Annotated in this window: 55 protein-coding genes and 7 tRNA genes (2 of these 62 running past the window's edge); 39 read left to right on the top strand and 23 right to left on the bottom strand. The window is 57.7% G+C overall.

The window, feature by feature from the left end:
• Both F4V54_RS01375 and F4V54_RS01370 read right to left on the bottom strand, forming a co-directional pair.
• Positions 1 to 418, bottom strand: the start of a protein-coding gene (locus F4V54_RS01375; RefSeq protein WP_150385978.1) for an LLM class flavin-dependent oxidoreductase. It extends 632 nt beyond the left edge of the window; only the first 418 of its 1050 coding nucleotides appear in the window; its start codon is at positions 416 to 418; its stop codon lies beyond the left edge, outside the window.
• Positions 415 to 1029: an NADPH-dependent F420 reductase gene (locus F4V54_RS01370; protein ID WP_102724121.1), complete on the bottom strand. Its 615-nt coding sequence runs from the start codon at positions 1027 to 1029 to the stop codon at positions 415 to 417. Before F4V54_RS01370 ends, F4V54_RS01375 begins: the two co-directional genes overlap by 4 nt.
• 298 nt (positions 1030 to 1327) lie before the next feature.
• Between F4V54_RS01370 and F4V54_RS01365 the strand changes: the two genes are divergently transcribed.
• On the top strand, positions 1328 to 1621 hold the full coding sequence (locus F4V54_RS01365; RefSeq protein ID WP_034661410.1) for a DUF4193 domain-containing protein: 294 nt from the start codon (positions 1328 to 1330) through the stop codon (positions 1619 to 1621).
• 23 nt (positions 1622 to 1644) lie between these two features.
• On the opposite strand, the gene F4V54_RS01360 is transcribed toward F4V54_RS01365, so the two are convergent.
• Positions 1645 to 2196: a DUF3093 domain-containing protein gene (locus tag F4V54_RS01360; protein ID WP_232218051.1), complete on the bottom strand. Its 552-nt coding sequence runs from the start codon at positions 2194 to 2196 to the stop codon at positions 1645 to 1647.
• A gap of 169 nt (positions 2197 to 2365) precedes the next feature.
• Between F4V54_RS01360 and dut the strand changes: the two genes are divergently transcribed.
• From dut to dxs, 4 genes are all read left to right on the top strand, one after another.
• Positions 2366 to 2848, top strand: coding sequence for a dUTP diphosphatase (gene dut / locus F4V54_RS01355; RefSeq protein WP_150385977.1), 483 nt, complete (start codon positions 2366 to 2368; stop codon positions 2846 to 2848).
• A 56-nt stretch (positions 2849 to 2904) separates the two neighbouring features.
• Positions 2905 to 3684, top strand: coding sequence for a DUF3710 domain-containing protein (locus tag F4V54_RS01350; RefSeq protein WP_150385976.1), 780 nt, complete (start codon positions 2905 to 2907; stop codon positions 3682 to 3684).
• Positions 3684 to 4958, top strand: coding sequence for a class I SAM-dependent RNA methyltransferase (locus tag F4V54_RS01345; protein WP_150385975.1), 1275 nt, complete (start codon positions 3684 to 3686; stop codon positions 4956 to 4958). Before F4V54_RS01350 ends, F4V54_RS01345 begins: the two co-directional genes overlap by 1 nt.
• A 135-nt stretch (positions 4959 to 5093) precedes the next feature.
• The gene (gene dxs, locus F4V54_RS01340; protein WP_150385974.1) at positions 5094 to 7034 is read left to right on the top strand and encodes a 1-deoxy-D-xylulose-5-phosphate synthase; all 1941 of its coding nucleotides are present in this window, start codon (positions 5094 to 5096) and stop codon (positions 7032 to 7034) included.
• Here the strand turns inward: dxs and F4V54_RS01335 are convergent.
• Both F4V54_RS01335 and F4V54_RS01330 read right to left on the bottom strand, forming a co-directional pair.
• Positions 7031 to 8239: an HRDC domain-containing protein gene (locus F4V54_RS01335; protein WP_150385973.1), complete on the bottom strand. Its 1209-nt coding sequence runs from the start codon at positions 8237 to 8239 to the stop codon at positions 7031 to 7033. The two genes, dxs and F4V54_RS01335, sit on opposite strands and share 4 nt — an antisense overlap.
• Positions 8240 to 8281: 42 nt before the next feature.
• Entirely contained in the window at positions 8282 to 8845 is a 564-nt protein-coding gene (locus F4V54_RS01330) for a DUF3000 domain-containing protein (protein WP_376998134.1), read from the bottom strand.
• A 198-nt stretch (positions 8846 to 9043) separates the two neighbouring features.
• On the opposite strand from F4V54_RS01330, the gene hemQ reads away from it, so the two are divergent.
• Positions 9044 to 9745, top strand: coding sequence for a hydrogen peroxide-dependent heme synthase (gene hemQ / locus F4V54_RS01325; protein WP_150385971.1), 702 nt, complete (start codon positions 9044 to 9046; stop codon positions 9743 to 9745).
• Positions 9746 to 9768: 23 nt separating this feature from the next.
• On the opposite strand, the gene msrB is transcribed toward hemQ, so the two are convergent.
• The 9 genes from msrB to F4V54_RS01280 form a co-directional block, all read right to left on the bottom strand.
• A complete protein-coding gene (msrB, locus tag F4V54_RS01320) occupies positions 9769 to 10185 on the bottom strand; it encodes a peptide-methionine (R)-S-oxide reductase MsrB (protein WP_150385970.1) in 417 nt (138 codons plus the stop codon).
• Entirely contained in the window at positions 10154 to 11356 is a 1203-nt protein-coding gene (locus F4V54_RS01315; RefSeq protein ID WP_249041188.1) for a glycosyltransferase family 87 protein, read from the bottom strand. Before F4V54_RS01315 ends, msrB begins: the two co-directional genes overlap by 32 nt.
• Before the next feature lie 98 nt (positions 11357 to 11454).
• Entirely contained in the window at positions 11455 to 12105 is a 651-nt protein-coding gene (locus F4V54_RS01310; RefSeq protein ID WP_102724128.1) for a dihydrofolate reductase family protein, read from the bottom strand.
• Positions 12106 to 12264: 159 nt separating this feature from the next.
• A tRNA-Gly gene (locus F4V54_RS01305) sits at positions 12265 to 12340 on the bottom strand.
• Positions 12341 to 12411: 71 nt separating this feature from the next.
• Positions 12412 to 12483 (bottom strand) — tRNA-Val (locus tag F4V54_RS01300).
• A gap of 20 nt (positions 12484 to 12503) precedes the next feature.
• Positions 12504 to 12577, bottom strand: a tRNA-Cys gene (locus F4V54_RS01295).
• A 41-nt stretch (positions 12578 to 12618) separates the two neighbouring features.
• Positions 12619 to 12694, bottom strand: a tRNA-Gly gene (locus F4V54_RS01290).
• Between the two features lie 71 nt (positions 12695 to 12765).
• A tRNA-Val gene (locus F4V54_RS01285) sits at positions 12766 to 12837 on the bottom strand.
• 22 nt (positions 12838 to 12859) lie between these two features.
• A tRNA-Gly gene (locus tag F4V54_RS01280) sits at positions 12860 to 12935 on the bottom strand.
• 232 nt (positions 12936 to 13167) lie between these two features.
• Here F4V54_RS01280 and F4V54_RS01275 point away from each other — a divergent pair.
• Positions 13168 to 13239, top strand: a tRNA-Val gene (locus F4V54_RS01275).
• A gap of 120 nt (positions 13240 to 13359) precedes the next feature.
• Here the strand turns inward: F4V54_RS01275 and F4V54_RS01270 are convergent.
• Genes F4V54_RS01270 through F4V54_RS01260 form a run of 3 tightly spaced genes read right to left on the bottom strand, consistent with a single transcriptional unit; the run spans position 13360 to position 18092 of the window.
• On the bottom strand, positions 13360 to 14409 hold the full coding sequence (locus F4V54_RS01270) for a 5-methylcytosine restriction system specificity protein McrC (protein ID WP_170253080.1): 1050 nt from the start codon (positions 14407 to 14409) through the stop codon (positions 13360 to 13362).
• The gene (locus tag F4V54_RS01265) at positions 14402 to 16591 is read right to left on the bottom strand and encodes an AAA family ATPase (RefSeq protein ID WP_150385967.1); all 2190 of its coding nucleotides are present in this window, start codon (positions 16589 to 16591) and stop codon (positions 14402 to 14404) included. Before F4V54_RS01265 ends, F4V54_RS01270 begins: the two co-directional genes overlap by 8 nt.
• A 16-nt stretch (positions 16592 to 16607) precedes the next feature.
• Positions 16608 to 18092: an MFS transporter gene (locus F4V54_RS01260; protein ID WP_376998136.1), complete on the bottom strand. Its 1485-nt coding sequence runs from the start codon at positions 18090 to 18092 to the stop codon at positions 16608 to 16610.
• 92 nt (positions 18093 to 18184) lie between these two features.
• Between F4V54_RS01260 and F4V54_RS01255 the strand changes: the two genes are divergently transcribed.
• From F4V54_RS01255 to F4V54_RS11610, 19 genes are all read left to right on the top strand, one after another.
• Positions 18185 to 18760, top strand: coding sequence for a copper resistance CopC family protein (locus F4V54_RS01255; RefSeq protein ID WP_034665833.1), 576 nt, complete (start codon positions 18185 to 18187; stop codon positions 18758 to 18760).
• 144 nt (positions 18761 to 18904) lie between these two features.
• Positions 18905 to 20971, top strand: a complete 2067-nt coding sequence (gene thrS, locus F4V54_RS01250; protein WP_150385966.1) for a threonine--tRNA ligase — start codon at positions 18905 to 18907, stop codon at positions 20969 to 20971.
• On the top strand, positions 20928 to 21542 hold the full coding sequence (locus F4V54_RS01245; RefSeq protein ID WP_150385965.1) for an ATP adenylyltransferase: 615 nt from the start codon (positions 20928 to 20930) through the stop codon (positions 21540 to 21542). The genes thrS and F4V54_RS01245 overlap by 44 nt, the downstream gene beginning before the upstream one ends.
• Entirely contained in the window at positions 21535 to 22203 is a 669-nt protein-coding gene (gene pgsA, locus F4V54_RS01240) for a phosphatidylinositol phosphate synthase (protein WP_376998087.1), read from the top strand. The genes F4V54_RS01245 and pgsA overlap by 8 nt, the downstream gene beginning before the upstream one ends.
• 26 nt (positions 22204 to 22229) lie before the next feature.
• The gene (locus tag F4V54_RS01235) at positions 22230 to 23081 is read left to right on the top strand and encodes a phosphatidylinositol mannoside acyltransferase (protein ID WP_150386004.1); all 852 of its coding nucleotides are present in this window, start codon (positions 22230 to 22232) and stop codon (positions 23079 to 23081) included.
• Positions 23082 to 23088: 7 nt separating this feature from the next.
• Entirely contained in the window at positions 23089 to 24180 is a 1092-nt protein-coding gene (locus tag F4V54_RS01230) for a glycosyltransferase family 4 protein (protein WP_150386003.1), read from the top strand.
• On the top strand, positions 24177 to 24482 hold the full coding sequence (locus F4V54_RS01225; protein WP_084576775.1) for a LemA family protein: 306 nt from the start codon (positions 24177 to 24179) through the stop codon (positions 24480 to 24482). The genes F4V54_RS01230 and F4V54_RS01225 overlap by 4 nt, the downstream gene beginning before the upstream one ends.
• A gap of 41 nt (positions 24483 to 24523) precedes the next feature.
• Positions 24524 to 25372 carry an acyl-CoA thioesterase gene (locus F4V54_RS01220; RefSeq protein WP_150385963.1) on the top strand — a complete coding sequence of 283 codons (849 nt, stop codon included), beginning with the start codon at positions 24524 to 24526 and terminating at the stop codon, positions 25370 to 25372.
• A 77-nt stretch (positions 25373 to 25449) separates the two neighbouring features.
• The gene (locus F4V54_RS01215; RefSeq protein ID WP_150385962.1) at positions 25450 to 26205 is read left to right on the top strand and encodes a YebC/PmpR family DNA-binding transcriptional regulator; all 756 of its coding nucleotides are present in this window, start codon (positions 25450 to 25452) and stop codon (positions 26203 to 26205) included.
• Between the two features lie 107 nt (positions 26206 to 26312).
• Entirely contained in the window at positions 26313 to 26885 is a 573-nt protein-coding gene (gene ruvC, locus F4V54_RS01210; protein ID WP_052093097.1) for a crossover junction endodeoxyribonuclease RuvC, read from the top strand.
• An 8-nt stretch (positions 26886 to 26893) separates the two neighbouring features.
• Entirely contained in the window at positions 26894 to 27514 is a 621-nt protein-coding gene (ruvA, locus tag F4V54_RS01205; RefSeq protein WP_150385961.1) for a Holliday junction branch migration protein RuvA, read from the top strand.
• Between the two features lie 51 nt (positions 27515 to 27565).
• The gene (gene ruvB, locus F4V54_RS01200) at positions 27566 to 28642 is read left to right on the top strand and encodes a Holliday junction branch migration DNA helicase RuvB (protein ID WP_102724131.1); all 1077 of its coding nucleotides are present in this window, start codon (positions 27566 to 27568) and stop codon (positions 28640 to 28642) included.
• A gap of 27 nt (positions 28643 to 28669) precedes the next feature.
• Positions 28670 to 28963, top strand: a complete 294-nt coding sequence (gene yajC, locus F4V54_RS01195; protein WP_034665802.1) for a preprotein translocase subunit YajC — start codon at positions 28670 to 28672, stop codon at positions 28961 to 28963.
• 204 nt (positions 28964 to 29167) lie between these two features.
• Positions 29168 to 31126 carry a protein translocase subunit SecD gene (gene secD / locus F4V54_RS01190; RefSeq protein WP_150385960.1) on the top strand — a complete coding sequence of 653 codons (1959 nt, stop codon included), beginning with the start codon at positions 29168 to 29170 and terminating at the stop codon, positions 31124 to 31126.
• Positions 31127 to 31191: 65 nt separating this feature from the next.
• Positions 31192 to 32343 carry a protein translocase subunit SecF gene (gene secF / locus F4V54_RS01185; protein ID WP_034665804.1) on the top strand — a complete coding sequence of 384 codons (1152 nt, stop codon included), beginning with the start codon at positions 31192 to 31194 and terminating at the stop codon, positions 32341 to 32343.
• A 76-nt stretch (positions 32344 to 32419) separates the two neighbouring features.
• On the top strand, positions 32420 to 34159 hold the full coding sequence (locus F4V54_RS01180) for an ABC transporter substrate-binding protein (RefSeq protein WP_249041187.1): 1740 nt from the start codon (positions 32420 to 32422) through the stop codon (positions 34157 to 34159).
• 4 nt (positions 34160 to 34163) lie between these two features.
• A complete protein-coding gene (locus tag F4V54_RS01175) occupies positions 34164 to 34736 on the top strand; it encodes an adenine phosphoribosyltransferase (RefSeq protein WP_257997296.1) in 573 nt (190 codons plus the stop codon).
• Between the two features lie 76 nt (positions 34737 to 34812).
• Positions 34813 to 37089: a RelA/SpoT family protein gene (locus F4V54_RS01170; protein ID WP_150385959.1), complete on the top strand. Its 2277-nt coding sequence runs from the start codon at positions 34813 to 34815 to the stop codon at positions 37087 to 37089.
• 54 nt (positions 37090 to 37143) lie between these two features.
• Entirely contained in the window at positions 37144 to 37353 is a 210-nt protein-coding gene (locus F4V54_RS11610; protein WP_034665792.1) for a hypothetical protein, read from the top strand.
• Here the strand turns inward: F4V54_RS11610 and F4V54_RS01165 are convergent.
• From F4V54_RS01165 to F4V54_RS01155, 3 genes are all read right to left on the bottom strand, one after another.
• A complete protein-coding gene (locus tag F4V54_RS01165; RefSeq protein WP_150385958.1) occupies positions 37341 to 38441 on the bottom strand; it encodes an HNH endonuclease signature motif containing protein in 1101 nt (366 codons plus the stop codon). The two genes, F4V54_RS11610 and F4V54_RS01165, sit on opposite strands and share 13 nt — an antisense overlap.
• A gap of 322 nt (positions 38442 to 38763) precedes the next feature.
• Positions 38764 to 39159 carry a hypothetical protein gene (locus F4V54_RS01160; RefSeq protein WP_150385957.1) on the bottom strand — a complete coding sequence of 132 codons (396 nt, stop codon included), beginning with the start codon at positions 39157 to 39159 and terminating at the stop codon, positions 38764 to 38766.
• A 195-nt stretch (positions 39160 to 39354) separates the two neighbouring features.
• A complete protein-coding gene (locus tag F4V54_RS01155) occupies positions 39355 to 40263 on the bottom strand; it encodes a peptidylprolyl isomerase (protein ID WP_249041186.1) in 909 nt (302 codons plus the stop codon).
• Positions 40264 to 40378: 115 nt separating this feature from the next.
• Between F4V54_RS01155 and tpx the strand changes: the two genes are divergently transcribed.
• Genes tpx through hisS form a run of 3 tightly spaced genes read left to right on the top strand, consistent with a single transcriptional unit; the run spans position 40379 to position 42830 of the window.
• Positions 40379 to 40879, top strand: coding sequence for a thiol peroxidase (tpx, locus tag F4V54_RS01150; protein ID WP_150385956.1), 501 nt, complete (start codon positions 40379 to 40381; stop codon positions 40877 to 40879).
• A complete protein-coding gene (locus F4V54_RS01145; RefSeq protein ID WP_150385955.1) occupies positions 40880 to 41536 on the top strand; it encodes an MBL fold metallo-hydrolase in 657 nt (218 codons plus the stop codon).
• A gap of 10 nt (positions 41537 to 41546) precedes the next feature.
• Positions 41547 to 42830 carry a histidine--tRNA ligase gene (gene hisS / locus F4V54_RS01140; protein WP_150385954.1) on the top strand — a complete coding sequence of 428 codons (1284 nt, stop codon included), beginning with the start codon at positions 41547 to 41549 and terminating at the stop codon, positions 42828 to 42830.
• 164 nt (positions 42831 to 42994) lie between these two features.
• Here the strand turns inward: hisS and F4V54_RS01135 are convergent, their stop codons facing one another.
• Positions 42995 to 44431, bottom strand: coding sequence for an L-serine ammonia-lyase (locus tag F4V54_RS01135; protein ID WP_150385953.1), 1437 nt, complete (start codon positions 44429 to 44431; stop codon positions 42995 to 42997).
• Between the two features lie 143 nt (positions 44432 to 44574).
• Here F4V54_RS01135 and F4V54_RS01130 point away from each other — a divergent pair, with 143 nt between their 5' ends.
• From F4V54_RS01130 to F4V54_RS01105, 6 genes are read left to right on the top strand one after another with little or no spacing between them, the layout of a single operon-like run.
• Entirely contained in the window at positions 44575 to 45693 is a 1119-nt protein-coding gene (locus F4V54_RS01130; protein ID WP_150385952.1) for an ABC transporter ATP-binding protein, read from the top strand.
• Positions 45694 to 45725: 32 nt separating this feature from the next.
• Positions 45726 to 47042: a DUF4032 domain-containing protein gene (locus tag F4V54_RS01125; protein ID WP_052092708.1), complete on the top strand. Its 1317-nt coding sequence runs from the start codon at positions 45726 to 45728 to the stop codon at positions 47040 to 47042.
• Between the two features lie 52 nt (positions 47043 to 47094).
• A complete protein-coding gene (locus F4V54_RS01120) occupies positions 47095 to 48438 on the top strand; it encodes an ABC transporter substrate-binding protein (protein WP_034663486.1) in 1344 nt (447 codons plus the stop codon).
• A 30-nt stretch (positions 48439 to 48468) separates the two neighbouring features.
• Entirely contained in the window at positions 48469 to 49314 is an 846-nt protein-coding gene (locus F4V54_RS01115; protein ID WP_034663487.1) for a carbohydrate ABC transporter permease, read from the top strand.
• Between the two features lie 3 nt (positions 49315 to 49317).
• Positions 49318 to 50229, top strand: a complete 912-nt coding sequence (locus F4V54_RS01110; RefSeq protein ID WP_034663489.1) for a carbohydrate ABC transporter permease — start codon at positions 49318 to 49320, stop codon at positions 50227 to 50229.
• Positions 50230 to 50244: 15 nt separating this feature from the next.
• Positions 50245 to 50880 carry a MusI family membrane protein gene (locus F4V54_RS01105; protein ID WP_150385951.1) on the top strand — a complete coding sequence of 212 codons (636 nt, stop codon included), beginning with the start codon at positions 50245 to 50247 and terminating at the stop codon, positions 50878 to 50880.
• A gap of 16 nt (positions 50881 to 50896) precedes the next feature.
• Here the strand turns inward: F4V54_RS01105 and F4V54_RS01100 are convergent, their stop codons facing one another.
• Both F4V54_RS01100 and ypfJ read right to left on the bottom strand, forming a co-directional pair.
• Positions 50897 to 51619 carry a CBS domain-containing protein gene (locus F4V54_RS01100; protein WP_102723800.1) on the bottom strand — a complete coding sequence of 241 codons (723 nt, stop codon included), beginning with the start codon at positions 51617 to 51619 and terminating at the stop codon, positions 50897 to 50899.
• 18 nt (positions 51620 to 51637) lie between these two features.
• On the bottom strand, positions 51638 to 52537 hold the full coding sequence (gene ypfJ / locus F4V54_RS01095; protein ID WP_084576525.1) for a KPN_02809 family neutral zinc metallopeptidase: 900 nt from the start codon (positions 52535 to 52537) through the stop codon (positions 51638 to 51640).
• A 141-nt stretch (positions 52538 to 52678) separates the two neighbouring features.
• Here ypfJ and aspS point away from each other — a divergent pair, with 141 nt between their 5' ends.
• From aspS to alaS, 4 genes are all read left to right on the top strand, one after another.
• Complete coding sequence (gene aspS / locus F4V54_RS01085; RefSeq protein ID WP_034663605.1) at positions 52679 to 54484, top strand: aspartate--tRNA ligase; 1806 nt, start codon at positions 52679 to 52681, stop codon at positions 54482 to 54484.
• A 45-nt stretch (positions 54485 to 54529) separates the two neighbouring features.
• Positions 54530 to 55786 carry a phosphotransferase family protein gene (locus tag F4V54_RS01080; protein WP_150385950.1) on the top strand — a complete coding sequence of 419 codons (1257 nt, stop codon included), beginning with the start codon at positions 54530 to 54532 and terminating at the stop codon, positions 55784 to 55786.
• Complete coding sequence (locus F4V54_RS01075; RefSeq protein WP_034663499.1) at positions 55783 to 57153, top strand: replication-associated recombination protein A; 1371 nt, start codon at positions 55783 to 55785, stop codon at positions 57151 to 57153. The genes F4V54_RS01080 and F4V54_RS01075 overlap by 4 nt, the downstream gene beginning before the upstream one ends.
• A gap of 95 nt (positions 57154 to 57248) precedes the next feature.
• Positions 57249 to 57339: the 5' end (the start) of an alanine--tRNA ligase gene (gene alaS / locus F4V54_RS01070; RefSeq protein WP_150385949.1), read on the top strand. 2579 nt of this gene lie beyond the right edge of the window; only the first 91 of its 2670 coding nucleotides appear in the window; its start codon is at positions 57249 to 57251; its stop codon lies off the right edge, out of view.

Raw genomic sequence — 57339 nt, 5'->3', positions numbered from 1 at the left:
ACAGGCGGTTGTAATCCTCCAGCTTGTAGCCGAACAGGGGGAAAGACTCTGTGAAAGAGCCACGTCCAAGAATGACCTCTGCACGGCCATTGGACAATGCGTCCAAGGTGGCAAACTGCTCAAAAACGCGGACCGGATCGTCGGAGGACAGCACTGTCACGCCCGAGGCCAGCTTCATGTGGTTCGTAGCGGTGGCAATACCGGCCAACATTGTGGGTGGGGAAGAGATGGCGTAATCCGGCCGGTGGTGCTCGCCAACGGTGAATGCATCTACACCGATGGAGTCCGCGAGCACAGCCTCCTCCAGCGTCGCGCGGATTGCTTTGGAGTAAGTGAACAGGGAGCCGTCTGCCTCTCGTGGTAGGTCCCCAAATGTGTCCAGACCGAACTCAATCGCTGCGGGATCTAGCGTGGTCATGCCAACTCCTTCTTGTCTACAAGTGAGTGTAGTGTTTGCACGTCTACATTCGCGCCGAAGGCCGGATAGCCGGGCTGTAAAGCGATACCGGCTTTGAGGGAATCCAATAGCAGTGGCTCAAAGCCGAAGTCTCGGACGAGCGTGCCCACGAGCGTGACGTCTTCCGCATTGTCACCAGCGACAGCGATGGCTTTGCCTGTGCCAGGACCTTCTTCGAGGTCGTGGTAGCCCATGTGATTGAAGGCCTTTACCACACGCGAATTGTTCAGATGGTCTTGCACGAGCTGTGAAGAATGGGCCTCCGCGAGATCGGGTTCATGGCCATCCGTTTCCCACCAGTAGTTCATCGCATCAATTACAAGTTTTCCGGCTAACGCATCTGTGGGGAGCTGGCGGAAATTGCGCAGGGGAAGCGCAAGGATGACCACGTCGGCGATCGCAGCGACCTCTTGTACAGTACCGGTACGTGCGCCGGGAACGAGGGTGCCAACGATAAGATCGATTGTCTCCGGATTTCCTGAGCTAGCTAGCGTTGTATCATGCCCCGCCGCGACGGCAAGTCTGCCCAGAACGGTACCAAGTTTGCCCGCGCCGAGGATTCCGATGTGCATGCTTAACACCCTCTCTTTATATGACGTGTCATCGACGTTAGTATCTTAGAGTGTGATATCTCCAGCAACTCGTGCGGATTCACCAGCGAAGGAGCGCTTAGAAGCGTATCCACAATGTTGCTGATACCCCCGTGTTGCGACACGCCGGAATCACACTCCGGCAGGGGAACATGACATCTGGGCGAACGTGATTTACTATCGCGTCGAAAGTACGCAATGAAGGCCATCGCATCGACCGATTACGTGCACTAGCACGCGGTCATGTAGGGCACAGAAAGTATCAGAAGGAGACCCTTTCGTGGCCACTGATTATGATGCTCCCCGCCGGCGCCTCGATGACGAGATTGAGACGGACTCGCTCGAGGGGCTGAAGGCGGCTGAAGTCGCGGGCAGCAGCATGGATGATGACGGGGAAGTCGTGGACGCATTCGATCCACCAACGGTGGATCTCACCGGCGAGGAGCTGAATGTTTCCGTTGTACCCAAGCAGGACAACGAATTTACCTGTGCTTCGTGCTTCCTTGTGCAGAAGAACAACCGTCTTGGGTATATCGACGACAATGGGGCAAAGATCTGCCTCGACTGCGAGTAGAACCCCGTAAGGGGGTGTTGGGATTACCTGCCTAGTGGCTCTACTGCCGCATCAGCCTGATCAGGCACGAAGGCGCGCAGGAGAGCTTCTGGGTTCTTGGTGGAGATGAGCCAATATGGGGTGGGGTCCTCCGGATCATTGAGGACGAACAAAGCTAGTTCTTTCACCCACGCATGGTGGATCAAGTAAGCGGCGGGATCGAGTTGTCGGCCAAGCGCATTTTGCTTTGCTGTCTTAGGTACGGCGAGGGAGCGGGGGACAACCGTATGAGGCAGGTTCGCATCGCCGACTACGAGCCACCGTGTTCCATCGGGGTCTTGTTCCACTTTCACCACCGTTGAGGACAAGTAGGTGAGGTACCACGCGAGCAACGCGCCCACGATGAGAAATGTGGCGATGAAGTACACCATGGAGCGGTTGTGTCCTACCTGTGCTCCTATGAGCCCCGCAAAAGCAACGGCCAATACCCACCACCACACCGGCACCCATTGCCGTTCGGAATAAAGCACCGTGCTCGCGCCGGAGTTGGGCGTTTGGGCAGTGGTTGCGTTGGATGTCTCATTGTTCTCGCTCACGGCTCCTATGTTAGGCATCGCAGTGATGATGAGGTGTATGTGGCCAGAACCGAGATTCACGGTCTCAGATCTAAAGGGCTCGAACTTTGAACCGTGTGCGCATGGATTGATCGTGGAAACCCCAGTGCACTCGCGCAGAAGTCGCGGTGGGTGACGTAGTGTGGGGCGCGTGACAGATACGACGAATAATTTCGGACTTAGTAGTATCGGCCCGATTCCTTTGAAGCGGCTTGACCCTGGTTTGCCGTTGCCGCAGCGTGCGCATCGTGGTGATGCCGGGGTTGATCTTCATGCAACGGAGGATCTGACCATTGCCCCGGGTGAGCGCAAGCTCGTGGGTACGGGCATTGCGCTGGCGTTGCCGCTGGGCACGGTCGGTTTGGTGCATCCGCGTTCAGGTTTGGCTGCAAAGCATGGCGTGACCATTGTGAACACCCCTGGCACGATTGATGCTGATTACCGTGGAGAGGTCAAGGTCTGTTTGTTGAATACGGACCGGGAAACTCCTTTTGAGGTGACGCGTGGCATGCGTATTGCCCAGCTGGTTGTGCAGCGCGTTGAATTACCGGACTTCGTCGAGGTGGATGATTTAGATGAGACGGAGCGCGGTGCTGGCGGGTACGGCTCCACCGGAGTTAACTCTTTTTCCTAAGCCATCCCATAACTCATTTCTCAATCCAGTTAATAACGATCAAAGCGAGGTTCATCATGGCACTGTGGCCATTTGGCAAGAAGAAGCAAGCCGAAGAATCCGGCGAGGATCAGGCACAAGTCAGGGAGCTTATCGACGTCGCCGAGGACCCCACTGACAGCGCTGAGAGCACGGAGGCTGAAGCTTTCGTCGATGATGCTGATTCGGATTCAGATCCGGTGTCTATCCCACATGACGTGGTCAATGGGGAGTCGGGCCCCTTTGATGGGGATAGCGTGGACATCAATGATTTTGATTTCAGCGATGTCTCCGATGGCGTGCTGAACTTGGGGTCCATTGCGTTGCCACTGCCGAAGAACTCACAGGTGCAGGTGGAGATGGGTGAGAACGGTCCGCGAATGCTGCATGTGGTGACGGAATTTGGCCGGATGACCCCGGTTGCGTTTGCCGCACCGAACTCTGGCGGCATGTGGGAGGAATCCTCCAATGAGATTGCCGAGGGGATGCGCAGCGAGGGCATGCCCACTGAATTTGAAACCGGTCCGTGGGGCCGTGAGGTCGTTGGTCGTGGGGAGAACGGCATTATCCGCATCATTGCCGTGGAAGGGCCGCGTTGGCTTTACCGTATGACGGCGGCCGCGCCGCATGGCAAGGAAGACTACTTGGCCGACTTGGCACGCAGTGTTATTGCCCGCTCTTTCATCTACCGTGGCACCACGCCGGTCCTGGCGGGTAATTCTTTGCCAGTGGAAATCCCAGCCCCGCTGGCAGCGCAGCTGCAGCAAGCAATGGCTCAACAAGCTCAGCGGGCTCAGCACCTGGAGAATGAGAACTGATGTCTGACCCGTCAGGGGACCTCACGAGTGGTGTCACACTGACATTGCAACCTCATGGGATGGCGCATGGTGGGGAGGCGATTGCGCATGCACCCGACGGTCGTGTCGTGTTTATTGGTGGTGCTGTTCCGGGTGACACCGTGAGTGTGACATTGAATCGGGTGAAAAAGCGCTGGGCGCGGGGCAACGTGGTGGAGGTCATTGAGCCTTCCGCGGACCGCGTGGATCATGCGTGCCCAGCGGCTGCTGTGGGAGCGGGGTGCTGCGATTACTCGCATATCGCACTAGCAGCACAACAACGCTTCAAGCGTGAGGTTCTCATCGGACAGTTGACCCACCACGCCCAAACCAGCGGTGTGCTTGATGGTTTTGATTTAGCCATTGACCTTGAGGAAGAAACACTTAAGCCCACTCTTGGGTGGCGCACGCGGACCCGCTTGGGTGTAGGGCCGGATGGCTGTGCCGGGGTGCGTAAAGCTCGTAGCAATGACATCGTTGCGGATGTCGCCTGCACGCAGGTTCTTCCCGGCGCTCTGGATGGGGTTGTTGGGCCAGGTGCGCGCACGTTCACACCAGGGGTGGAACTCGTTGTGGTGATGGATTCTCATGGCCAGCGCCATGTCGTTGAAACAGCCAAGGCTCAACGCGGGCGACGCGTTGAGTGGGTAGAAACCGTTATTGAAGGTGATCTAGCTGTTGCAGAAGTAGTGCCCGTGGAATCTGGAGGACACGTAGAAGACTTTGAATTTGTCTTCCCGCCTACCGCGTTTTGGCAGGCACACTGTGCGGCACCAGCGGCGTACTCGCGCTATATCACTGACTGGGCAGCCGACGATTATGAGCGGCCAATCGGATGGGATCTGTATGGGGGAGTGGGACTCTTTGTGCCGTCGATAAGCAAAGCAATGGGCGGGCGAGCCAGCATCCACAGTGTTGATTACTCGGATGCGGCCAACCGTGAGGCACAAACCTGTCTGGCGGACCTTGATGTTGACATGCGTAATCAAAAAGTTGAAGCGGGTCTAGGCCACCTGGCAGATCCTGGTCTTGTCGTTTTGGATCCTCCCCGTACAGGCGCAGGGTCAGAGGTTGTCCACGATATTGCGCAGCGTGATCCACAGCGTGTCATTCATGTTGGGTGCGATCCGGCAACCTTCGCGCGTGATCTCGCTGCCTGGGGAAACTCTGGGTATGTGGTGGAGCGCATGGCGCTCGTGGATGCATTCCCGATGACCCATCATTTTGAAGTTTTGTGCAGCCTGGTACGTGCATAGATGTGCGTTCCGAATCTTCTGAGGGTACCGCCGAAGCCGACTCGGCGACGTGTAAAGTTGTGCAGAACGAGCGGTGGCTATTACGGCCTACTGCTGAAGCAGTAACCAAGCGATGTGAAGGAGCAGCGAGGATACGTGAAAAGGCTTGAAGATCTATCGCTTCCCTCTGATGTGAAAGACATGTCAGTGGAGGAGCTCGAGCTTCTGGCTGATGACATCCGCGAGTTCCTCATCCAGAAAGTCTCAGCCACCGGTGGCCACCTTGGGCCGAACCTTGGAGTGGTTGAGTTAACGCTTGCCCTGCACGCCGTGTTTGACTCGCCGAAAGATCCCATCATCTTCGACACATCGCACCAGTCTTACGTGCACAAAATCCTCACCGGGCGTGCAGACCAGTTTGACACTCTGCGTAAGAAGGACGGTCTCTCGGGCTACACCAGCCGGGCGGAATCAGAGCATGATTGGACGGAATCCTCCCACGCGTCTGCAGCACTGTCCTATGCGGATGGTTTGTCTAAGGCGAAGGTGCTGCACGGTGAGGCTGATAGCCGTGTGGTGGCCGTAGTCGGCGACGGAGCTTTGACTGGTGGCATGTGCTGGGAAGCGCTCAACAATATTGCGGAAAGTGAACGCAATGTTGTCATCGTGGTCAATGACAATGGCCGCTCCTATTCCAAAACCATTGGCGGTTTTGCCCGCAACTTGGACAATATTCGATCCCAGATTGCTTCCATCCGCATCCAGCCTGGATATGACGAAGTGATGGAACAAGGCAAGCGCACCTTGAAATCCATGGGCTGGGTTGGGGAGCGCGCGTTTGGTGCCTTCAAAGCGGTCAAAGACGGCATCAAACATCAAGTTATGCCTACCCAGATGTTCCAGGACTTGGGCCTGAAATACGTGGGCCCCATTGACGGACACGATGTTGGTGCGCTGCTCGGCGCGTTCCGTTACGCCCAACAGCATGACGGGCCGTTACTGCTCCACGTCGCAACAGAGAAGGGCCATGGTTTTGCCCCGGCTGTCAATGACATGGCGGATCAAATGCATTCGACCGGTGTGATTGACCCGGTGACAGGCGAAGCACTTGGGAAAGTCCGCCCTGGCTGGACCGGCGTGTTCTCGGAAGAACTTCTTCGTGCCGCTCAAAAACGTGAGGATATTGTCGCCCTGACCGCGGCAATGGCCGGCCCGACGGGGCTCACCCCGTTTGCGGAGAAGTTCCCTTCCCGTTTCTTCGATGTAGGAATCGCGGAGCAGCATGCGGTGACCTCTGCTGCCGGTATGGCTCTGGGTGGCTTGCACCCGGTGGTTGCGGTGTACTCCACGTTCTTGAATCGCGCCTTTGATCAACTGCTCATGGATGTTGCACTGATCAACCAGCCCGTGACCCTCGTGCTGGACCGCGCCGGTGTCACCGGTAGTGATGGCGCGAGCCACAACGGTGTGTGGGACATGGCGTTGACCTCGATTGTCCCCGGCATTCAGGTTGCTGCACCACGCGATGCGGATCGGCTGCGTGAGGAATTCCGCGAAGCTATCGCGGTGGACACCGGCCCTACGGTTGTGCGTTTCCCGAAAGGCGATGTCAGTTCGGGCATTGAAGCTGTCCGCCGAACACCAGGGGGAATGGACATCCTTGTTGATCCAGCGGACGGTTCACGTGCTGGTGCTGCGGGAGGAGACGCGTCTGTGGACGTGCTGCTCGTGGCCATCGGTGAATTCGCCGGTCGTGCTGTGGAAGTAGCAGAATCACTCAATGCGGACGGAGACAAGATCACCGTCGTGGACCCACGGTGGATTATCCCGGTGAACCCGGAGTTAGTCGGTATGGCCACGGAAGCAGACCTCGTGGTGGTGTACGAAGATGGCGTCATCCGTGGTGGCGTGGGATCAGCTCTGAATGAGGTGTTGTCTACCGCTGAGGTGGATACCCCGCTGCGTCACCTGGCGTTCCCGGATGTATTCCCGGGGCATGCGACCCGTGATGAATTGCTGGAGGATGTCGGGCTAGATGCTGCTTCCGCGCGGGAATCCATCCGTGGCTGGATTGAAGGCTTAGCCGACCGGGATTAACCCTCAGCTTCGTCTATTCTGGCGCTGATTCCTAGGTTCATGGTGAATAGCGCGGCGGTGTACTCAATCTGCCACGGTCGTGCACCCAGGTCTGCCAGGAGTGAGGCCACCGAGTGAGTCTGGCTTACCGCGTCACCTTCGGTGAAGGCCCACACTGCTTCCCGCAGAATGGCGGGGGTGAGCAGGATCTCCGGACTGATGTTCAGATCAGTTGCTGTTTCCGCTACAGCTGCGCGCATGGTTTGGAGCGCCTCCCACGACTCGGAGTGGTGGCGCTGCCACGCTGATTTACCGGGGGCGCCACCAGTGGAGCGTTGCTTCTGTGGCCAGGTGGCTGGATCGGATGCGTAGGCTTTTTCCACCACGGTGAACCATTTGCGGGTAGCGCCACGGCGGCGGCGCGGAAAGCCGTCGATACGCGCCAACTCACATGCGCGTGATGGTTGCTTCTTCGCAATGGCAATGATGACCTTGTTGGGCAGGATTGTCGTGGGGGAGACATCGCGGCGTGAGGCTTCTTCATCGCGTGCAGTCCACACTGCCCGTGCCACCGCGCGTGAACGTGCGGTATGGAGGGATGATGTCCCTTTGAGCATGGTCCACGTAGGCATCTGCGGTGACCAGTGGGCAAATTCATCAACAATGTGGGAAAACTCTTGCTCAGCAGCGTCTGTCTTGCCTTGAAGTTCCAAAAGCTCCGCCTGTGCATCCGCGAGATCCCCAAGATAGATCACGTCATCGGCGGCGTAATCAAGCCAATCTTCAGGCAGCGGAACTGCGGACCAATTTTCACGGCCATGGCTTTTCTCGAGCTCAACACCACAAAATTCCTTTACCATAGCGCCGAGGTTCGGCTTGTTGTACCCAGCGATGCGACCAGCGAGCGCGGTATCAAAAAGCCGCCCAGGGTGAAGGCCCAAATCTGCCAGGCTGGGAAGATCTTCTGGTGCGGCGTGCACGATCCACTCGGCTCCATTGAGCACGGGAGCGAGCGCCCGCGTGAGTTCCGCACGGTATCCCTCCGGCGCGAATAAGTAGGTGCCGGCACCACGACGATGGATCTGAACCAGAAACGCACGGTTGTCGTAGCGGTACGCAGACGCGCGCTCAGTATCAATAGCAAAAGGGCCGCGCCCTGCCGAGAGGGAACTCGCTGCGCGTTCAAAGGCTTCTGGCGTATCGACGAGTTGGTAGCGAGCGCACATGCCCATCAGGATAGTTGCCCACTACTTTGAGACGCTTTTTGCCTAGCGACGGTCGAGGCCAGCTACACCTTCCGGTGGCAGGCCAGCAACGTGAGCCAGAACCTTTGAAAAAGCCTCAACGTGGTGAGATAAATCTGTGGTCGCAGCCGTCCAGGAGGCGCGCATTTCAATCTGGTATGCGCGTGGTGGACCACCGATATCCCCGAAACGGACGGATGCCGTGGACGTTACCGTGCCGCCAAGATCGGTGTATTCCGCATGGGTTTCCTCCAAGGATTCACCTAGCCACTGCCACGCAACGTCGGGCAAAAGCGGGTCGGAGGCAACGTCGTCGTCCATGTCAGCCTGGATGTAGGCGACCAAACGCATCGAGTTTTCCCAGGTTTCTTCGCTGGAGGGGGAGTACAGCAGGATCAGACGGCCGAAGGCGTCACCCTGAGAATCGGTGGGTATCGGGCCGCTCTCATCCAGACCGGCAACCTCAAGACCGATGGCATGGCTGTACGGGGCTGGGCGCTGAGGTGGGCGGATTGTTCCCAGGCTGATTTCCGGCCGCAGTTGGGCGCGGTGCATGGATTCGACTGCCTCGGTGAAATCCTCAGGAATTGTTGCGGATTCTTGGGAGGCATGGGGCTCAGAGGCCGTGGCGAGCGTGGGTTGGTCCGAATGTGTCACGGGTTCCAAGCTATCCAGTGACTGCCATCATTCTGTGGAGGCGCGCCGTTACTCTCGCCAACGTGCTACAAAGGACATTGATAAAACTTTCGGTTGATAATCCCGTGTGGGGAGAAAGGGCACAACAACATGGCACAGCCAGACATTGAAAAACTCAACAACACACAGCGCTACGCGCAGTGGGCGACATTCCGCGTGATTCCGGGGGCGCTTGGTGCGGATCGGGGGGACATCATTGCGGAGGCGAAGGAATTCTTTGACAACCTTGAGGCTCAAGGCAAGGTTGTCGTTCGCGGTGTGTATGACATCTCCGGGATGCGCTCTGAAGCAGATGTGATGATCTGGTGGCACGCTGAAGAATTCACCGACTTGCAGAAGGCCTACAACGATTTCCGTCGGACAACAGTGTTTGGTCGGTGCCTTGAGGTGTTCTGGGTCGGCGTTGGCTTGCACCGCCCGGCGGAGTTCAACCGCGGTCACTTGCCAGCCTTCATCATGGGTGAAGAGCCACAGGATTGGATCACCGTCTATCCGTTCACGCGTTCTTATGACTGGTACATCATGGATCCGGATAAGCGGCGCCAGCTGCTCATCGAGCATGGCCAGGCCGCAGCGGATTACGCGGATGTTCGTGCGAACACAATGTCTGCATTCGCGCTTGGTGATTACGAATGGATGCTCGCCTTTGAAGCGCCGACGCTTGAGCGTATTTCCGATCTCATGCACAAGATGCGTTACACCGAGGCACGCCTCCACGTGCGCGAGGAGCTTCCGTTCTTCTCGGGCCGTCGAGTGACGGACATCGCAGAGATCATTGAGGTCTTGCCGTAATCTTCGATCCGTAGATAGACCGGTTACTGCATCGGCTTTTCTTCCAGAGTCATGGCGATGGAATTGATGCAGTATCGCAGGTCTGTCGGGGTGGGGTAACCCTCACCAGCGAAGACATGGCCCAGGTGGGAACCACAGGTTGCGCATAACACCTCAGTGCGCACCATGCCGTGGGAGGTATCTTCGCGTTCTATGACCTTCTCGCTGTTTGATGGTGAGAAGAAAGACGGCCAGCCACAGTGGGACTGGAACTTCTCTGTGGAACGGAACAGATCTTCCCCGCATGCGCGGCAGTGATAGATGCCCTCGGTGGTGGTGTCTGTGTATTCGCCCACTCCGGGCGGCTCCGTGCCCGCCTGGCGCAGCACGTGGAATTCCTCAGGGGTGAGGCGTTCACGCCACTGCTGTTCAGTCCAGTCGCTGTAGTTGTTCTGTGTCATGGTGTTGTGTCCCTCCATCTGCGTCATTGTCTTCATTAACCGAACTGCCCGTTGCTCGGTGCAATGCCAAAGTTGCCGCCCACACCGCGGTGGCGATTATAAATATCGCCCACCCAGCCGTAGGCAGGAAAGTGTTTGTCCAGCGGCCGATAACAGGATTGTCGTATACCACCCAACTCAACGGGGAAAGGCACAAAATGATTCCCAACCAGGCGGTGGGGGTGTGGAAGACACTGGTAGCACGTGCCACGGTGAACACTGCGGGGAAGAGCATCATGGAGTAATACGCCTGGCCCAGGGAGGAAAGTAGACAGACACCTGCTAGCAGTACAGCAGCAGTGGTGGCCGCCCACATCCACTCATCACTCCACCGCCACCGCGCCAACCCAACAACCGCTACGAGGACAGCGGCAGCGAAGATCATGAACAAACCACCATGGAGCCATGCCGGCATGCCAAAGTACACAGCAGCGCCGGCCAGCGATGAGTTGGCGTAGTCCCGCGTGATACCCAGGTAGGGGACAACCACATCGATGTAGTCGCGGGCGCCGGGAGTCAGTGGCCAGGCGATAACGTTGAAGATCACCGGTACGAGACCCGCCGCGATCACCGCACCCCAGTTCATGCGCAACAGTGGCAGCACAATGAGCGGTGCAAACATCGGCTTGATCAAGATGCACAACCCCAGGACCACACCCGCGGCCAACGACGGGCCTCGCAGCAGAAACGCGAGGAAAGCGACGAGCCCCAACAGCAAGATGCCATTGATGTTGGAGAAGGTGAGGGTGTTGGTTACCGCTTCCGTCGCAAAGCCAAGTGCAATCGCACCGGGGAAAACCGGGTGCGCCAGCGTGAACCCTGACAAGCGCGTGAGCCACGCAAGAGCCCCAAGGATGGCCAGTGCATTCACCAAAATGAACAGCGGACGGATGATCTCCGTTGAGCCGAACAAGCCCAAGGGCGACAACAGCAGCGTGGCCCCCGGGTTGTACAGGTAGTGCGGGTCGACGGTGGTGTAGTTCTCGGAATAGACCGGCACGCGCGCCACAAACCGGCGGGCTGCGGCCCACACAGTAGTGAAGTCATCGGTGATCGTGCCGGGAAGCGCTAAAGCCACAATACGGTGGGTAAACAGCAAGATGGCCACGGGCCACAAGGCGGCATTAGCCACCAGTTCCCACCGGGGGCCCCGGTTAAGGGCCGGTGCGGTCCATATAGTTCTCAGGGCATCAGCGCGGGTAGTCACCCCATTAACGTACTAAACGCCGGCTACGAGGTCTTCTGAACCCGCCGGTAACGCGTGAAAAGATAGTCCCCATCCGCCACAGCCTGTTCCAAGGTGAAACGTTCCGCAATGTCGCCCACCAGCCCGGCGGGCTCTCCGTTGACGTGGGGGTCGAGGGTGAGATGGAGGACGTCGATAAGCGAATGCTTGAACATCTCTGCGTACAACGATGGCCCGCCCTCGCACACGATCCGGCCGAAGCCCCGTGCGCGAAGCTTATCGACGACCTCCGGAACCCCACCGCCTTCCGCCAACTCACACCCAGCGGCTTCTAGTGTTTTCCGGCGTGATGTGAGCGCGGGATCTGCCAGCGACTCCTGCGGCGTCACGATGATCGGGGGAGTGCCGCTGAACAACTTCGTGGTGGTGTCAAAGGTGAGGGAGCGTGAAACCACCGCCATTGGTGTATCTGCTGGGCCGTAATCCTCCGCCTTGACGGTGCCGGAACCCACGAGAATCACATCGGCCCATTCGCGCAACCCCTGGAGCACTGCCGAATCCATCTCATTGCCCAGCTTGCCGGACGTGCCTCCTGTGGTGAACGAGCCGAACAGCGTTGTAATCGCAACCGCCCGGACCTCCTCCTGGGCGGATGTTGGGCCGATGATCGTGTTGATCGTGTCCGCCTGGTTCATTGGACCTCCTTGGAGAGCTTCGTGCTACCTAGATCCGGAAAGGCTACAGGAATTACCTAAAACCGCAGAAGGTGCTACACATTTTCCGATCTGGGTCGCGACAGCTGATAGGCAAATCCCCCGGGCTGTCTTGGTGGCAGACAATCCCGGGGGGAGAAGTGGAGCGGATGACGAGACTCGAACTCGCGACCCTCACCTTGGCAAGGTGATGCGCTACCAACTGCGCTACATCCGCGTGTGAGTGTTGGACACTCACACGGAGAGATCACTTTAATGATCAATCCGCGGATCCGTGACGGATCCTTGTGCGCGATACTGGGATCGAACCAGTGACCCCTACCGTGTCGAGGTAGTGCTCTACCGCTGAGCTAATCGCGCGAACTATTCAGTTAAGAATATGGAGGTGGAAACGGGAATCGAACCCGTGTACAAGGTTTTGCAGACCTTTGCCTCACCACTCGGCCATTCCACCGCGGGCGATTGCCGCCTCTTTGACAGTACCAATGAGGTACTTGGAGCGGATGACGAGACTCGAACTCGCGACCCTCACCTTGGCAAGGTGATGCGCTACCAACTGCGCTACATCCGCATTCGAGCATCTAGTGCTCGAATGGAGTGACCACCGGGGTGATCCTTCCGCGGATCCGTGAAGGATCCTTGTGCGCGATACTGGGATCGAACCAGTGACCCCTACCGTGTCGAGGTAGTGCTCTACCGCTGAGCTAATCGCGCGGAAGTCCCCGCTAGGGGGACGTGGAGCGGATGACGAGACTCGAACTCGCGACCCTCACCTTGGCAAGGTGATGCGCTACCAACTGCGCTACATCCGCACACACTCACTTCAAAAGTGTTGCTCCTTGTGAAGTTGTGCGGTTCAAGACTTTAATCTGTCCGTCGCCCCAAGGACAAATCGCCCCTTTGTAACTCACATTTCTTGTGGTCACGACGTCATGGAAGTGCTGTGTGAGGATCGGTTGTTAATGTGTGCTGCCGTCAGCATCACCCCGATTATGGGCTTTTGTCAGCCTGGTGTTAATGTATCCCTCGCGTCAAAAACGCAATGGTCCTATGGCTCAGTGGAAGAGCGTTCCGTTCACACCGGAAAGGTCGCTGGTTCGATCCCAGCTAGGACCACAAACAGAAGTCCGCCGTATGCACGGCGGACTTTTTCTCGTTTCTACTGTGGCTTCTTTTGGTTTTCGTTTGCGGGACGCTGAGGTCAAGTGAGGATCGATATCCATCATTAGGCACGTGTTACCAGCTAGTTAGTATCGCGTCGAGAGTTTGGCGGACTTGAGGCCATGGCTGGGTGAGGTCGATCGTGGTTGCTTGAATGTGGCTTCCTTGGATATACGTGTCTAAATCGGGGTGTTCCTGCGCCGTTGTTCTGGCGTAGAGGAGCAGGCCGCTAACTGAGCCGCCCATCATCGTGTCGGCATTCTTCACGTAGGTGAAGAGTTGATACAGGTTGCCTGAATGAAGGGAAGCTTTCCCCCAACGTCCCATTTGGAGGGGGTTGCTATAGAACTTCGTGTCGATGATGAGCGTTCGTTTTCCATCGGAAAGTGTGATGTCGGTGCGCATCGCTGGTAGCTGCGATGGCAATTCAAGCTCATCATCAACCGCCCACACGATGTTCGAGGCTCGACTGTTGAGCTGAGGGTAGTGGACGGCGAAGTATTCGCGGACAAACCGTTCGAATAGATCGTTCAGCGAGTCATCTGTCGCCCATGCCGCGAGTGCTTCCCCCGATTCGTCGGACGGCAGCAGGCCCTCCGCCAAGAACTGGCAGTACTGGAGCAGTGTCCTGTACGAGGAATTCGTACGATAATAGGTCAATGACGACCAGTCGATCATTCGCAACGGGATTTCCGCTACGCCAGTGAAGTGGCTTTGTAAGCGTTTGAGGAAACGTTTGCGTTCATGACTCACTGAACCGTGTTGGATAAGCGTGCTCAAGGCAGCCTTCACCGCACGGTTGTGTGGAGTGTCCTCGCTGAACTCATCAAAAACACAAGCAAGGCGTCCCTTTGAAACCGCATTGCGCGTCACCGAGCCGCTGACATCGACTTTTCCACGAACAGTGGTGAGCACTTCTTCGTGTGACACATATTGCTTGTGAAGGCCTCGCCGTACCTGGCGGCTGGTTTCGAATCCAATGCGATGAGCTAGGAGTTCGTGAAGATGCTCGAACTCGATTTCCCCACGAAGTGAGACTTCTCGGTGGTGGATGGATCTAAACGCATACGCCATCATGACGTAGACGTTTCCGACCAGCACAGAGGTCTTAGAGGACTTAGACATCGATCGAATTCCTGAGTTTGAAGCTCCATTCTTCGACGCGGCTTTGCTCATCGAACCAGTACTCGTCGAGAAGTGGGATGAGCTCGTCCTCAACAACGGAAGAAAGCCATGTCTCATCCGGTGCCGTGTCTTCAGGGAGAGTGAGATAACTATGACCGATGGCAAAGCCACGTCCTAGTGTCGGATCGCTTTCAATTTCACGGTTGAGGTCTTTGATCGTTGCGACTAGGGCGTTGAACGCTTCACTCTCCTGAGCTTCCATCTGTCGCTTGAATTGGGAGGAATCGAAGGCCGGACTCATTTCGAAGAAACCGAAACGCCGACGAAGTGCATAGTCAAGAACAGCAATGCTTCTGTCTGCTGTGTTCATCATTCCGATGATGTGCAGATTGTCTGGAACTGAGAATTTTTCATTCCTGTAGAGGAGTCTCAGTATTTGCCCTCGCTTATCGGCTTCGATAAGCATGAGCATTTCGCCGAAAATTTTTGAGATATTGCCACGGTTGATTTCATCGATAATGAAGAAATATGGCTTGCCAGTTTCATCCTTCTGGGCCTCGGAGCAAAACTTATAGAACGGTCCGTATTCCAGTTTGAAACCGCCTGATTCCGTCGGGCGATACCCCATAATGAAGTCTTCATAGCTGAAGCTTTGATGAAATTGGACCGTGAGGATTCGGCTTTTATCTACCTCGCCCATGATCGAGTAAGCGAGACGTTTCGCAGAGAAGGTCTTGCCTACGCCGGGAGGGCCAGCGAGAATGACGTTTTTCTTCCGCATGAGCAAGGAGCGAAGGCGGTCGTACTTCTCCTCGGGAAGATAGACCTCTTTGAGGAATTGTTCCTTGCTATAGGGAGGATGTTCAGCCACTGGGGTGCCCTCCGATGGATCATCCCCGAATAGGCTCTCAAGATCCTTAACGTAATCCGTGTAGCGGGTGATGTCGGTCAAGGTTTTTGTAGCAGCATCACCAGGGTGCTCCCACTGTCCCTTATCCGTCCACTCAACGTCCCTCACATTGGGGAAACCAGTGCGTCCCGGTTCGTGCCGCGCCTCGGAGGTCACGCGTCCTCTGCCAATGACTTCTTTACGCCCACGTTTGGCGAAGATAATATCGCCAGGCTGTATTGAGTTTTGAAACTCCCATAGCGCGAGTGTGTTGTTGGGGCCATTCTGGTCTGCAGGGAGTGCTTTGCGAATTTGATCGCGGGAACTGTACTGAGACAAGTCGCCGACTTCCTCCCAGCCGATAGCCATGACACCGTCGGAGTATTGGGCTTCCCAGTTTTCGCCACCTTTGCCGGGAGCGAACAGCCAGTAGTGGGTGCCTCGAGCCTCCTCATCGGGTTCAACCTGGATGGCGTCTTTGTCCCACATCGGACGAACTTGTGGGCTCCAAAAATGGAAGGGGTCACTGATCTCATGGCCGAGTGAGTGCCGAACTCTCAGCAGGTCTTGGTCTACATCAAGCGGAGAGTCGGATGCGATGGAGCTCAGACGATCTGCAAATGCATCACGAATGCGAGTCTTCATATCCTGGCTGGAGATAGGCTCAAAATACTCGGGGAAGATAAGGAACTGAAGAGCGTTCCTGATATCTGAGCGGTCCTCGCCGGAATCGAGCATGCATTTCTCGATGGCCCAGGGGTCTTGTCGCACCGAGGCTTTTTGTTCTGGGGTTTGTGAATCCCAAGTCTTGATGAAATTGGCTACCCAGATGATCTGGCGCCACAAGGACCCGTAGTAGCTCTGTCCGGGTTTGAATCCACAATTGGAAGTCGTGGACATCCACGAGACGACATCGGATGGAATTTCAATGGGATGATCCAAGATCCCCAAAATATCCTCAAGGTGTTGACGCCGTGTAACAGCTTGGGAGCCTTTCGTTGGGTGCTCGCGTAAGATGGCGATCTCGGCGGCCAGCAGAATGACTTCCGGCGCAGCGCCGGTCAATTGCTCACGAAGCTTTTCCCATTGAGTCTGGCTCTTTCCGTGGATCGGGTTGTCCTCAATGCGTCGGCGGAGTTCTTCGGCAACCTCACTGACCCAAATCTTTAGGCTTGAGTCCAGAATCGAGTACCCATCGCCAAGCATTTGCTCGGTGATGGGGCGGACATCGGTGGCAAGATTCAGTTCGCATTGAGGACGGGAAGAAGTGACTGCGGAGAGCTGATCAGACATATCCTCATTGTGACATTTAGACGCTTGCTGATTTCGGGTTTCCGCGGAAGCACCACGCGGTAATGCCGCAGAGGACGGCAGCGGCAAGGGCTTGGAAGGCGACGACGGCTTCGTGGGCTCGTGCGTAGGCGGGGGCGGCGGCGTCACGGGTGGCGGGGTTGAATACGGCGTCCATGCCTAGGTGGGCGATGTCCTCGGGGAGGAAGGCGAGGAGGAGGGAGGTCAGCATTGTGCCGGAGACGGCAACGGTGATGAGGGTGCCGAATTCGTAGGAAACTTCTTCCACACTAGCTGCCATACCGGAGCGTTCTGCAGGGGCGGCGCCGATGATGGCAATGGAGGATACGGACATGGCGAAGTTGGCGCCGGCGCCGAGGATGATGAAGCCGGTGAGGAAGATGGGGAAGCTATCCAGGTTGGAGCCCCACCAGGACACGAGTGCGCCGACGACGCAGGCGGCGAAGCCACTGCAGACGATGGTGCGGAAGCCGACGCGGTGCAAAATGGCGCCACCGGCGATGGAGAGGGGCAGGGCAACAACGCCGACAACGCCGATGGTGAGGCCGGCGTGGAAGGGGGTGAAGCCGTCGACAAGCTGAAGGCGCTGAGTGGTGGTCATCTCCAAGCCGATGACCACGAACATTGCGCCAACTGCTGTGATGGCGCCACCGGCGAAGATGGGATTTTTAAAGATGTCAAATGTGAGAAGCGGCTCTGGCAGCTTCCTCTGCCGGCGGGCGAACATGAATGCGCCGAAAAGCATGATCACAACAGCAATGGCCAGGATGGTCATGTTGGTATCCAGACGCGCTGTTTCCTTAATCACCATGGTGAGGCCCGACAGCGCAAACAGGGCGTAGATGGAGGAGAAGATGTCCCACTTCTTCGCCGGATTCGGCTTGTTCTTCGGCCCGATGAGAATGGTGAGAAGGAAAGTGATAATGACAACGGGGACGTTGATGAGGAAGACGGAACCCCACCAGAAGAACTCCAACAGCAGACCACCGACAACGGGGCCAAGTGCGGCACCTAGGACTGCAGCGGAGACCCAGATGCTCATGGCAACGTTGCGCTCCCGCTCTTCAGGGAAGATCTGGTTCACCAGGGCGAGGGTGGCGGGCAGCATCGTGGCAGCGCCAGCGCCCAAGAAAGCACGGGCGATGATAAGCGCCAGCGGGGTGGGGGAGAAGGCCGCCGCAAGGGAGGCAAAGCCGAAGATGACCAGTCCGATCATGAACATCAGCCGGTGGCCAATCTTGTCCCCCAAGGTGCCGGTGCCGAGGAGCAGACCGGTAATCACCAACGGGTAGGCGTTAATGATCCATAGGGACTCTGCGGCGGAGGCCCCCAACTGCTCATCAAGCGCGGGTAAAGCCGTGTAAAGGATCGAGTTATCCAGGGCAACCATGAGGAGGCCCAGTGACACGACGACAAAAAATGGCCAGCGGTTCGCGCTGGCGGGGGTGTTACTTGAAGAGCTTTCGGGAGAATTCACGCGGATAACCTACCCTTTGAGACAGATATTTGTCACGCCAAGAGGTGTAGTGGTGGTGGCAGGGGATTCGTCGATAAGCGAAAGAGAGCTGGACCACAGTGAAGAAGAAACTCGCCGCAGTGGTGGCGGCAGCGGGCATTGCCGTGGCTGGGGCACCGGCCGCGTTGGCGCATGATTCCGTGATCAACGCCGAGCCGGGAGTTGAGGCGACGGTAACGGAATTTCCCAGCGAACTCGTGTTGGTGTTTTCAGGTATCCCGCGAGAGGGGTTTAACAGGATCGCGCTGTCCCGCATGGACACGAATGAAGTGCTGTTCAGTGGCGAACCTACGGTTGACCGCCAAAATGTAAGCATCGACGTGCCTGCGGACCTTGACCCACAACCCGGCAAGTACCGCATTGGCTTCCAAATCACATCCTCCGATGGCCATGCAACCAAGGGCATGACGCAATTTACCTACCAACCCCCCGGGACGACTGTGGAAACTGAAGCAGGTGATGAGGGAAAGGGTAAACCGGATGAGACACAGCAAGATGCCAACGAGACGCAAAGCATCATTGGTGGCTACATCTGGGTATGGATTCTCCTCGGCGTTGTTCTTGTTGGCGGCGCAGTCATTGCGCTCTTGGGGCAACGCCAACGCGATGGTCAGCGCAATGAGAACCGTGACTGACGGTAGACCGGCGAGCCAGAGTAAGATCACCCGCAGTGCCCGCGCCAGGCTCATATCGCGCGCGGAGCAAGGCCGAGAACACACCAGCGGGCGCGGCCAGGTATGCCGCCCACGCGTGAGCGCAAAAGGAGCGCTGAATAGCTTATGTCCAGCGGGATTGCCCCAACTGCACTGATCCACGACCCGTTTGAGGTCCCGGCCGGCACACCGGTTGGCGCAGCGATGAGGGAACTGGAATTGCCCAACAAGGGCGATGAGGCCATCGTGTGCGTCCAGGATGCTGAGGGGAACTTGAAGGACCTTTCCCACGTGCCGGAAGAAACTGCTAGCTTCACTCCGGTTGCCGCGAACACTGAGCTGGGGCGTAGCGTCATCCGTCACTCCTGTGCGCACGTGTTGGCGCAGGCAGTGCAGGAGGAGTTCCCGGATGCGAAGCTGGGCATTGGCCCGGCCATCAATGATGGGTTCTACTACGACTTCGACGTCAAGGATCCGTTCACCCCGGAGGATTTGAAGTCGCTGGAACGGCGGATGAAGAAGATCATCAAACAGGGCCAGAAGTTCGTCCGCGGTGTGTATAGCTCGGCGGAAGATGCGGCTGAGGATCTAAAGGATGAGCCGTACAAGCTTGAGTTGATCCAAGACAAAGGCTCCGTGGACCCTAACTCGGATGAGGCAACGGAGGTGGGGGCGGGGGATCTAACGCACTATGACAACGTCAACCCGCGCACCAATGAAGTGGTTTGGCACGACCTGTGCCGTGGCCCGCACGTACCCACCACCAAGTACATCCCGGCCTTCGCCTTGACGCGATCTTCTGCCGCGTACTGGCGCGGTGACCAGTCCAATGCTGGCCTGCAGCGCATTTACGGCACTGCGTGGGAGTCCAAGGAGAAGCTGGACGAGTACCAGCACATGCTGGCAGAGGCGGAAAAGCGTGACCACCGTCGCTTGGGCGCAGAGATGGACCTGTTTTCTTTCCCGGACCAGGTTGGTTCTGGCCTGCCCGTCTTCCACCCGGACGGTGGCATCGTGCGCATGGAGATGGAGAACCACTCCCGCAAGCGCCACTTGCAGGCGGGCTACTCCTTTGTGAACACCCCGCATGTGACCAAGGGTGAGCTGTTCCAGCAGTCTGGTCACTTGGATTGGTACGCCGATGGCATGTTCCCGCCCATGCAGCTCGACGGTGAGTGGGATGAGGAAGGCAACTGCACGAAGCAGCCGGTGGATTACTACACCAAGCCGATGAACTGCCCGATGCACAACCTCATCTTCGATTCCCGTGGCCGTTCTTACCGTGAGCTGCCACTGCGCCTGTTCGAGTTTGGCACCGTGTACCGCTACGAGAAGTCCGGCGTGGTTCACGGTCTGACCCGCGCACGCGGCTTCACGCAAGATGATGCGCATATTTACTGCACCGAGGAGCAGCTTGAGCAGGAGCTTACCGACGTATTGGAGTTCATCATCTCCCTCCTGCAGGACTATGGCCTGGATGACTTCTACCTGGAGCTTTCCACCAAGGACCCGGAGAAGTACATCGGTGATGATGCGATCTGGGAGCGTTCCACCAACATCCTCGAGTCCGTGGCTACCAAGTCCGGCCTGGAGCTGGTTCCGGACCCGGCAGGTGCTGCGTTTTACGGGCCGAAGATTTCTGTGCAGGCGCGCGATGCGATTGGCCGTACCTGGCAGATGTCCACGGTGCAGCTTGATTTCAACCTGCCGGAGCGCTTCGACTTGGAGTACACCGCCCCGGATGGTTCGAAGAAGCGTCCGGTGATGATTCACCGTGCGCTGTTTGGCTCCATTGAGCGTTTCTTCGGTGTTCTGATGGAGCACTATGCCGGTGCATTCCCGGCGTGGTTGGCGCCGCATCAGGTCGTGGGTATTCCTGTCGCCGATGAGTTTGCTGGCCACCTGGATGAGATTGTTGCCCAGCTGCGGGCGCGTGGTGTGCGCGCGGAAGTGGATCACTCTGATGACCGCATGCAGAAGAAGATTCGCACCCACACCACCGGCAAGGTTCCGTTCATGCTCCTGGCCGGTGCGCGGGATGTTGAAGCCAATGCGGTGAGCTTCCGTTTCCTCGACGGCACCCAGGTTAATGGTGTGCCTGTGGATGAGGCGATCAATCTGATCACTGCCTGGGTGGAGGAGCAGATCAATGACCAGCCGAGCGAGGAAGCCATTGCAGTCCGGCGCGGATAATGCCACCCAAGGTACGAACCGGCAGGACTACGTGGATCAGGGCGTGGGCCAGCCCGATCGGCTTGTGCGTCTGTGGGCGCCGTACCGGTCGAGCTATATTTCGGCGACGCCAGGGGAGCGGGAGAAGAAAGATCCGTTTCTCGTTGCACCGCAGCTGTCCGACGAGGATGGGCTAATTATTGCCCGTGGCAAGACGGTCTACGCGTTGCTCAATTTGTACCCCTACAATGCTGGTCATCTCATGGTCGTGCCCTACCGTAAGGTCGCGGAGCTTGAATTGCTTGACGACGAAGAGACGGCGGAACTCATGGCTTTTGCCAAACTCGCTGTGCGCACCTTGAAACGAGTGTCCCGGCCGGAGGCTATCAATGTCGGGTTGAATCTGGGTAAGGCTTCCGGCGGTTCTGTCGGGGACCATCTGCATCTGCATGTGGTTCCACGGTGGGCGGGGGATTCTAATTTCATGACGGTGATTGGGGGCACGAAGGTGCTGCCACAGCTATTGAAGGACACTCGTGCCTTGTTGGCGGAGGCGTGGGCTGAGATTGTGGAGGGGGATGCTCATGTTTAGCGCGCGGGCCCGTCAACCCATTGCGGTGGTGGTAGATCCGGTGGCAAAAGCGCTACTGCGGGTTGGCTTGACACCGAATATGGTGACGGTCGCCGGGACTGTGGCAACGATTATGGTGCTGGTCCTTCTTATTCCTAGTGGGCATTTGATCTGGGCGACAGCGCTGACTGCACTCTTTGCTGCCATGGATCTCATCGACGGCACGATGGCGCGCATGCGTGGGGGCGGCACTGCCTTTGGTGCGACGTTGGATGCCAGTTGTGATCGCCTAACCGATGGTGCGCTCTTCGGGGCAATTGCCGTGTGGTTGATCTACACCGAGCAGGCGCGACCTTCGGCGGTGGGCGCGTGTCTCGTTGTTCTGGTGCTGTCTCAGGTGATCAGTTACATCAAGGCACGTGCGGAAGCGGGTGGACTCACCGTTAATGGCGGGCTCATTGAGCGAGCCGAGCGGATCATCATTGCTCTTGTGGGTTTGTTCCTGCAGGGCGTGGGTGTGCCCAACGCGGTCGTTGTGGCGCTGTGGGTTCTCGCTGTGGGGTCTGCTGTGACTGTGGTTCAGCGTCTTGTTCTGGCTTCCCGTGATCCGAAGGCATCCGCACACATCGCCCCGCCCAAAGGGGCAACGGACCCTGCGGGCGTAGACGGGTATCAGGCGTGAAGGAATCTCTTGTCACCGCCGGCTACATGGCGGGGTGGAAGCTCGTGCGCCATATGCCCTATGCCATGGCGGCGACCTTGTTTAATGTGGGAGCTGATATAGCTTCGGATCGTGGACGCGGTGCGGACATGCTCCGGCAGAACCTCACTCACGTTGTGGGCGCGGAGAATGTCACTCAGGAACTGGTGCGCGCTTCCATGCGCTCCTATGCCCGCTACTGGTTGGAGGCGTTCCGGCTGCCATCTATCGCTGGCAAGCCAGAACTCATGGCCACGTTGGATGCTGCACTCATTGGCCGCGAACATGTGGAAGCCGCCGTTACCAGTGGCAGAGGCATGGTGATCACTCTGCCGCACTCGGGTAACTGGGACATGGCAGGCATGTGGCTCGTGGGTAGATATGGCGGATTCGCCACTGTTGCGGAGCGCCTCAAGCCGGAGGTGCTTTTTGATGCTTTCGTGGACTACCGCGAATCCCTCGGCTTTGAAGTCCTCGCCACCACGGGTGAGAAAACGCCACCGTTCCAGCGGCTCAAAGAAGTAGTACAAAAAGGGGGCGTCGTATGCCTCATGGGGGAGCGCGACATGACATCACACGGTGTTCCCGTCACCTTCTTCGGGGAACCCACAACCTTCCCCGCTGGTCCGGCGAAGCTGGCCATGGACACAGGCGCGAGCCTCCACGTTGCCCACTCCTGGTTCACCGGAACCACCCTCGCGCCGGGGTGGGGCTTGAGCTGTTCTGCGCCCCTCGAGGTCTCCGACCTCGAGGGAACCACGCAGCGCGTGGCAGATCTGTTTGCCACCAACATTGCAGCACACCCAGCTGATTGGCATGCGATTCAACCAGTGTGGCCGCATCAGCGGCGGGCCCGGTGATTCCGCGATGCGTATTGGAATGGTGTGCCCGTATTCCTTTGACTATCCCGGTGGTGTCCAAGCACACATCCTGGATCTCGCCCGAGTATTCACTGACGCGGACCATCACGTTGAGGTTCTTGGCCCGGGTACTGAGTTGGCGTGTGAACAGGACTTGCCCAGTTATGTCACCTTGTCGGGCCCGGCTGTAGCGCTGAGTTACAACGGATCTACCGCGCGACTATCCTTCGGCCCGCGCGCTGTCGGCGCCGTGCGGGATTTTCTGCAGCGTGGCCAATTCGATGTGGTGCACATCCATGAACCCAATGCTCCAAGCCTGTCGCTCATCACACTGATCTTCGCCCGCGAACCGGTGGTGGCCACCTACCATGCCTCCGCATCGAAGTCATTGGCGCTGAACCTCGCTCGACCTTTCCTTCGGCCCTTGCTGGAAAGAATTCAGGCAGGGATTTCCGTCAGTGAAATGTCGCGTCGTTGGCAGGTAGAACAGCTCGGCGGGGACCCGGTGCTTATTCCCAACGGGGTGGATACGGCGAGGATGAAGGTTGGCGGGGGCAACTGGGACGTCGAAAAGCATGCGCACATCGTTTTTCTGGGGCGTATCGACGAACCCCGCAAAGGCCTTCCCACCCTTCTTTCTGCGCTGGAAATGATGGAGACCTCGCCACGCGTAACCGTGATCGGCGGGGGCGAGCATACGGACACGCCTGGTGTCGATTTTGTCGGGCGCGTGAGCGATGAGGACAAAGCGGCGATTCTGAACAGCGCGGACATCTATGTTGCACCGAACACGGGTGGGGAATCCTTCGGCATTGTCCTCGTGGAGGCAATGGCGGCGGGCTGTGCCGTGGTGGCCAGTGACCTGGAAGCTTTCGCGGCGGTCTGCGACGCGGAGGCAGATCAGCCAGCTGGGATGCTCTTCCCCGTGGGTGACGCCCGCGCCCTAGCCACGATCCTCGATCATCTCGTGCAAGATAGCCGGGCGCGTTCTGCGCTCGTCGCTGCGGGGATGAAACGCGCGGAACTGTATGACTGGCAGCATGTATCCGCTGAGGTCATGGATGTGTACATCACGGCGACGGGCGGTGAAATCCAATGAGCACACCGGTTGTTATCGCAATTGTCCTTCTTTTCCTCGCAGCCCTGGGATTGTGGGCAATGATTACTGCTCAGCGGCTTAATCGCCTGCATATCCGCGTGGATCGCGCTCGCCGCGCACTCGATCACGTGCTTATTGACACCGATCCTACGAACCAGCGCCGACACGATCTAGCCGTGCGGTTTTATAACAACGCGGTGGCCGACACACGCCGACTGAGACTACGGCCGCTTATTCGGGTTCTGCGTCTTGCTGGCACAGCGCCCCTGCCCGAGTTCTATCCGTTCGCGCCTTTTACATAAGGTCACCCAGAGCTGCGTGGGGAGCGCTAAGGTTATGTCCCATGGATTTTGATGTACCCAAGATCGATGAAATTTTGAACCTTGAGCAGCTAGACACCAATATCTTTCGTGGTAAAGGTGTGTTTAGTGGACTCCAGCGCACCTACGGTGGTCAAGTAGCGGCGCAAAGTCTGTCAGCGGCAACGAAGACCGTGGATGAGGGCAAGGTCGTGCACTCCCTGCACAGTTACTTCATTCGGCCGGGTAAATCTGATCAGGACACCATTTTCATGGTTGACCGTGTGCGTGACGGCCGTAGCTTTGCCACCCGGCTTGTCCATGCGATTCAGGATGGGGAAACAATCTTCTCCCTTGAAGCCAGCTTCCACATCACCACCGATGAGGGGATTGAACACTCGGACAAAATGCGCGAAGTGCCGCCGCCTGAGGATGTCATCCCGCTTGAGCAAACGGGTGGTCCGCTGAAGTTCTTCTCCATGTGGGCGAAGGACTGGGATGTGCGTGTGGTGCCGGATGATGATTTTGCTCATAACCCCTACACCCCTAGCCAGCAGGTTGTGTGGTTCAGATCTCGAAATGAACTGCCGGATGATCAGACCTTCCACATCTGCACGCTGGCGTACATGTCTGATCTCACCCTGTTGCACTCAGCCCTGGTTCCGCACCGTGACCACAAGGTGCAGATGGCATCCCTTGACCATGCGATGTGGTTCCTGCGTCCATTCCGTGCAGATGAGTGGATGCTCTATGACCAGGTATCCCCATCCGCGCACGGTGGCCGCGCACTGACTCAGGGACGTATCTTTGACTCTCACGGCAACTTGGTTGCCATGGTGGTGCAGGAAGGTCTCACGCGAACGTTGGCTGAGGGCAAAGTCGCCTTTGAGTAGTGGCAGAAAAACCGGTTGAGGGCGTCGGCGTATACTAGGCAGCCGACACTTTAGCCAGAGGAAAGGGGAGATGGCGCATGGCAGGCCACTCAAAATGGGCTACTACCAAGCACAAGAAAGCCGCGAATGACGCGAAGCGCTCCAAGTTGTGGGCAAAGCTGATCAAGGACATCGAGGTCGCGGCTCGTACTGGCGGTGGTGACCCGGCGGGCAACCCCACTCTCGATGACATGATCCGGAAGGCTCAGAAAGCTTCTGTGCCGAAGGACAACATCGAGCGTGCCCGCAAGCGTGGCTCCGGAGAGGAAGCCGGCGGTTCCGACTGGGAAGACATCACGTATGAGGGTTACGGCCCGAATGGTGTTGCCATGCTGATTCAGTGCCTGACCGATAACCGTAACCGTGCTGCCACTGAGGTCCGCACCGCGATGACCAAGAACGGTGGCAACCTGGGTGAGTCCGGTTCCGTTGGCTACATGTTCAGCCGTAAGGGCGTGAACACGGTGGTTAAGGGTGATCTGACGGAAGATGATGTGCTCATGGCTGTGCTTGAGGCCGGCGCCGAGGAAGTCAATGACCTCGGTGAGCACTTTGAGGTCGTCTCTGAGGCGACTGACCTTCACGCAGTGCGTGACGCGCTCAAGGAAGCTGGCATCGAGATTGATGAGACGGACCAGGACTTCCGTGCTTCTGTTGAGGTAGAGCTGGATCTTGATGGTGCGAAGAAGCTAGAGAAGCTTATCGACGCATTGGAGGACGCCGACGATGTCCAGAACGTGTACACCAACATGACGATGTCGGATGAGGTGGCTGAGGCGCTGGCTAACGAGTAGCCCGAAACTGCTTTCATACCCGGTCTTCCGCGTGGGAGGCCGGGTATTTTTGTTCTTGTGGTAGAACAAATGTGTGACTCCGAAGGTCGGGGTAGCAAAGGGGAACCATGAACCTTGAAGGCCTGCGCGTGATGGGCATTGACCCGGGATTGACCCGGTGTGGCCTGTCTGTGATCCAGGCTGGGAAAGGGAGACAGGTTATCCCGGTGGCAGTCGGCGTTGTGCGTACGCCTTCGGACGCGGAACTTGCGCATCGTTTGTTGCGTCTTTCTCATGCTGTCGCAGAATGGATGGATGACTATAAGCCGGACGTAGTGGCGATGGAACGCATCTTTGAGCGCGGAAATGTGTCCACCGTGATGCAGACTGCCCATGCGGTTGGCGTGATGGTGCTTGCTGCTGCGGAGCGGGATATCCCGGTGCACATGTACACCCCGTCTGAGGTGAAAAAGGCTATCTCCGGCAACGGTCGTGCGGATAAGAAGCAGATGACGGCGATGATCACGCGCATCTTGGGCCTGTCTGCACCACCCAAACCAGCAGACGCGGCTGATGCTTTGGCTATTGCTGTATGCCACTGCTGGCGTGCCCCCTTGCTTGCCCGTGGCGCTGCCGCAGCTTCTCTTGCTGCGCAAGGAGCGGCATCAACCCCGCGTAACCCCGTGAATGGAAAGGCTTAAGTGAAACCATGATTGATTCTCTGAACGGTGAAGTGATCGCCATTGGGCTTGATCATGCGGTGATTGAGTGTTCCGGGGTGGGGTATCGCTTCATGGCCACTCCGCCGACCTTAGGTCGGTTGGTGCGCGGGGAGACAGCGCGTGTGTTGACCTCGATGGTGGTCAAAGAGGACAGCATGACTCTTTATGGCTTCACCGATGATGATGGACGCAGTATGTTCCACCGTCTGACCACTGTCACGGGTCTTGGCCCGAAGCTGGCCATGGCATCGCTTGCTGTTTTTGAACCAGCTGAACTGGCCGGCCACATTACCGCGGGTGATTCCAAGGCGATTCAGGCCATTCCCGGTGTGGGCAAGAAGATGGCGGATCGTTTGATCCTTGAACTCAAGGACAAGCTGGAGGGCGTGTACGCCACGTCGGAGACGACAGATGGTGCCAAAGCTGATGCGGTGACGGCGACCGCTAGTGCTTCTCTTGCTACGGAGCAGGTGGTGGAAGCACTCGTGGGACTTGGTTTCCCGGAAAAGGGTGCGCGCACTGCTGTTAGTGCCGTGATCGAGGAAGACCCGGAGGCGGATTCGTCTGCGTTGCTGCGCGCAGCCCTGAACCGTTTGGGTAAGAAGTAGCTAGACCTAGCTAAAGGATGATGATTATCAATGGAGGAGGTGCAGTGACTGATGTCTGATGTGGAAAAGACAGAGTTTGAATTGCCGCCAGAATTAGCACGGAAGGTGAATTCGCCGATTGATGCGAATGAGCAGACAGAAGAACGTGATTATGAAAAGTCACTGCGCCCGAAATCTATTGATGAGTTCATTGGGCAGCCAAAGGTACGGCAGCAGCTTGGCCTGGTGCTTGAAGGCGCGAAGAAGCGCGGTGTGACACCGGATCACATTCTGTTGTCCGGCCCACCAGGGTTGGGCAAGACCACCATGGCCATGATCGTGGCACAAGAGTTGGGCACCTCACTGCGCATGACCTCGGGTCCTGCCCTTGAGCGTGCAGGGGACTTGGCGGCAATGCTATCCAACTTGATGGAAGGCGATGTTCTCTTCATCGATGAGATTCACCGCATCGCCCGCCCGGCAGAAGAAATGCTGTACATGGCCATGGAGGATTTCCGTATTGACGTCATCGTGGGCAAAGGCCCAGGAGCGACGTCTATTCCGCTGGAGATCCCGCCGTTCACTCTCGTTGGCGCGACGACGCGCGCCGGCATGCTCACTGGCCCACTGCGTGATCGGTTTGGTTTCACAGCGCAGATGGAGTTCTATGACGTGGATGATCTCACCCGAGTAATCACCCGCGCAGCATCCATTCTGGGTGTGGACATTGATCATGATGCGGCGGTGGAGATCGGCTCCCGTTCCCGCGGAACACCCCGTATTGCTAACCGATTGCTGCGCCGTGTACGCGACTGGGCAGAGGTGAACGGTGATGGTCGTGTCACAGTGCAAGCTGCCGGTGAGGCACTGGAGGTCTTTGATGTCGATGAGCTAGGCCTCGACCGACTGGATCGTGCCGTCCTGGAAACGCTGATCAAATCACACGGTGGTGGGCCCGTCGGTGTGAGCACTTTAGCTATCGCGGTGGGGGAGGAACCGTCCACTGTGGAAGAAGTGTGTGAACCCTACCTGGTGCGAGCAGGTCTGATGGCGCGCACAGGTCGGGGACGTGTTGCCACGGCTGCGGCGTGGCAACACGTGGGTATGTCGCCTCCACCGGAGGCGCCGGGGCAGCTGCACCTCATGTAACTTCTGCCGTATGTAACAATTGTGCCTATGGAAATTCTTCTTCTCCTATTTATTTTTGCCCTGTTCGCTCTGCCGACACTGATCATGTCTCGCTCGCATCGTAAGCGCGTGGAAGAAGCGAAGCAGTTGCAGTCATCCATCGAGCCGGGCGACAAAATCATCAGCGTTTCTGGCTTCCACGGCACGGTCGTGGCTGGCAATGAGGAAACCGTGGACTTGGAGATCGCTCCTGGGGTTGTAGTGACGATGGAGCGCGTCGGTGTGTACAAGCGTGTTGAAGAACCCGCCACACCGATCGTGGATGAAGAAGTAGAACAGTAATATCTTCCCTCGGGTAATAGATTCCAGCCTGCTGTGAAAAGCAGGTTGGCTTAATTATTTCCGGGTGTATGACGTACCATCACTTTTTGGACCTTGTGCTTTTGAGTTAGGCATAAGTGAATAAACACCATTTGGTTTCGGCACTGTTGACTCAACGGTCGGTGAAGCCATGTGGACGCAGCAGGTTATCAGGAGATCTTGTACGTGACTTCGAAAAAAACATCGAAGCGGACTTCGCGCGAAGGCGCATCGAAGAAGGCGTGGCCAGCACGGGCACTAGCGCTTTTTGCGCTCATTCTCGTGGCTACCTATGCCCTGGTCTTTTTTACGGGCGATAGGCAGGCGACCCCCAAGTTGGGCATTGACCTTCAGGGCGGTACCCGTGTCACTCTCGTCCCGCAAGGCGAGGAGCCAACAACGGACCAGTTGAATCAAGCCCGCACTATTCTGGAAAACCGTGTTAACGGCATGGGTGTTTCCGGCGCCTCCGTCGTTGTCGACGGAAACACGTTGGTGATTACGGTTGCTGGTGATGACACGTCGGAGGTGCGCAACATCGGTCAGACCTCCCAGTTGCTGTTCCGTCCGGTGGCCCAGTCTGCCGGCCAGGTTGATCAGGATGCCTTCCCGAACGTGCTAGGGGACATGGCTAACCGTTGGGTTGAGTACCGCATCCTCTCGCCGGAGGAGGCTAAGACTGCTGTGACCACCTTTGCGGATGGTTTTAACAAGCAGCTTGACGCCCAGAAAGACGCCGCAGCGGAGGGTGAAGACACTCAGGCAGCGCCGTTGCCGGAGAAGATTACCGCGCCTGAGATCACGGCACAGCCGAAGGCTGAGCCGGAGAACTCGCTTGAGGCGGCAGGTTTCCGCCAAGAAGCTACAGCAATGCTGCGGAACGACCGCCAGTCGGAGGACCCAACCGCGCTGCAGGCCGCTGCGTTTTTGATGAAGTGCCAGCCGGCCACGCCTGATGCACCAGCACCAGCTGATCCGCTTTCAGGTACGGATGACCCGGCGAAGCCACTCGTTGCCTGTGATTCCAGCTCGGGTTCACCGATGTTGCTTGATCCGGTGCCGCTGCTGCAGGGTGTGGAGGACCCGAACGGTCCACGCCTGACGGGTAGTGAGATTGACACGAACCGGCCGATTACCGGTGGTTTCAACCCGCAGACGAGCCAGATGGAGATCAGCTTCGCCTTCAGCCAGGCTGGCGAGCACAATGGTTCCTCCACGTGGGCAGCATTGACATCTGCGATGGTGGGCCAGCAGGTTGCTATCACCCTGGACTCGCAGGTGATTTCCGCACCGCAGATTCAGTCACCGACTCCGGTGGGCTCTGCAACGTCGATCACGGGCCAGTTCACGCAGGAAGAGGCAGAAACCTTGGCCAACAACCTGCGTTACGGTGCGCTGCCGCTGTCCTTTGCTGGTGAGAACGGTGAGCCGGGTGGTACGGCGACGACGGTTCCGCCGTCCCTGGGTATCGCTTCGCTTAAGGCAGGCATCATCGCCGGCCTCGTCGGCTTGTTGCTCGTGGCCGCATTTGTGTTCTTCTACTACCGCCTGTACGGCCTGATCTCGCTCTTCACACTGCTGTGTGCTGGCCTGTTGGTCTACGGTGCTCTGGTGCTGCTCGGCCGCTGGATTGGCTACACACTGGATCTATCTGGTGTTGCGGGTCTGATCATCGGTATCGGTACCACGGCTGACTCTTTTGTCGTTCTGTATGAGCGCGTGAAGGATGAAGTGCGTCGCGGCAGAACGTTCCGCTCAGCCACCCTCAACGGTTGGGAGCGCGCGAAGGACACGATTATTACCGGTAACTTTGTCACCTTGATTGGTGCTGTGGTGATTTACTTCCTCGCCGTCGGTGAGGTCAAGGGCTTCGCCTTCACCATGGGTCTGACCACGATCTTCGACCTGTTGGTCACCTTCCTGGTCACCGCGCCGATCATGATCCTGGCTTCCCGCAAGAAATTCTGGAGCAAGCCGGCTGTCAACGGCATGGCTAAGGCGTTTGAGGCTGGCCGGCTCAACCCGGAGGCAGTGGGGCGTACCTGGAGCCGTCGTCACGCTGCAAAGGCCGATGAACCTGTCGGCGCATCTGTTGCGAGTGATGATGCAGCTTCCGCAACCCCAACCGAGACGAAGGAGAACTAACTGTGAGTACCTCCATTAACTCCACTCAGTCGGACCCGGTTGGTGCAAACACAGCCGCGGGCAACATCAACGCTGAGGAGCACCGCGCGACGGGTATTGAGCGCCTGTATGAGGGCAAGGGTGCAATTGACTTCATTGGGCGTTCCAAGCTGTGGTACACCATTTCCGTTGTGCTGCTGGTGATCTCTATCGCCGCGATTGCGCTACGGGGCTTCAACCTGGGCATTGATTTTGAGGGCGGCACGAAGATGAGTATGCCCGCCGGGGACCTTGTGGTTGAGCAGGTTGAGGACACCTTTGTGGAAGCCACGGGTGTTACTCCTGAGCTGACCCAGATTGTGGGTGCGGGTGACTCGCGCACGCTGGAAATTAACTCCGAGCGGCTCACTCAGGAGCAGATCGATACGGCGCGTGAGGCCATTTACAAGGCCCACGAGCCCAAGGATGCTGATGGCAAGGCATCGCCGGATGCGATTGGTGATTCGACGGTGTCTGAGTCGTGGGGTTCCACCATTACAGAACGCATGATTTTGTCAATGGTCATCTTCCTCATCGCCGCTGCCGTGTATGTTGCTGTTCGTCTGCAGCGCAACATGGCTATCGCCGCGATGGTCGCATTGCTTTTCGACGGTGTGGTGATCATGGGCATCTACGCCCTCTTCGGCCTTGAAGTCACCCCGGCAATGATCATTGGTTTGCTGACGGTGTTGACTTTCTCCCTGTATGACACCGTGATCGTCTTTGACAAGGTCAAGGAGAACACTGAAGGTGTGCTCGATTCGCGCCGTTCTACGTATGCAGAGGAAGCGAACCTGGCTGTCAATGAGACCCTGATGCGTTCCATTTCCACCTCGGTTATTTCCGCGCTGCCGATTATTGCGCTGATGATCGTGGCGGTGTGGTTGTTAGGCGTGGGTACATTGCAGGATCTGGCGATGATTCAGCTCATCGGTGTTGTGGAAGGCGTGATCTCCTCGCTGTTCCTGGCTACTTCCTTGCTGGTTACGTTGACCAATATGCAGAAGCCGTACAAGAAGCACAACCAGGAAGTTGCAGATTTCCGCGCTGGAGTTTCTAGCGAGGATGAGGCTTCTGTTTCGAAGACCGCGAAGCGCACGGTCTCCGTTCCATCTGGAGCCGCAGACGTTGAGGCAAGCGATGAAGGTTCTGGTGCAGAATCTTCCGCGACTACTACTTGGCGCCCGACTCGGGGATAAGCGTTCAGGCTAAGAGTCTAGGTGTGGGGAAGGATCGATCGTGTGGAAACAACGAAAAGCCAGGCGCACTAGCCGCGTGAGCAGGAAGCGTTTCGGGGCTGTAACGGCCATGACTATGGCCACAGCGCTGGTTGTTGCCGGCTGTTCTTCGGCAAACGATAGCTCATCTGGATCGGGCTCTTTGGACTCTTTCGGCTACCAGCTGTCAACTCCGTTGGTGACCACGAATGCGGCGACGAATCTTGGGGATTCGATGAAGGCGCAACGCCTGTCCGGCCGTGTTTTTCCTGGTGCCTTTATTCCCGGCCCTTCCGGCCAGCGAATCCCAAACACCGACCTCGTTCAAACCCAGGTTTTGCCAGGGTCACAGCGGCAGGTCGTGTACACCCTGACCGATAAGGCTGTTTTCTCTGACGGTGTGCCCGTGACGTGTGATGATTACAAGCTCGCTTTCGTCGCTGGTTCTCACCCGGAGGTTTTCTCCTCACACCTTCCACAAATGCAGCAGGTTGACCGTGTGGACTGTGCTCCCGGTGCCAAGGAATTCACCGTGGTGTTTAAGGAAGGCAAGGGGGGCCGGTGGCGTGAACTGTTCGGTGCAGGAACAGTGTTGCCGGCGCATGCGGTGGCGAAGAAGCTTGGGATGGAAACAGCCCAGCTGACTCGGGCGCTTGAAGCCGCTGACCCGGATGTATTGGCACGTACCTCGACCGTTTGGCGCTATGGGTTTGGTTTGTCGGATTTCGATCCGGAACTGCAAGTGTCTTTCGGCCCGTACAAGATCGACTCGGTGGGCGCCGAAGGGGAGGTGACTTTGGTGGCCAATGAGCAGTACTACGGTGAAGCACCTGAGTTGGAAAAAATAGTTGTGTGGCCTTCTACGAAGGACTCCGCGGAACTCCAAGCGGCGGGTGCCCTCATGGTGGGGGATCTAGATGACCACAATCCGGGCTGGTACGACGCTGCACCTGATCCAGGTGAAGGTGCCAATGCTGATGATGCCGTCGCGGGTGACTCCACTGGTGATTCCTCTGGTGGTGACTCCACGGGCAGCGCGAAGGAATCCCTTGATCCTTCCGCGCCGGAGGCGCATCAAGAACTACAAACTGTGATCGGGGAGATGACGGATACGCTCATCTTTGCTGATTTCGGCCCGTGGGCGGTTAAAGAGAAACGCCAGGCGTTGTCGAAGTGTGTGGATAATCAGGCGGTGGCGGATGCGTCGTCAAGCATTGCGGGCATTGAGCTTCCTGTATCTCCGGTCCACGTGCTCAACCACAATGACCCGATGACGCGCAACCTCGGTGATATCGCGCAACCACACTTGGCCGTCGACATTGAAGGCGCGAAAGAAGCTGAAGGTTTGGAGCTGCGGATTGGTTACCTCTCGCCCAGCAAGCGTTATGCCGCCATGGTGGAAGCGATCCGTAGATCTTGCGAACCAGCTGGAATCACAGTGATTGATGCGACGGGCGACGGCAAAACCCGCGGTGACCTGTTCACCGAAGATCACCCTGCGAACGAGCACAATCCCAACGAGGAAATGGTGGACGCGTACCTCGGCGCAGTTGATCCGATGGCGGAATATGAGACCTCCGTGTCCCGCTCAGAGGAGCTGCCATCCCTGCGGTCCGAGGAACACCGCCTGTGGGATGAATTGCCCTCCATCCCTTTGTCCGCTCAACCACGAACCTTCATCGTGGACAAGAACATCCACAATGTCGTCGTTTACACTGGCCCCGTAGGAATTGGCTGGAACATGGACCGTTGGCAGGTTCCTGGGTCCAACAAACGCAACAAGAAAGCCGGCTCTTAGAACTGTGACTCATTCCGACCAGCTCTCATCCAACAACGTAACCTTCCGCACTGCGCGGGAGGCACTAGCCGCAAAAATGCGGTATGTCCAGGATTTCCCGGAGAAAGGCGTGCTCTTTGAGGACCTCACCCCGGTGCTCGCGGACAAGGATGCGCTCAATGTTGTGATCAGGGAATTGTCCGCTGCGTGCCAGGAGCTCGGTGCGGAGATGATTGGTGGGCTGGATGCTCGTGGCTTTTTGTTGGGCTCCGCTGTCGCCTTTGACATGGGTGTGGGCATTTTGGCTATCCGCAAGAAGGGCAAGCTGCCACCGCCGGTCATCCGCGAGGAATACTCGCTGGAGTACGGCCAAGCCGCGCTGGAGATCCCAGCAGAGGGCATGCAGCTTAAAGGTAAGCGCGTAGTGCTTGTCGACGATGTCTTGGCCACCGGCGGCACCCTCATGGCAGCGCATGACCTTATCCACCGTGCTGGCGGCACAGTCTGCGGCTGCGTGGTGGTGCTTGAGGTCGATGGACTGGGTGGGCGCGAACACCTCGGTGACGTGCCGTTGGTGGTGCTGAACAAAGGGGAATAGAACCCTGCTCGGATTGGTAGATGCCTGGGTACACTGATCGGAAGTGTTCACCCCCTGGAACTTTGAGGAGTTGTAAGTGACGTCCCACGATAGACCACAACGCCGTTCTGGGACGTCCGTGCGCAGTGTGTCCGCCCGCCTCGCGCGGTCCCTCACCGGTGGGCGTCCGCGATCCAACCCGGTGTTGGAACCTTTACTATCTATCCACAGGAAATACCACCCGCGTAGTGGAGTGGAAGATATCTCTCGTGCGTATGACACGGCAGAGCGCCTGCATGAGGGCGTGTCCCGCAAGTCCGGGGACCCCTACATCACGCATCCTTTGGCAGTGGCCACAATCTGCGCCGAGATAGGCATGGATACCACCACCGTTATCGCTGCGCTGCTGCATGACACGGTGGAGGACACCGAGTACTCCTTGGATGACCTCACCGCTGATTTTGGCCCTGAGGTTGCGCGTCTTGTGGACGGCGTGACCAAGCTGGACAAAGTTGCTTTTGGGTCTGCGGCTGAGGCGGAAACGATCCGCAAAATGGTTGTGGCCATGGCGCAGGACCCGCGTGTGTTGGTGATCAAGGTTGCGGACCGCCTGCACAATATGCGCACCATGCGTTTCTTGCCGCCGGAGAAGCAGGAGAAGAAGGCGCGGGAAACCCTCGAAGTCATCGCTCCGCTGGCCCACCGCCTGGGCATGGCTACGGTGAAGTGGGAGCTCGAAGACTTGGCCTTTGCCATCTTGTATCCGAAGAAGTATGAGGAGATCGTCCGCCTCGTTGCGGAGCGCGCCCCCTCCCGTGATCGGGCACTCAAAGAAATCACCACTGAGATCCAGAGCGAGCTCAAAGCCAATGGCATCAAAGCAGAAGTTATGGGCCGCCCGAAGCACTACTGGTCGATTTATCAGAAAATGGCGGTGCGGGGTCGTGACTTTGCAGAGATCTTTGATCTCGTGGGCATCCGCGTTCTGGTGGACACCATCAGTGACTGCTACGCGGCAATCGGCGTGGTGCACTCGATGTACTACGCGATGCCGGGCCGCTTCAAGGACTACATCTCTAACCCCCGCTTCGGCGTCTACCAGTCATTGCACACCACGGTTATGAACCATTCGGGCCGCCCGCTGGAGATCCAGGTGCGCACCCATGAAATGCATTACAACGCCGAATTCGGTGTTGCTGCCCATTGGCGCTACAAGGAAACCAAGGGGTCCCACAAGGGCGACCAGGCTGAAATTGATCAGATGACGTGGATGCGTCAGCTGCTTGACTGGCAGAAGGAAGCAGCAGACCCTAATGAGTTTCTGGATTCACTGCGGTATGACCTCACCTCGGCGCAGATCTTCTGCTTCACTCCTAAGGGCGATGTGATCAACCTGCCGTCCGGTTCTACCCCGGTGGATTTTGCCTACGCGGTGCACACGGAGGTCGGGCACCGCTGCATTGGCGCCAAAGTTAACGGCAAGCTCGTTGCACTGGAATCCACGCTGAAGTCCGGTGACAGGGTAGAGGTGTTCACATCGAAGGACAGCAACGCTGGCCCGTCCCGTGATTGGCAGGAGTTCGTCGTCTCGCCCCGGGCGCGGACAAAGATCCGCCAATGGTTTGCAAAAGAGCGGCGCGAGGAACATCTTGAGGCCGGCCGCGATGCCCTGGCTGCGGAAGTTCAGCGCGGCGGCCTGCCCATGCACCGCCTCTTCACAGCGGAATCCATGAATAAGGTGTCAACGCAGCTTGGCTACGACGACATGGATGGTCTGTACACTGCCATCGGCGCCGGCAACGTATCTGCCAAACATGTTGTCAGTCTGCTCATGGACATGTTCGGCGATGAGGATGACGCTGTTGACGCGTTGACATCCCGCGCCCCGTTCTCCGAAATGGTGAAACCTCCCACGCGCTCGGACGGCCCTGGCATCCTCGTCGAGGGGTCCCCGGACGTCATGGCTAAGCTGGCACGCTGCTGCTTGCCCGTTCCCGGTGATGACATCTTCGGCTTTGTCACCCGCGGTGGGGGCGTTTCTGTTCATCGTTCCGACTGCACCAATGCTGATAAGCTCCGCCAAGAATCCGCACGGCTTATCGACGTCTCCTGGGACCGCGGCTCCCACCACGGCGCCTCCATGGCCACGATGCAACTTGAGGCTTTAGACAAGCAGGGCTTGCTGGCGGAGCTCACCCGTGTGCTCAATGACCAGAAGCTGCCTGTGATTGCTTTCAACCACCACTGTGGCGACGACCATATTGCTACCGTCCGCTTCACCTTCCAGGTTTCCGACACTAAGCAGCTTGGCGCACTGATGAACCAGATCCGCAATATTGAGGGTGTCTTCGACGTATATCGCGTAACCGCTTAACCTCACCATCACTGCCCTGGTGCTCTACTGCCATCGTGCTGGAAATCTCACCCCATGCATTCGGCGGGATGGGAAAAGGCTTGTAATGGCCAGCTGTGGGCAGGCCTCATGAACGGCACGTTCAGCATCGCAGGACTCTCGCCGCTGCTTGTACCTTCCTACGCTGAGCTACTGGACCTCAGCGCTTCACGGTCGTTTTTGGGCATGGCGAAAGACCAGCTGTTGCTGGCTTTCGACATGGGGAGTGTCGCTTACCGGCCGTAGAGGAGTGTCATGGCTCCGTAGGGGTGGGTGGTGTTGGCCACGAGGTGTCCGCGGGGTGAGTGCCAGGTTGGTACACCCCTGATATTCTCCACCCGGCCCCGGTGGGCGTGTGCGGGGTCATCATCGTTGGTGCGGTTGTGATAGCGACACAGCATCGCCAGGTTATTCATGTTCGTATGCCCGCCCCTCGACCATGCTTTGATGTGGTGGACCTGACAGTTATCAGCCGCATGCCGGCACCCCGGTACCGGGCATGTTGGTGACAAAGCCCGTGCTAGGTCACGCTGTTTCCGGTTCGCGAAGCGTTGAGTGTCATACAGGTTGACGGCACCTGCTTGTGGGTGGAACACCGCCACCTCCAGTTGCTCCCCATGATGCTGCGTCAGGTAGTCCGCACCGGTGATCGTGGTGCCATCAGTCAACCCCAAGATGGTGTCATCCCCGTCACCGCCCACAATGGTGATGTGGTCGTCTAGTGGGATGAGGATCAAGGGGCGGGGAACAGCCGGAGCAACTCGAGCTGGGGCGGCATCCCCTTCACCTTGAGCATCAGGGCGAAGACCCAGGATGGTCATTAAGTTCTCGTACATCTGGGGGCCTGCAGGGCCATCGCCGAGGCCCTGGCGTGAGGCGTACTCGATAGCTGCTGCGTCTTCTTCTCTAGCCGTGATGATGATAGGGCGCCTCTTTTTACGTGAGCGCCCAAACCCCACCGCCGGTTCCGGGGCAGGCTTGTCCACCTCCGGGACGATGGTCTTCGCCCGACGCTGAAGCGTTTTATAGTCACCCGGAACCGACAACAACGCCAAACGTAACCGCCACTTCTCAGCAGGGTCAGCGATAGGTGCTAACTGTCCCTCGATGTAGGCAAGCTGATCCAAGGACTTCTGAGTCGAGCGAGCTACCTTGATCGCGTTTGCTTGTTTACGGGTGAACTTCGTTTTCCCGTAGTAGACCGTGTGAACTTTCGCCCATTCGCGAATACGGGCAGGGCTGCAGCCGGTATCGCGGAGGACCTGGGCATCAAAGGATGCCAAGGACTCCATCGGGTTGGTTAAACCCGCCACTAGTGCTGCAAAAGGATTCATGCCGGCAACGCTAAACCGAAAACCAAAAACGCGCAGCTAGGGGCCGAAAAGCCTGTGGATAACCCGAAAATCCATCCACAGGCCCCGCGCTCCAGAACACGCCACGTAGCCAGATGACGTGCACAAACAGCCCGGTTCCCGACACAACGAAAAAAGATCCAAACACTTGGCGCGGAACCAAACCGACCACGACTCGTCCGTATTCGCGTTCGTGGTTTAAGGTGCAAACAGCACCCGAAGGTAGGCATCAAAAAATCCGCCCCGGCGTTTAGCCGAGACGGATTTGTTGAGTCTCTAGGGAGTTAGAAGCTCAACGTCAGTCTTACTTCTGGGTGAAGTTCTTCTGAACGAAGGTGATGACGTTAGCGAGCAGGCCAAGGACAGCGGTGAAAACGGCGATCCAAGCAGTGATAGCCTTAGGGTCCCAGTTGCCATCCTTGTCGGAGGAGAGCTCCTTGAAAGACTCGAGGAAGGACTTCTTGTCCTTGTCCTGGCCCTTGTCGGTCTCGTCGTCCTTTTTGCTGCTTCCATTGCCGCTGCCCTTGTCAGGATTCGGGGCAGGGGTGGTGGTAGTGGTAGGGGTCTCTTCAGCGAATGCCGGAGCGGCGACAACGCCGGAAACGGAAACGACAGCAGCGGTTGCTGCGGCGAGGAGGCTCTTACGGATCTTCATACGTAGCCCTTTCAGTGACTGCAATTCATTGATGACGTTGGACACTTTACAACTGCTGCGAAGGTGTTGCAAGAGATAAAAGTGGCCGTGTGGCAGTGATTTCACAGGATTTTTAAAGTCAGGCTATTTATTTGGCGTTATTAGTGGGTTTTTGGACTAAATGCGTAACATCTCACACAAATTACACCGCCATGTGTGATGAAACTCACATGGCGGTGTTGGTGGTGCGGGGTGGGGAAACTAGGAGATGGTTGCCTTCTTGATCTTTACTTCTTCCTTCGGTGCGCCATCGCCACTACCCATCGAGGACTGCCCGTCCTCAGCGATGCCAGCCTCAGCGATCTTGTCCAAGGTGGCCAGGCCTTCCTCATTTATGGTGCCAAAGTAGGTGTAGGAAGGCGCCAACGGCGATTCACCGTAATTGAGGAAGAACTGGGAACCGTTGGTGTTTGGTCCGGAGTTGGCCATAGCCACGGTGCCACGCTCGTAGAGGACGGACGTGCTCGTGTTCTCTGCGTCATCATCGACCGGATACTCATCGGCGAATTGGAAGCCGGGGCCACCAGCGCCGGTGCCGGACGGATCACCACACTGAAGGACGTTGATACCACCGGAGGTCAGACGGTGGCAGACGGTGTTATCGTAGTAATTCTCCTTCACCAAGTACTCGATGGCGTTGACCGTGCAGGGGGAGACAGAGCGGTCGAGGGTGAGGCCAATCGGGCCGGCGGAGGTATCAAACTCAACGTCGACGGTGCCGGTGGTGGAGACGTTTTCCTGCGGGGGCAAACCCTTGAAAAACTCGTCGCGCTCGTCCTTGGTGTAGGTACAGCTGACGGACTCCGGCAGTGAGGTGGAGCGCTTCTTGGCCAATGCTGCCGGTTTCATATCTTCAGACGGGTCGGTGGACTGCTCGCTGGATTCCTCAGCAGAGATATCCTCATCCGAATCCCACGTTGCGGCGAAGTAGATACCACCGCCGACAAGTGCCAGCACCAGGACGGCAAGTGCGGCGACAGACCACGGCTTGCTCTTTTCCTTGCGGTCGCGGGCTTTCAGCTCGCGGTCGAGTTCTTTCAGTGCGTCTTTGCCGCGCTGGGCGTTGTTCGTCACGTTGGCGGACCTCCACTTGTGGATTGATCGATTCATGTGCGGCCACGGTTGAGTTAGCCGGGCCGGATGCAGATAAACAGTATCAGCATAAAGGCGCTGGTTTTCTGTAGGTGCCTGCGCACGTGGCGCGGAATCTCTACGCTAGGGAAGTATGGCTACCGTAACTTTTAGAAATGAACCGACTACAACCTCTGGTGAGCTGCCCGCAGTAGGGGAGGCTTTGCCAGCTTTTGAGCTTGTTGGCGGCGACATGGGCACGCTGACGGACAAGGATTTCGCAGGCAAGAAGATTGTGCTCAACATCTTCCCGTCCCTAGACACTGGCGTGTGTGCTCAGTCAGTCCGCGCGTTCAACGAGCTCGCAGCTAACTTCGAGGACACCGTTGTGCTGTGTGTATCCAAGGATTTGCCGTTCGCACAGCAGCGTTTTTGTGCAGCCGAGGGTATTGAGAACGTTGTCAGTGCATCTGCTTTCCGTTCCACCTTTGGTGAGGATTACGGCGTGATCTTGCAGGGTTCCCCGATTAAGGGCCTGCTGGCTCGTTCTGTTGTTGTGACTGATGCAGACCACAAGATTGTCCACACTGAGCTCGTTCCTGAGATTGCCAATGAGCCGGACTACGAGGCGGCAAAGAACGCCCTGGAGAGCTAAATGCAGATCCAGGGACTCGCCGGTGGGCCATTCCAAACCAACACCTACGTCGTCGTAGGTAAGCCTGGTGCCAATGGCCGTCCGGAAGCCTTCGTCATTGATCCGGGTAAGGATATGGCGGGGCTGGTGAGGGAGGTCGTCGATAAGGCGGGCGCCGACCTCGTGGCCGTGGTGCTCACCCATGGGCACATTGACCACACGCGAGATTGCGCAGAGTTCGATGTGCCGGTGTACATCCACCCGGAGGATGAAGTCATGCTGGACCCCAAGTGGGGTGCACCCGGCAACTTTGGGCAGATCTTCGATGTTGATGCGATGAAGCAGCCGGAGGATCTCCGCCACGTTGAGATCGGCCGGATGGAATTTGCAGGCCTTGGATTCCGTACGGTGCATGCTCCGGGCCACTCGCCGGGCTGTGTGCTGTTCATCTCGGAGGATGAGGACGTGGTGTTTGCCGGTGACGTCTTGTTCGCTGGCTCTATCGGGCGCACCGACCTGCCGTTGTCGGACCCAGCAGCTATGGACCGCACGCTGGCCGGGCCAGTATGGGATTTGGATGACAAACTGACCGTCCTGCCGGGCCATGGCCCCATGACCACGGTTGAGCGGGAGCGTGCCACCAACCCATATCTCAAAGCAGCGGGGCAGGGGCGCTAAGATCGCCAAGGTGACCACCGAAAAGAGCGAAAAGTTCCAGCCCCTCTCCGCGCCGAAAGGCGTGCCGGATTATGTGCCTCCGGCTTCAGCGACGTTCCACGCGGTGCGTTCGGAGTTTGTGAAGCAGGCTCATCTTGCCGGATACCAGCACATTGAGCTGCCGGTTTTTGAGGATACAACGCTCTTCGCGCGCGGTGTGGGCGAATCCACCGATGTGGTGTCCAAGGAGATGTACACCTTCGCCGACCGTGGTGACCGCTCGGTGACCCTACGCCCGGAGGGCACCGCCGGTGTTATGCGTGCCGTCATTGAGCACAACTTGGACCGCGGTCAACTGCCGGTGAAGCTCAACTACTACGGCCCGTTCTTCCGCTATGAGCGCCCGCAGGCCGGCCGTTACCGCCAGCTCCAGCAGGTCGGCGTCGAAGCAATCGGCGTAGATGATCCGCTTCTTGATGTTGAGGTCATTGCGCTGGCTGACCGCTGCTACCGGTCCATCGGCTTGACCGGTTTCCGTCTTGAGCTGACCAGTCTGGGCGACCGCAACTGCCGCCCGGCCTACCGCCAGAAGCTGCAGGACTTCCTGCTTGATCTTCCGCTGGATGAGGAGACTCGCCATCGTGCACAGATCAACCCGCTGCGCGTGCTTGATGACAAACGCTCAGAGGTCCAGGAGATGACCGCCGATGCGCCGCTCATGCTCGACCACCTCGACGCCGATTGCCGTGAGCACTTCGAAACCGTCACCGGTTCCCTTGATGACCTGGGTATCCAGTACGTGATCAACCCGCGCATGGTCCGTGGTCTGGATTACTACACCAAGACCTGTTTCGAGTTCGTCCACGACGGCCTCGGTGCCCAGTCCGGCATCGGCGGCGGTGGCCGCTACGACGGTCTCATGGCCCAGATCGGCGGCCAGGAACTCTCCGGCATTGGTTTCGGTCTCGGCGTCGACCGTTCGATCCTCGCACTCGAAGCCGAAGGTGTCACGCTCGAAGGCGTTGACCAGCGCGTGCAGGTGTACGGTGTCGCCATTGGTTCTGAGGCTACGAAGAAGATGGCCTCGCTTATCGACGAGCTCCGGGCCAACGGCATCTCCGCCGACATGGCCTACGGGGGCCGTGGCCTCAAGGGTGCGATGAAGGGCGCGGACCGCTCCGGTGCACACACCGCACTGGTCCTCGGCGACCGCGAGATCGAAACCGGTGAAGTCACCGTGAAGAACCTCGAAGACCACTCCCAGAAGACTGTTGCGCTTGACGCCGGGGCGATCATCGACGCGATCTTTCTTTAAGGGGCATTGCCCCTTAAAGAAAGGGAAGGGAGAAGGGGTCCTTAAGGGAAGAAGAGAGGGAAATGGGACTAACCCCTAGAAAGCTAGGGGTTAAAGTCTTCGACCGTTAGAAATCTATCGTTAAAGTCAGTGTGCGCATGGCAAAGCTTGAGGAATAGGCTGCTCTAGCACTCGGTGATGCTCACTGGGAAGCCCAGCTGAACCGCGAGGCCACCGACGGATGTTTCCTTGTATTTGGTCATCATGTCGAGGCCGGTGGCAGCCATGGTTTCGATGGCATCGTCGAGCGTGACAATGTTGGTGCCGTCGCCCCATTTTGCTAGGCGTGCGGCGTTGATGGCTTTGACAGCGCCGATAGCGTTGCGTTCGATGCAGGGGACTTGGACAAGGCCGCCGACGGGGTCGCAGGTGAGCCCAAGGTTGTGCTCAAGGGCGATTTCGGCGGCGTTTTCTACTTGTTCTGGGGTGCCGCCGAGTATGGCGCACATGCCGGCTGCAGCCATGGCTGAGGCGGAGCCAACTTCGCCTTGGCAGCCGACTTCCGCGCCAGAGATGGATGCGTTGGTTTTGATGATGGCGCCGATAGCGCCGGCGGTGAGGAGGAACTCGCGGGCGCGTTCGGGGGAGAAGTCTGTAGTGAAATCTCGGCAATAGTGCATGACGGCAGGGATGATGCCGGCGGCGCCGTTGGTGGGGGCAGTGACAACACGGCCGTGAGCAGCGTTTTCCTCATTCACGGCGAGGGCGTAGAGGTTGACCCACTCCATAGCATCTAAGCCTTCGGAGTTGTGGCGTTTTTGCTCACTGGTCAGGAGTGCGTACATGCGTGGGGCGCGGCGGCGGACATTCAATCCTCCGGGAAGGGTGCCCTCGGTGGAAATGCCGTTTTTCACGCATTCCTGCATGGCAGACCAGACGCTGTCCAGATGAGCGGTGTAGACGGTTGCCCCGTGGGTGATGTTCTCATTGCGCGCGATAACCTCGGCGATAGTCAGACCAGTGCGGTCGCACACTGCAAGGAGATCCGCGGAAGAGTTGAAGGAATGGAGTCCATCGGGTTGTGAATCGGTGTGTTTTTCCTCCGCTTCCGCAAGAGCGGTGGCAGCGGCGATGCCGGAGCTGGCGCCTTCACCAGCTGCTTCCTGCATGGCGGCGCGGTCCATGATGAAGCCACCGCCGACGGAGTAGTACTCGGTGCGGCTGGCCAGGCGGGTGCCGCGAGCATCCCAGGCATCGAAGATAAGGCAGTTGGGGTGCTCTGCAACAGGCTTGGGGTTGAAGGCGAGCTCGTAGTCGACGGTGCCGTCTGGTCCACTGATGTTGCCTTTGGCTGGGATGGGGTCGCCGGGCACGGGTTCTACGGACTGGTCAGTGGTTAGCGGCGTGTAGCCGACCAGGCCCAGAAGTACGGCGCGGTCGGTGCCGTGCCCCACACCGGTGGCCGCCAAGGAACCACGCAGTTCCACATGGACTTCTGCGGGGAGCTGACCAAGCTTTTCCACAAAAGCAGCGCTAGCGCGCATCGGGCCCACCGTGTGGGAAGAGGACGGGCCGATGCCGATGCTGAAGAGGTCAATGACGCTCACGCGATGTGATGACATGACAACGAGGGTAGCGCGTATCGGGGACACAACAATTAGCTCACCGGGGGCACTCCGAGCGAAGCCTAAGGGTGTTAGTCTGAAGCATAGGTTAGAACCACAAACTACAGGCAGGTTCGTGCCACCCACTAGAGGAGATACACATGGCAACAGTGACCTACAACAAGGCGACACGGATTTATCCGAAGGCGACGTCACCGAGCGTCGATAAGCTTGATCTTGAAATCGCTGACGGTGAGTTCCTTGTACTAGTCGGACCGTCTGGCTCCGGCAAATCCACCGCACTGCGCATGCTCGCAGGCTTGGAGGAGACAAACGAGGGCCGAATTCTCATCGGGGACCGTGATGTCACCGATGTTTCCCCCAAGGACCGTGACATCGCGATGGTCTTCCAGAACTACGCGCTCTACCCGCACATGACCGTGCGTGAAAATATGGGCTTTGCTCTGAAGATCGCCGGGATGGACAAAGACGAGATCAATCGTCGCGTTGAGGATGCGGCGAAGACCCTGGATCTAACGCAGTACCTAGACCGTAAACCGAAGGCTCTCTCAGGTGGTCAGCGTCAGCGCGTAGCCATGGGCCGTGCGATCGTGCGTGAACCGCAGGTCTTCCTCATGGATGAGCCCCTGTCCAACTTGGATGCGAAACTACGTGTGCAAACACGTACGCAAATTGCCAGCCTCCAGCGCCGCATGGGTGTGACCACCATCTACGTCACGCACGATCAGACTGAGGCTCTGACAATGGGTGACCGCATTGCAGTGCTGAATTTTGGTGTTCTGCAGCAGGTGGGAACCCCACGTGAACTGTATGAAGAACCGGAGAATGTGTTCGTCGCAGGCTTCATCGGCTCCCCGGCGATGAACCTGTCCACCTTCAACGTTGAAGGCAACGTGGCCACCTTGGGTGAGGCCTCGATCCCGCTCGCGGATGAACACCTTGCAGCGATGACCGCGGAGGACAACAACCAGATCATCCTGGGCTTCCGCCCTGAGGCACTCACTGTTGTGAACTCCAGCACGCAGCACACGGTGCCAGTGCAGGTGGACTTCACCGAAGAGCTTGGTTCTGACTCTTATGTCTACGGCAGCCTGGTTGGCGGCGAGTGGCGTGAGGAAGGCACTGATGATGCAGCAGCCGGCCAGATTGTGGTGCGCGTTGCGCCGATGTCTGGTTACAGCAAGGGTGACGTCATCCACGTGACCATCAATGAAGGTGGCCTGCACGTCTTTTCCAAGTCGACCGGCAAACGCATTTAGTAGCCGGAGCCGACCGCCACGAAAGTACTGCCATGTCCGAGAGAATGAGCGTCCAGTCGCCGGCCTACGCCAAAGCGCTGTTAGGCCTGCCCTGGGCGATCCCACTCGCGGAGTGGCCTGCTGATCTCCTGGCCGCGTACCCGCGTGGCATTTCACGGCACACCGTCCGTTTGGTCTCTGTTGATGGCATGGCCTTGGCTATCAAGGAGATCGGTGAGTCTGTGGCGTATCACGAGTACCGCACGTTGAAGAAGCTGCGGGACTTGGACATTCCCTGCGTGAAGCCGGTTGCTGTAATCGCGCAGCGCACGAATGATGCCCGCGCTGAGGAGCTCACGCCGTGCCTTGTCACAGAACACCTTGAGTTCTCCTTGCCATACCGCGATGTGTTCAGTCGCTCGCTCGCGCCGGGGACGGTGAACAAACTGATTCGCGCACTGGCCGTGTTGTTGGTGCGGCTGCATTTGCTCAATTTCTATTGGGGCGATGTGTCTTTGTCCAACACGCTTTTCCGGCGTGATGCGGACGAATTTTCGGCGTACCTTGTGGATGCGGAGACAGGGGAGTTCCATTCCCCGCTGTCTGAGGGCCGCAGGCTTTACGACGTCGAGGTGGCTCGCGTCAACATCATCGGCGAACTCATGGACCTTCAGGCCGGTGGGTTCATCGCCGACACCGTTGATGTGATTGCCCTGGGCAATGCTGTTGATGCGATTTACCACGAATTGTGGGAGCTGATGACGGAAGAGCTCGTGGTGGAGGGCGATGCGTTCAGTCAGATCGCAGCGCACATTGAAAAGATCAACTCCCTTGGCTTTGACATCGGGGAAACGGAGATCACCCACGAGAAGACTCGGCGGGACTCTGACGGGAAAACCGTTGATGTGTACCGCGTGAGTATTGAGCCATCGGTGTTTTCCACGGGATTCCACAGCCGCAAGCTGAAAAAACTCACTGGCCTGGATGTGCAGGACCGTCAAGCACAGCGCCTGCTCAGTGAGATGGAGGTCTACCGTGCGTTGCACCACGGCGACACCCTTTCCCTGGAAGATGTGGCACTTGATTGGCTGGTGAATAGGTATGAGCCCGTAGTGGCACTCACCCCCGCTGCATTGCGCACAAAGCTGGAACCGGCGCAGGTCTTCCACGAAATATTGGATCACCGCTGGTTCATCTCCGAGAACGAGAAGCGCTACGTCCCCTTGGAGGAAGCCGCCAAGTCCTATTTCCACACCATCTTGCCGGAACGCCCAGATGAGGCGCGGATTTACAGCGCGTTGGGGCCAGATGATCCGGATGGTCCGGATCATCCAGACGACCCGGACGGGCTGGCGCCCGATAGTTCTTAAAAATGAAAAACAGAAAATGACAAGAATTCCAATGAAGAGCGAGGTTCATGCGATGAAACACTCCACACGCACGTTGGCTGTCCTAGCCACGATCGGGTTGAGTACGTTATGTCTTTCCGCATGTGGTCAGAACAATGGCCCCAGTGTGTACTACTTGAATTTCAAGCCTGAGCAGGCGAAGACGTTTGAGCTTATTGCTGAAGAGTACACCGCAGAAACGGGTATCCCGGTGAAGGTAGTCACCGCGGCATCTGGCTCCTACATGCAGACACTCAAGGCGGAGATGGCAAAGTCCAATGCGCCGACTCTGTTCCAAATCAACGGGCAGGAAGGCTACGGCGTATGGAAGAACTACCTCGCCGATATGTCTGACTATGAGATCACTGAGGCTTTGCAGGATGATGCACAGCCGATCAAGGATACGCAAGGCAACGTTGTGGGCGTGCCCTTTGCTATGGAGGGCTTTGGCATCCTCTACAACGAGGAAATCCTGGATGCCTACTTTGCTCTCCCAGGGGCAAAAATTACCTCCATGGACGGAGTGAAGTCCTTTGCAGATCTGAAGGTTCTCGCGGAAGACATGCAGGCGCACAAGGACGAGTTGGGTATCAACGGTGCCTTTGCTGCCACCTCACTCGGTGCAGGCGAGGAGTGGCGGTGGACGAATCACTTGATGAATGGCCCGATTCACTACGAAATCGTAGACCGCAACATCCATGAATTCGCCGACATGGAGGAGATGAAGTTCCTCTACGGCGACAACTACCGCAATCTGTTTGATCTTTACCTGCAAAATTCCACGGTGAAGCCGAGTCTTGCATCGGCGCGTGCCGTGTCTGACTCGATGGCGGAATTTGCTACCGGCAAGGCCGCGATGGTGCAGAACGGTAACTGGGCATGGAGCCAGATTTCCAGCGAGGGCGGAAACGTGGTCAAGGAAGACAAGATCAAGTTCATGCCCATGTACATGGGGTTGCCCAATGAAGAAAATGTGGGCATCAACGTGGGCACAGAGAACTTCATTTGTGTAAATACCAAGGCCAGCGAAGAAGATCAGCAGGCCACCCGCGACTTCCTCAAGTGGCTCTTCCTATCTGATCGCGGCAAGGAGATCGTGGTCAACGACCTGGGTTTCATTGCTCCGTTCAAGAACTATGACGCGGAGGATGTGCCCGATGATCCGCTGGCGCGTCAAGTTCAGGAAGCGCTGAACGATGAGACGGTGGAGGCACTGCCGTGGGATTTCCAGTTCTCCCCAAACCAGCAGTTCCGTGACCTGTATGGCCAGAATCTTGCCCAGTACGCCAACGGCAGAATGCCGTGGGAAGAAGTGGTGAGCAGGCTTCAAGCGGATTGGAAGTATGAGATGGCTAACCAGATTGCATTACTGGATTAGGCACGACGGGACTAAGCGAGAGGTCACATCATGCAAGACACATTAAAAAAATTCTTTCCCATATTTGTGCTGCCAACTCTGATCGCGTTTGCTATCGCGTTCTTTGTTCCGTTTCTCGTGGGTACAGCTCTTTCATTCACGAGCTTCACCACGATTACGGATGCAACTTGGGTTGGCCTAGACAATTACGCACAGGTATTCAGCGAGCGCGAAGGATTCGGCTCCGCGTTGCTGTTCACGTTTGCCGTGGCAGTGGTATCCATTATCAGCGTCAACGTCATTGCTTTTGCTGTGGCGTGGACGTTGACCCGGAAGCTGCGCGGCACTAACTTCTTCCGCACCGTGTTCTTCATGCCCAACCTGATCGGTGGCATCGTGCTGGGCTACACCTGGCAGTCCATGATCAACGCGGTCTTGGCAAACTATGAGACAACGATTTCTGCGGATTGGCGTTTCGGCTACGCCGGCCTGATCATTCTGATGAACTGGCAGCTCATTGGTTACATGATGATCATTTACATCGCTGGCCTGCAGAATGTTCCGCCGGAGCTCATTGAGGCCGCAGAGATTGACGGCGTGTCCAAGTGGCAGCAGCTATGGCACGTGACCATTCCGCTCATGATGCCGTCCATCACTATCTGTCTGTTCCTGACCTTGTCCAATACGTTCAAGGTCTATGACCAAAACTTGGCGCTCACAGATGGCGCACCTGGTGGGTCGACGGAGATGGTCGCCCTCAACATCGTCAAAACCATGTTCAACCGAGTGGGCGCTGAAGGCGTCGGCCAGGCCAAGGCGGTCATTTTCGTCGTGGTCGTCGTTGCCATCGCCATGTTCCAGCTCCGCGCAACGCGCAGCCGCGAAGTGGAGGCTTAAATCATGACAACCAGTATCTCTACCCCCAACAGTGCGAAAGCACCCGACCAGACGAAGCGAACGGCTACGGATGAATCGACGGTGTCCAGCGGTGCAAAAGGGCTAATCTACGCGGTGCTGATCTTCCTCACCGTGGTGTTCCTGGGCCCGATCTTCTTCATCTTGCTCAACTCGTTTAAGGATCGTTTTGCCATTTCGACGAATCCTTTTGCTCTACCCGTCGGTGATCTGTGGGCGGGGTTGACTAACTACATCACTGGTGTGCAAGGCGAAGGTTTCGGCTGGGCCATCGTGTGGTCGTTTGTGATCACAATTAGCTCGGTTGTCGTCATCGTGTTCTTCTCCGCCATGACCGCGTACTACATCACCCGTGTGAAGACGTGGTGGACGAGCGCGCTGTACTACACCTTCGTGTTCTCCATGGTCATTCCATTCCAGATGGTCATGTTCCCCACGGTGGTCATTGCTGACCGTCTGGGCTTGGCTAACCCGCTAGGCATGGTTGTCCTGTACCTCGGCTTCGGCGCAGGTTTGTCGGTGTTCATGTTCTCCGGCTTCATCAAATCTATCCCGCTGGAGATCGAGGAAGCAGCGGTCATCGACGGCTGCTCGCCCCTGGCCACCTTCTTCCGCGTGGTCATGCCGATGCTGAAGCCAACGGCGATCACCGTGGCCATCTTGAACGCCATGTGGATCTGGAACGACTACCTGTTGCCGTACCTGGTCATTGGTTTGTCCACGCCGTACCGCACCATCCCTGTTGTCATCCAGCAATTCATTGGTTCCCAGGGCGACCGTGATTTGGGAGCAATGATGGCTATGCTCGTGCTCGCCATCACGCCAATCATCATCTTCTACGTCGCTGCCCAGAAGCACATCATCGAAGGTGTTGCTGCCGGTGCTGTGAAGGGTTAGACCAACGGTTTAACAATGCAGGCCTTTCACCCTGATTCGAAGTTCATGGCCGCCTTCAACCTGTTCGCTGACATTGTCATTGTGAACATGTTGTTGGTGGTCACATCCCTGCCCGTGGTCACTGCCGGGGCGGCACTGCGCGCTGCCAACGTGGTGGTCGGGGATATGGTGCAAGGCATAGGCTCCCGCTACGGGTTGGCCTTTATCCGTCAACTCACGGTGGAGTGGAAGAACGTCACCGTGTATTGGCTGGGGCTCCTCGCCGCGATTGCTCTGCTGGTGTACCAACAGTTTGTAGTCTTCCAAGCAGGCGTGACAGGAATCACGCTAATTGTCATCCAAGGGTTAGCACTCGCAGGAACCTTCATTATCGTTGGAATTAGCGTGTGGTTTTTCGCGTTGGTGTCGCTCCTCTGGAGCGACACCAACGAGACGCTGACTCAGATTGCTGGAACGGCAGTGCAATATACCTTCCGTTATCTCGGCTACACAGTGGCTGCCGTGGCAGTTCTCGTGGCAGCTGCTGTCATCACTATGAAACTCCCCGTGGCGCTGTCTATTCCGATGGTATTCTTCCTCATCCCGGCGATAGCGCTCTTTCTCGTGCGCTTGATACTTGCCTTACCGCTGGGACAGGAACTGGGAGAGTAGACGGGGAGTGGTGCCCCTAGGCTGCGTCGAAAAGCGCGGCCAGATTCGAGGCCGTGATCACCCCCAGCGGATGCTGGTTGGCGTTTCCATCCTCGGTGATGATGACCAAGCGCGGAAGAGTGTCGTGTGCCGCGGTGGAGGTGAGTGTTGCGATGACTTTTGTGGCTGTTGCATCGCGCGGAAGAAACACGGCTTGGTCCTTGCGTTCATTGAACGTGAGCACGTGGCGGATATCCCTATGCATGAGAGTGTCAGTGTCGCCCAGCTCGTTAGCCAGCCACCGTGCAATCGTATTGGTGGTCAACACGCCAATGCACTGCTTGCCCTCATAAATAGGGAATTGTGAAATGCCGGTATCGCGGATAGAGCTCAAAGCTTCATACACATCATCCTCCGGCCCAAAGGTGATCACATCCTGATGGCCAATCACCTCCATCGCCGTTGGTGGGTGCAGCAACTGGTCACGGATTTTTTCGATCTCCGTCACCGTTTCCTGCAAAGGCTCCGCAATCGGGCGGAAATTCTGGTACTCGCCGTGGCTGATGGCATTGCGGAGGCTGGCGAATTCCTTGAGATCATTCGCCTGAGCAGGGGTGAGAACATGATTCTTCTCTGCCTTTGACACCATCCAGTTGAAGCTATCGGACTTCTTCGCGTTTAGTTCGGTGCGCAGAAAAGACTCAATGTCATTGAACGCAGCGAGGAAGGGTACTGCCCGGTTGGAATAGGCCTCAGTCATCGGTGCCGTACCTCATGCTTATTTGTAGACGCCACGGTTAAGGGTGTCGCATGCCTTCATCTGACCAGAGGAGTAGCCGGCAAGGAAAGCTTTTTGGCGTTGTTCAGAAGAACCATGAGTCCAGGAATCCGGATTCACCTCACGGCCCGAACGCTCCTGAATATGGTCATCACCAATCGCACGTGCTGTCTGAACTGCTTGCATAACCTGGTCTTCGGTGATTGGCTCAAGCATCGCGTCCGCACCCTTATCGGCGCGGGATGCCCAGATGCCGGCGTAGCAGTCAGCCTGCAGCTCAATGGCAACCGCTGCGGAATCTTCGCCAGGGTTGTTGTAATCGCTCAGGCCCAGAGTGCCCTCGATATTTTGAATGTGGTGGCCCCATTCATGAGCAAGCACGTACATCTGCGACAAGGAACCGTCACTACCGCCGAGCCTTTGCAGCTGGTGGTAGAAAGTGACATCCAAGTACACCGTTTGGTCACGTGGGCAGTAGAACGGTCCCGTATCAGAGGACGCAAAACCACAACCGGTTTGGACATTTCCCTGGAACATCTGCAGACTCGGCATGCTGTAATCCAGGCCGGCTTGCTCAGCTAAAACCGCTGGCCACAGGGAATTGAGGGAGTCGGCTGTAGCTGCCGCGCGGCATTCTGGAATCTCATTGACAGCACCGTCAACAGCACACTGTGTGAGATCAAAACCTTCGGGGGCAACCTGGTTCTGCTCCTGCTGGGGTATGCCACCACCGCCGATGCTGCCAAGATCACCGCCGAGGAGGAGGAACAGCCCAACGAGAAGTAATGTGCCCAGACCGCCGCCGCCCAACATGACGGGCAAGCTGCCACCGCCTCCACGCGCACCACCTGACGTGCTTACGCCTTTGCCCGATGGTCGCACACCGCTTTTAAAAGTCATGGACAAATCATGCCATAAGTTCAGGTGCTTCCGTCGGAAGCTCTGTGAAGGTGGAGGTGGTCTGGTGCTCAAATAGGCATTCGGTAGAATCGCGTGAGTTAAATATTAATTGGCGACACGTGGAAGGACGTGGACTGCACCGTGCTGCGCACTCACCTCGCGGGGGATCTCCGCAAAGAAATGGATGGTCAAACCGTCACACTCACCGGATGGGTGGGTCGCCGCCGCGACCACGGCGGAGTGATCTTCATCGACCTGCGTGACCGTTCTGGCTATGCCCAGGTAGTTTTCCGTGAATCTGACGTTGCGGAAGCCGCGCATGATCTGCGCAGTGAGTACTGCGTAAAGGTCACAGGTGTTGTTGAGCCGCGCCCGGAGGGCTCTGCGAACCCGAACCTGGCTTCCGGTGAGATTGAGGTCAACGCAACGGAACTTGAGGTTCTTTCTACCGCCGCACCGCTGCCGTTCCAGGTGGAGGACTTCTCCAACAACGAGGTGGGTGAGGAAACTCGTCTGCGTTACCGCTACCTCGACCTGCGTCGTGAGCGCCAGGCAAACGCATTGCGTCTACGTTCTGCTGCGAACAAGGCCGCCCGTGATGTTCTGGCTCAGCATGAGTTTGTGGAGATTGAAACGCCGACGTTGACGCGCTCCACCCCGGAAGGTGCACGTGACTTCCTGGTGCCGGCTCGTCTGCGCCCGGGTTCCTGGTACGCACTGCCACAGTCCCCGCAGCTGTTCAAGCAGCTGCTCATGGTGGCTGGCATGGAGCGTTATTTCCAGATTGCGCGCTGCTACCGTGATGAGGATTTCCGTGCGGACCGCCAACCGGAGTTCACCCAGTTGGATATTGAGGCCAGCTTTGTGGACCAAGATGACATCATCGCTCTGGCAGAAGAGATCCTAGTGGCGCTGTGGAGGCTCATCGGTTACGAGATCACGACGCCGATTCCGCGGATGACCTACAAGGAAGCGATGGAGAAGTACGGCTCGGACAAGCCGGATCTGCGCTTTGATATTCAGCTGGTGGATTGCACAGAGTTCTTCAAGGACACCACCTTCCGCGTTTTCCAAAACGAGTACGTGGGTGCTGTGGTTATGGAAGGCGGTGCCTCCCAGCCGCGCCGTCAGCTGGATGCATGGCAAGAGTGGGCGAAGCAGCGTGGTGCTAAGGGTCTTGCTTACATCCTCGTGCAGGAGGACGGCGAGCTGGCTGGCCCGGTGGCTAAGAACATCACGGATGAGGAGAAGGCCGGCATCGCAGCACACGTTGGCGCGAAGCCGGGTGACTGTATCTTCTTCGCCGCTGGTGAGACGAAGGCATCCCGCGCACTGTTGGGCGCTGCCCGCGGTGAGATTGCTAACAAGCTTGGATTGATCAAGGAAGGCGATTGGGCATTCACCTGGGTTGTCGATGCGCCGCTGTTCGAGCCGGCAGCAGAGGCAACTGCTTCTGGTGACGTGGCACTGGGCCACTCCCAGTGGACCGCTGTGCACCACGCTTTCACGTCCCCGAAGCCGGAGTACCTGGATACCTTTGACAAGGAACCGGGTGAGGCGCTTGCTTACGCCTACGACATTGTCTGCAACGGCAATGAGATTGGTGGCGGCTCCATCCGTATCCACAACCAGGATGTGCAGAAGCGCGTGTTTGATGTCATGGGCATCAACGAGGAAGAAGCACAGGAGAAGTTCGGCTTCCTGCTCGACGCATTCTCCTTCGGTGCACCACCGCACGGCGGTATCGCTTTCGGTTGGGACCGTATCGTCTCCTTGCTCGGTGGCTTTGAGTCCATCCGTGATGTCATCGCCTTCCCTAAGTCCGGAGGCGGTGTTGATCCGTTGACGGATGCTCCGGGCCCGATTCCGGCAGCGCAGCGTAAGGAAACCGGTGTGGATTTCAAGCCGGAGGCCAAGAAGTCCGATACGGCCGATAAGGCAGAGTAGACCGAAGATCGCACAGCAGCATCATGCTGGTTGGCGGCAATACTTATGTTGAATCACGAGCAGATCATTGACCTCGCCGAAGCGATGTTAAATCATCGCTACGGCGGGCAGCAGCAACTGACGGAACCGGAGGAACTCTCCGGCACCGGTAGCACTACTGTGTTGCGTTTGCGTGTGGCTAATAACCCGTTTTTGTCGCATCGTTCAGTGGTGGTGAAGTATTCGCCACGCACGGGCGATCCGATTGATGATGCTGCTTTTGTACGTGAAGTGGTGGCCTACCAGTTCACTACCTCGCTGAGTGAGGATGTCCGCCCGGGGCCGGTCATGCTGGGCTATGACTTGGACAAGCGCGCGATTATCCTGTCTGATTCCGGTAACGGCGACACTTTGGCCACGCTGCTGGAAACCTCGGATGAGGAACAGCGGGTGAAGCTGTTGCGGAACCTTGGGACGTCGTTAGGCAAAATGCACGCGGGTACAGCCGGCGCGGAAACGAGCTTCAACATCTTGCTGGCCCGCATGGTCAAGAATATTGAGGGCGCGCGAGATGTGCAGCTGATGCGTGAAGGACTGCTGGAAAATCGCATTCTCGAGGGCCTCGAAATTGTGCGCCATGCCGGCATTGAGGTGCCTGAGAACGTGGCCTCCATCGCTGACACGGTGCAGGTGCGCATGCTGCATGGTGGCTCGCGAGCATTCACGCCTTTTGATCTGTCGCCAGACAACATCCTGTTCGCGGACCGCACACAATTCCTGGACTACGAGTGGGCTGGTTTCCGCGATGTCATGTTCGACGTTGCTGGTGTGATTGCTGGCTTCCCGCAATACATTTCCTCACAGCCGTTGAGCGATAAAGAAGCAAAAGTCTTCGTTGAGGCATGGGCAGCTGAAGTAGGTGGGGCGTGGCCTTCGGTGAACAACGAGGACACGTTGCAAGCTCGCATCACCGCGTCACTCATTGGTTGGGCATTTTTCAGCGTGTCCATCCTGTACGTGGACGGGGATGACACGCTGTCCGGGACCCGCTACGGCAAGGGTGGTTGGGTAGTGGACGTAGACTCGCCGTCCGGGCAGGACACGGACATGTTCGACCCACAGATCCGTGAGGAAGATGTGGAGCGTGGTGCGAAGATTCTGCGGTCATCTGTACGGCAGGATCTTACGGTAGAGGAAATTGCTATTCGCCGTGATGTCGCTGGCACATTCGATGCGCTGGCACGGTACGCGGCGACGGGCACGGAACCGACGTATGCGGAGATTTCCTCCTTTGCTGCGTCTGTTGCGGAGCGTTTGACGTGACACAAGGCGGACTGTTTTCGAACCCGGCGGATTCAGCGGATTCACTATCATCCGCCCCGCGCGGTGTCGCGTTCTTTGAAGCAGGAGCCACAGCACCGTTGGCTGCGCGGATGCGACCGCGCAATCTGGATGAACTCGTCGGCCAGCAGCATTTGTTGGGCCCCGGCCGTCCGTTGCGCCGCCTGGTGGAAGGCTCCGGCGATGCGTCGGTGATTCTCTACGGTCCGCCGGGGACGGGGAAAACAACGATTGCTTCACTCATCGCGCAAACGATGGGGCAGAACTTCGTTGGGCTTTCCGCGTTGTCCTCTGGTGTGAAGCAGGTCCGTGAGGTCCTGGATGCCGCTCGCCGCGATCTGGTGCGTGGTCAGCACACCGTTCTGTTCATCGATGAGGTTCACCGTTTTTCCAAAACCCAGCAGGATGCGTTGCTCGCCGCGGTGGAGAATCGGACGGTACTGCTGGTCGCAGCGACCACGGAGAATCCTTCTTTCAGCGTGGTTGCCCCGTTGCTCTCGCGTTCGTTGCTGCTGCGCTTGGAGTCTTTGTCCGACGCGGATATCGCAGCGGTACTTGAACGTGCCGTCAAGGATGAGCGGGGGCTCAAAGGAGCAGTTTCGCTTGACGACGCTGCCCGGGACCAACTCGTCCTCCTCGCCGGGGGTGATGCCCGCCGCGCGCTGACCTATTTGGAAGCAGCCGCCGAAGGAGCCGAGGATGGCCGTATCACGACCGACGTGATTGAGCGCAGCGTTGACCGTGCTGTTGTGCGTTATGACCGTGATGGGGACCAGCATTATGACGTCATCTCTGCTTACATCAAGTCAATCCGTGGCTCTGATGTGGATGCGGCGTTGCACTATCTCGCCCGGATGATTGAGGCGGGGGAGGACCCGCGCTTCATTGCCCGGAGGTTGGTTATCCACGCATCAGAGGACATCGGCATGGCGGACCCAACTGCGCTGCAGGTGGCTACGGCTGCGGCGAATGCGGTGCAGTTCATCGGCATGCCAGAAGGCCGCCTGCCTCTGGCGCAAGCGACCATCCACCTTGCCACCGCGCCGAAATCCAATTCGGTGTACAAGGCGATTGATGCAGCGCTCGCTGACATCCGTGAAGGCCACGCAGGCACCGTTCCACCGCATCTGCGCGACGGGCACTATGAAGGGGCCAAGGCTGTGGGCAACGCGGTTGGCTATGTTTACCCCCACGATGATCCCCGCGGTGTGGTGCAGCAACGCTACATCCCTGAAGGTTTGGATGAAGCCCGCTACTACACACCTAGTGACCATGGCGCAGAAAAAAGGATCAGCGAATATGCCGAACGTCTGCGCCGGATGGTGCGGGGTGATGGGGCGAGCCAGTAGGCGTCGACAAGCATTATGCGCAGAGCGGGTAAGGTGATGCGCGTTAAGTTTTGCTTCCACGTTCCACATTTATTGCATCTTGTAAGGATTCTTTCGTGCAAACTCATGAGATCCGCGACCGGTTCACACAGCACTTCGTCGATGCGGGCCACGTGCCCGTGCCCAGCGCATCGCTGATTCTGGATG

This window comes from Corynebacterium tuscaniense (assembly GCF_008693065.1).
Lineage (GTDB): Bacteria > Actinomycetota > Actinomycetes > Mycobacteriales > Mycobacteriaceae > Corynebacterium > Corynebacterium tuscaniense.
The sequence above is the reverse complement of the archived record's forward strand: the minus strand, read 5'-3'. Positions and strand labels throughout refer to the sequence as shown.

Excerpts from the sequence above, each read along its gene's own strand:
- F4V54_RS01370 (WP_102724121.1), bottom strand. The coding sequence starts at position 1,029 with ATGCACATCGGAATCCTCGGCGCGGGCAAACTTGGTACCGTTCTGGGC.
- F4V54_RS01350 (WP_150385976.1), top strand. The coding sequence starts at position 2,905 with ATGGCACTGTGGCCATTTGGCAAGAAGAAGCAAGCCGAAGAATCCGGC.
- F4V54_RS01345 (WP_150385975.1), top strand. The coding sequence starts at position 3,684 with ATGTCTGACCCGTCAGGGGACCTCACGAGTGGTGTCACACTGACATTG.
- F4V54_RS01335 (WP_150385973.1), bottom strand. The coding sequence starts at position 8,239 with ATGTGCGCTCGCTACCAACTCGTCGATACGCCAGAAGCCTTTGAACGC.
- hemQ (WP_150385971.1), top strand. The coding sequence starts at position 9,044 with ATGGCACAGCCAGACATTGAAAAACTCAACAACACACAGCGCTACGCG.
- msrB (WP_150385970.1), bottom strand. The coding sequence starts at position 10,185 with ATGACACAGAACAACTACAGCGACTGGACTGAACAGCAGTGGCGTGAA.
- F4V54_RS01310 (WP_102724128.1), bottom strand. The coding sequence starts at position 12,105 with ATGAACCAGGCGGACACGATCAACACGATCATCGGCCCAACATCCGCC.
- F4V54_RS01270 (WP_170253080.1), bottom strand. The coding sequence starts at position 14,409 with ATGTCTAAGTCCTCTAAGACCTCTGTGCTGGTCGGAAACGTCTACGTC.
- F4V54_RS01265 (WP_150385967.1), bottom strand. The coding sequence starts at position 16,591 with ATGTCTGATCAGCTCTCCGCAGTCACTTCTTCCCGTCCTCAATGCGAA.
- thrS (WP_150385966.1), top strand. The coding sequence starts at position 18,905 with ATGTCCAGCGGGATTGCCCCAACTGCACTGATCCACGACCCGTTTGAG.
- F4V54_RS01245 (WP_150385965.1), top strand. The coding sequence starts at position 20,928 with ATGACCAGCCGAGCGAGGAAGCCATTGCAGTCCGGCGCGGATAATGCC.
- pgsA (WP_376998087.1), top strand. The coding sequence starts at position 21,535 with ATGTTTAGCGCGCGGGCCCGTCAACCCATTGCGGTGGTGGTAGATCCG.
- F4V54_RS01235 (WP_150386004.1), top strand. The coding sequence starts at position 22,230 with ATGGCGGGGTGGAAGCTCGTGCGCCATATGCCCTATGCCATGGCGGCG.
- F4V54_RS01230 (WP_150386003.1), top strand. The coding sequence starts at position 23,089 with ATGCGTATTGGAATGGTGTGCCCGTATTCCTTTGACTATCCCGGTGGT.
- F4V54_RS01225 (WP_084576775.1), top strand. The coding sequence starts at position 24,177 with ATGAGCACACCGGTTGTTATCGCAATTGTCCTTCTTTTCCTCGCAGCC.
- F4V54_RS01220 (WP_150385963.1), top strand. The coding sequence starts at position 24,524 with ATGGATTTTGATGTACCCAAGATCGATGAAATTTTGAACCTTGAGCAG.
- F4V54_RS01215 (WP_150385962.1), top strand. The coding sequence starts at position 25,450 with ATGGCAGGCCACTCAAAATGGGCTACTACCAAGCACAAGAAAGCCGCG.
- ruvC (WP_052093097.1), top strand. The coding sequence starts at position 26,313 with ATGAACCTTGAAGGCCTGCGCGTGATGGGCATTGACCCGGGATTGACC.
- ruvA (WP_150385961.1), top strand. The coding sequence starts at position 26,894 with ATGATTGATTCTCTGAACGGTGAAGTGATCGCCATTGGGCTTGATCAT.
- ruvB (WP_102724131.1), top strand. The coding sequence starts at position 27,566 with ATGTCTGATGTGGAAAAGACAGAGTTTGAATTGCCGCCAGAATTAGCA.
- yajC (WP_034665802.1), top strand. The coding sequence starts at position 28,670 with ATGGAAATTCTTCTTCTCCTATTTATTTTTGCCCTGTTCGCTCTGCCG.
- F4V54_RS11610 (WP_034665792.1), top strand. The coding sequence starts at position 37,144 with ATGCATTCGGCGGGATGGGAAAAGGCTTGTAATGGCCAGCTGTGGGCA.
- F4V54_RS01165 (WP_150385958.1), bottom strand. The coding sequence starts at position 38,441 with ATGAATCCTTTTGCAGCACTAGTGGCGGGTTTAACCAACCCGATGGAG.
- F4V54_RS01155 (WP_249041186.1), bottom strand. The coding sequence starts at position 40,263 with ATGAATCGATCAATCCACAAGTGGAGGTCCGCCAACGTGACGAACAAC.
- tpx (WP_150385956.1), top strand. The coding sequence starts at position 40,379 with ATGGCTACCGTAACTTTTAGAAATGAACCGACTACAACCTCTGGTGAG.
- F4V54_RS01145 (WP_150385955.1), top strand. The coding sequence starts at position 40,880 with ATGCAGATCCAGGGACTCGCCGGTGGGCCATTCCAAACCAACACCTAC.
- F4V54_RS01135 (WP_150385953.1), bottom strand. The coding sequence starts at position 44,431 with ATGTCATCACATCGCGTGAGCGTCATTGACCTCTTCAGCATCGGCATC.
- F4V54_RS01130 (WP_150385952.1), top strand. The coding sequence starts at position 44,575 with ATGGCAACAGTGACCTACAACAAGGCGACACGGATTTATCCGAAGGCG.
- F4V54_RS01125 (WP_052092708.1), top strand. The coding sequence starts at position 45,726 with ATGTCCGAGAGAATGAGCGTCCAGTCGCCGGCCTACGCCAAAGCGCTG.
- F4V54_RS01120 (WP_034663486.1), top strand. The coding sequence starts at position 47,095 with ATGAAACACTCCACACGCACGTTGGCTGTCCTAGCCACGATCGGGTTG.
- F4V54_RS01115 (WP_034663487.1), top strand. The coding sequence starts at position 48,469 with ATGCAAGACACATTAAAAAAATTCTTTCCCATATTTGTGCTGCCAACT.
- F4V54_RS01110 (WP_034663489.1), top strand. The coding sequence starts at position 49,318 with ATGACAACCAGTATCTCTACCCCCAACAGTGCGAAAGCACCCGACCAG.
- F4V54_RS01105 (WP_150385951.1), top strand. The coding sequence starts at position 50,245 with ATGCAGGCCTTTCACCCTGATTCGAAGTTCATGGCCGCCTTCAACCTG.
- F4V54_RS01100 (WP_102723800.1), bottom strand. The coding sequence starts at position 51,619 with ATGACTGAGGCCTATTCCAACCGGGCAGTACCCTTCCTCGCTGCGTTC.
- ypfJ (WP_084576525.1), bottom strand. The coding sequence starts at position 52,537 with ATGACTTTTAAAAGCGGTGTGCGACCATCGGGCAAAGGCGTAAGCACG.
- F4V54_RS01080 (WP_150385950.1), top strand. The coding sequence starts at position 54,530 with ATGTTGAATCACGAGCAGATCATTGACCTCGCCGAAGCGATGTTAAAT.